The organism is Kitasatospora sp. NPDC034533 (assembly GCF_055575155.1).
The window spans coordinates 39,086-93,558 of sequence record NZ_JBVITE010000013.1 but is presented as its reverse complement, the minus strand read 5'-3'; the positions used below and the strand labels follow the sequence as shown (position 1 = coordinate 93,558).

Genomic DNA, 54,473 nt, shown 5'->3' with positions numbered 1-54,473 from the left:
CGCGGTCGCGGTGCTCGACCTGCGGGCCCGAGAACCCGAACTCCTCATCGCCACCGATCCGTTGGGCATGAAGCCGGTCTACTACCACCTGGGCGCGGACGGCCTGGAGTTCGCCTCCGAGCTGCCCGCGCTGCTCGCCTTCCCGGCCGTACGGCGGGAGCGCTGGGAGCCAGGGCTGGACCGCTACCTGCGCTACCGCACCCCGCTCGGCGAACGCACCCTGTACCGGCACGTACGGGTGCTGCCGCCGGCCGCCGTCGCCCGGTACTCGGTGTCGGGCGGGCTGCGGATCTCGCGGCGGGAGGCGCCGGCGCAGGCCGGTGCCGGCTGGGGTGCCGTGGACGAGGCCGGCGCCGGGCGGGACACCCTCGCCGCGCTGCACCGTGAGGTCGGGCGGCTGGCCCGCGCCGACGTGCCGGTGGCCGTGGTCGCCAGCGGCGGCCTGGACTCCGGACTGGTCACCGCGCTCGCCGCCCAGCACCTGCCGGACCTCCACACCTTCACCCTGGTCCACCCCGGCCACTGGCCCGGCGACGAGCGCCGCCACGCCGCCGAGGTCGCCCGGTACTGCGGCGCCGTCCACCACGAGGTCGAACTCGACCCGGCCGACCTGCCCGAGCTGCTGCCGCGCACCGTCGCCCACCTCGGCCAGCCCAACGCCGACCCGATCACCGCCTCCACCCACGCCCTGTTCGCCGCCGTCCGGGCCGCCGGCTTCACCGTCGCCCTCACCGGGGACGGGGCCGACGAGCTGTTCGGCGGCTACGACCGCATCCGCACCGCCGTCGCCACCCCGGCCGGGCGGCCCTGGGCGGGGGCGTACCTGGAGGAGGTGGCGGCGGTGCCGACCGCGCTGCGCGAGCGGCTGTACACCGCCGAGTACCGGGCCGAACTGGACGCACGGCCGGGAGCCGAACCGGGCGGCGGGTCCGGAGCCGAACCGGGTGGCGAGCCGGGAGCCGAGCAGCCGCCGCTGGTGGAGGAGGCCGACCGGATGGCCGCCATCTGGCGCTTCGAGACCGGCCTGCGGATGCCCGCCTACCACCTGCGCCGGGTCGACCACCTCAGCATGGCCTCGGCGGTCGAGGTGCGGCTGCCGTACCTCCAACCCGCCGTCCACGGCCTCGCCCGCCGCCTGCCCGGGCACCTCAAGGTCTCCGGCGGGCAGGTCAAGAAGCCGCTGTACGCCGCTGCCCGGGGGCTGGTCCCGGACTCCGTGCTGCGCAGGCCCAAGCAGCCGTTCACCCTGCCGGTCACCGCCATGCTCGCCCCCGGGCAGCCGCTCGCCGCCTTCGCCCGCGACGTGCTGGCCCCGGACCGGGTGCGCCGGGACGGGCGGTTGCGCGCGGAGAGGGTCACCGCGCTGCTCGACCGGAGGGCGGGCGTGCCGGAGGACACCGCCGCCCGCGCGGTCTGGGCGCTGCTGGTCCACCAGCTCTGGGCGGACGGCGAATCGGCCCGGCCTTGAGCGGCGCACCCCTGGTCGGCTCTCCCCTGGTGGGCCACCTCGCACGGGCGGTCGACGCGCCCTGCCCGACCCTGGTCCTGGACGCGGCGCTGCTGCCCGCCGACGAGTGGCGGCTGCGCCCCGCCCTGGCCGCCATCCGCCGCCAACTCGGTGGTCAGGTACTGAAGTTCGCGTTGATCTCCCGGTCCGTCGAGCCCGGCTGGGATCTCGACTACCGCTTCGTCCAGGGCCTCCCGGGCCGGGTCGAGCGCTTCGACTTCGGAGCCGCCTGCGGGCACTCCGGGCTGGCGGCCGCGCTGGTCGCCGAACTGCTGGGCTGGGTGGGGCCGTTGCGGCGCCCGGGGGCGGCGGTGCGGTTGCGCGGCCGGGGCGGCACCCTGGTGGTCGAGGCCGCAGGGGAGCCGCCGGCAAGGGCGTCATCGGCCGGGACGCGGTCCGCCGGAGGGTGTTCGGCCGGGACGCGGTCTTCCGGGCCGGGTGAGTACGTGCTGCACTACGAGCCCACGGCGGCCCCGGAGTTGCTACCCACGGGCCGGGCGTACGAACCGCTGCGGACGGACGCGGGCGAGGTCGGCGCCTCGCTGGTCTCGTTCGGCAACCCGTACGCCTTCGTGGCCGCCGCGGACCTCGGGCTGCGGGGCAGCGCCGAACTGTTCGCCGCCGACGCCCGGGTGGCGGCCCGGCTGGCCCCGGTCCGTGCGGCCGCCGCCGCCCGCCTCGGCCACCCGGCGGACGGCGCCCTGCCCAAACTCGCGCTGCTCGGCGCCGCCGAGCCGGCCGGGCTGCCCGTCCGCGCCCTCACCGCCACCGGCTGGCACCCCGCCCTCGCCCTCACCGGCGCCGTCTGCCTGGCCGCCGCCCTCACCGTCCCCGGCACCCTCCCGCACCGCCTCGCCGCCGGCGCGGCGCCGCCCCTGCTCACCCCCGCCGGGCCGGTCACCGCCACCGCCGTGAGGGAGGCCGGGCGCCTCGCCCGGGTGAGCGTCCCGCACAAGCGCGCCCGGGTCCTGGGCCGGGTCGTCCTGGCCGGAGCCGGCCTCGCGTCCGAGGCCGCCTGAACCCTCGCGGGCTCTCCCGGGTCTTCGCCGGGTTCCGGCCCGCCGGCCGCCCCCGCCGTGGCGGCCACACGCCACGGCGGGGGCACGCCGCCTCCAGGGCGCCACCGGGGCCGGACGGGCTGGAACGATGAGTCGTGCGCGGTGTCGCGCCGCGCGCGGTGCCCGAACGCTCCGGGGCCCCGCCCCGCCCTTTTTCATGCGCGCCGCAGGGCTGCCGCCGTGTCCGCGTCCGGCCGCACGACAGAAGGAACGTGCCCATGAGATTCCACAACCTGAGGGTCGTCGTCACCGGCGCGTCCCGTCCGTTCGGCCGCTCCCTGGCGGTGGGCTTCGCCCACCTCGGGGCCGAGGTGTTCGTGTCGGCGCGGACCAAGTCCGCGGCGGAGGTGGTCAGCGGGCAGATCGAGGGCGTGGCGTGCGAACGCATCCACACCTTCGGCTGCGACCTGAGCAAGCCCGCCGAGATCGCCCGGTTCGCCCGCCAGGTCGGCGAGTTGACCGACCGGGTCGACCTGCTGGTCAACAACGGCGCCCGCTGGCTCGGGGGCGTCGCGCTGGACGACGCCTCCGACGAACAGATCGTCGAGACGATCGGCGCGACCGCCGGCGGCACGGTGCTGATGGTCAAGCACTTCCTGCCGCTGCTGCGGAACTCCCAGCGGCCCGACATCGTCAACATGGTCTCGGTGTCCGGCCTGGACACCGACGACGGCTCGCCCGCCCACGACGCCTTCCACGCCGCGAAGAGCGCCCAGGCCGGGTTCGCGGACGTGCTGGCCCGCCGGCTGCGGCCCTCCGGGGTGCGGGTGATGGCGCTCTACCCGCCCGACTTCTCCAGCTCCGACCCGAGCGCTGCCGAGTGGGACGGCGCCCACCAGGGCAGCACCCGCGGCGGCGGCCGCCCCGGCACCCAGCACGGCCCGCGCGAACGGCTCACCGCGCAGGCCCTGTTCGACTGCCTCGCCTTCGCGGTCGACCAGCCGAGGGACTGCTTCATCCGGTCCTTCCACTTCGAACCCCGATGACGGGACGAAGCGAGCGAACAACGACGGGGGCAACCCGACGGCAAGGAGGCCCGTCCATGACCACCACACCCATCCGGATCACCGCCACCGCGCCGGTGCCCAACGGGGAGCTGCACGTCGGCCACCTGGCCGGCCCGTACGTCGCCGCGGACGTGCTGCGGCGCTTCCTGCGGGCGGACGGCCGGCCGGTACGGCTGAGCAGCGGAATCGACCAGCACCACACGGCGGTTCGGCTCTGCGCCCTGGTGCAGGGGCGCAAGGCCGAGGAGGTCGCCGACGGCTACGGCGAGAGCATCACGGTGGACCTGCAACGGGCCGGCGTCGAGTTCGACGCCCTGCTGCACCCGGACCGCGAACCCGCCTACCGCACCCACGTCCAGGACCTGCTCACCCGGCTGCACGCCGACGGCACGGTGGTGGCGCGCAGCCGGCTGCTGCCGTACTGCCGGCCCTGCGAGCGCTGGCTGCACGACGTGCTGGTCACCGGCGGCTGCCCGTACTGCGGCGCCACCTCGGGCGGCAACGTCTGTCGCTCCTGCGCCCGCCCCAACGACTGCGGGGACCTGCTGCGGCCGCTCTGCGTGCTCTGCGGCACCCCGGCCGACCTGCGCCAGTACCGGCGGCTCTACCTGCCGCTGGAGGCGCACCGCGCCGCGCTGCTCGACCACTGGGCGGCCACCCCGATGGCGCCGCGGCTCGCCGTGCTGTGCGAGCGGATGGCCCGGGACGGCCTGGCGGAGGTCGCGGTGAGCCACCCGGCGGACTGGGGCGTCGAGGTGACCGTGCCCGGCTTCGAGGAGCAGCGGGTGGACTCCCGCTTCGAGGCGGTGGCCGCGCACCTGCTGGCCGAGGAGGGGCAGCGGGGCGGAGTGCTCCAGTTCTTCGGCTTCGACCACGCGCACCTGCGACTGGCCCTGCTCCCGGCCCTGTTGCTGCACCTGGGCCGTCCGGTGCCGGTCGGCCACCAGGTCAACGAGGCGTACCGCTTCCTGGGCCGCCGGATGTCCACCGGGCAGCGGCACGCGGTCTGGGCGCTGGACGCGCTCACCGAGGCCGGCTCGGACGCGCTGCGCCGGCACGTGCTGTCCCAGCGGCCGGTGGGCCGCCCGACCGACTTCACGCTGGAGGGGCTGGACGCCTCCCGCCGGGTGCTGGAGGAGGAGTGGAACCCCTGGCTGGTGCGGCTGTTCGCCGCCCTGCGGGAGGACTGCCACGGCGCCGTCCCGGACGCGGCACCCGGCGGCGCCGGATGGACCCACCTGTGCGAGCGGCTGTCCGTCACGGCGGCCGAACTGCGCGTCGCCTACGGGCCGGAGAGCTTCGACCCGCGCCGCGCCGTCGCCCTGCTGGACGAAGCCGTCCGGCTGGTGGCGGAGTTCCAGCTGGTCAACGCGTACGAACGGGACCGCGCCGACGGCCAGTCACGCCACCGGGCCGCGCTGGTGGCCCAGTTGGCCGTCGCCCGCGCCCTGGCCGCCTGGGCCTGGCCGGTGATGCCCGAGGGCGCCACCAGGCTCGCCCGCGCCCTCGGCGACCGACCCGGCGCCCCGATCACCCCGGACACCCTCACCCCACCCCTCCCGGGCACCCGCCCGACCCCACCCACCGGCCCGCTCTTCGGCTTCTGACCCCCGCCCCCCACGTGGGCGAGGCACGAGGCAGCGAACACGAGCGGGAGCGGTAGGGCTGTTCAGTGAAAGCTCAGGAGCACCGGTGGTGACTCGTGGTGCCGGTCTCCTCGATCGAGGAGACCGGCACCGGAACCATGTTCCGGCGAAGCGCGAGGTTCAGCTGAGCGATCAGGTGGGCGTGGATCTCTTCGGCAGTGGCAGACGGAGTGGGCAGCAGCACCGGGACAGTCTTCCGCATGGGGAGATCCCGACGGCGGAGTGGCCGGCCCGGGGGCGCCGGGCCGGCCACCTCCGGGTCAGGTCACCGGGTGCGATAGGCGTCGGTGATGGTCTGGTCGAGGGTGTTGCCGTCGGTGTCGGTCAGTTCGGCGCGCAGCGAGACGCCGGTGCCGGCGGCCGGGTTGTGGAGGGTGACGGCGCCCGCTTCGAGCGGCAGGCGGGTCCAGGAGGCGCCGCCGTCGGTGGACGCGGAGACGGTGAGCGAGCGGGTGCGGCCGTCCGCGGCGGCGCCCTGGACGGTGACCGGGATCCGGACGCTGCTGCCGGCCGCCGCGGTGCCGGTGGGGTCGAGATCGGGGGAGAAGCGCACCACGCTGACCGGGAGTTCGGTCGGCCCGCCCGTGGTGGCCGAGGCGAAGGTCCAGGAGGCCGTCACCCGGCTGGTCGCGCCGGCGGCGGCCTTGCGGGTGACGGTGGTGGCCAGGCGGTAGGAGCCCGGCGCCGGAGGCACGGTGAACTCGCCTCGTCCGGGCGCGCCCGAGGTGCCGACCAGTGCGCCGTCGCGGTACAGCGAGGTGTAGGCGGTGTCGAACGAGGGGTTCGACGGCGCGTGGCCGTCGCCGTCGGCGAGCAGCGGGATGTCCGCGCTGATCCGGTCGCCGTCGCGCGAGAGGGCGGGGCGCCCGGTCAGCGCCGGGCCGAAGACCGGGCCGTCGAAGGTCCGGGTGGTGGTGGCCCCGGCCCGGACGGCGACCCGCTCGGTGGCGTAGGAGTTCGGCGCCGAGCCGTCCGCGCGGAGGGTGGTGAAGCCGACGTCCCAGGTGCCGCGCTCGGGCGTGACGACGAAGGTGGCGGTGTCCGGCGTCGGCATGCTCCGGGTGATGCCGATGGTCTTCCCGTCGGAGGGCTGGAGGCTGAGCAGGCCGAGCCCCGTGCCGCCCGGACCGGCGGCGCCGCGGACCTTCAGGGTGGCCAGCTCCGGCGCGGAGTACTGCCGGGTGAGCCCGGTCAGGGCGCGGTTGCCGGAGAAGGTCGGGCCGAGCAGGTAGTCGACGGTGTCGGTCTTCCAGTTGACGTCGAACCACTGCTTCACCGCTCCGGCCTCGGTCTCCGGCCCCAGGTGGGCGACGCGCAGGTTCGGTGACCCGTTGGCGACCTCGACCGTCCTGGTGGCACCCCCGTGCGTGACCGAGACGAACATCGCACTGTGCACGAAGGCCGCGGCGCCGTCCGGAGGCCGGACGGAGACGGGGGCGGTGGTCCGGGCGTCGACGGTGACGGTGGTGTCGTGGTCGAGGTCCAGGCGCGGCTGGACGATCCAGTCCGTCCAGACCGTGCCTCCCGGCTCCCGACCCGAGGCCAGGGTGCTGTCCAGCAGGTACCGGCCCTTGGGCAGCCGTACGGTGGTGACGCCGGAGGGGGCTTCCGGCTGGACCGAGGTGTCGGCGCCGGCGCCGGAGATCCCGGTGACGTTGGTGCGGTACGGCGCGGTCGGCCGGCCGTCGCGGTCCAGGTGCCTGATCGTCAGGGTGTACGTCTCCGGCTCGGCGGCGAAGGCCGCGCCGCCCCAGGCGGGTGCCGCGCCGCCGACCAGGGCGACGGTGGCGGCCAGCGCCCGGAGGAGGTTGCGGCGGGGAAGGGAAGTAGCGGTCATGCTCTGTACTGCTCGGCTGGGCACCGGAGTTCCTGTGATCGGCGTCACGTCGACCGGGGGGCCACTGTGGCGCAGGTCACCGGAACCGTGCCGGCCGACCGGGCAGGGCAGAGTGTGGAAGCACTCATGAGAACGCGTCTTCGCCGCGGCGACCCGGACGCCCTGGGCGAGCTGTACGACGAACACGCCCAGGCGTTGTACCGCTATGCCCTCCGCGTGACGGGGGACTGGGCGGAAGCCGAGGACGTCGTCTCGACGACCTTCCTGGAGGCCTGGCGCAGCCGGGAGAAGCTGCACCCGGACGGCGGCGACCTGTGCCCCTGGCTGCTGGGGATCGCCACCAACACCATGCGCCGCAACGCCCGGGCCCGTCGGCGCCGCGACCTCGCGCTCGCCCGGGTCCCGGAGCGCGGGGCGGTCCCGGACTTCGCCGACGACCTGGTCGCGCACCTGGCGGACGTGGACGAGCTGCGCGCCGCGCACCGCGCGCTCGCCCGGCTCCGGCGCCGCGACCGGGAGGTCTTCACCCTCGTGGTGTGGGCGGGGCTGGACTACGCGAGCGCGGCCGAGGCGCTCGGCACGCCGGTCGGCACCGTTCGCTCGCGCCTGTCCCGGGCCCGTGCCCGGCTGCGCGAACTCACCGCGGCCGAGACGAAGGCCGAGACGAAGGCCGAGGCGAAGGCCGAGACGAGGGCCAACACGAGGGCCAGCACGAGGGCCGAGACGAAGGCCGGGGCCAGGGGCGGCGCCGAGGCCGGCGCCGGCGCCAGGTCCAAGGCCGGAAAACTCCGCGCGGCGGACGGCCGGCCCGCGCGAACCACCGTCCTGTCCGTACCCGGCCGTCTGCCCGCGCTCCGGCCGTCGACCCAGGAGAGCCACGGATGAACGCCACCCTACGGCCCGGAACGCAGGGCCCGGCCGCGGAGCCCGAGCGCCGCGAACTCGCCGCACTGCTGCCGCCGCCGGCGGTGCCCGGCCTGGCCGCTGATCGCCAACTGCTGCTGAGAGAGGAGCTGTTGGGCAGGGCCGCTTCGCGGCCCCGGCCGGCCCCGGGGCGGCGGCGTCCGGCCTGGTACCGCAGCCCGGTCCGGATCGCGGTGCCGGCGCTCGCCGCCGCCCTGGCGATCGCCGGCGCCGTGGCGGTGGACCTCACCGACCCGGCCGGGCAGGGCCGTTCGGCGGCCGGGACCGGTGCCCCCGCCACCTCCGAGGCGGCACTGCTCCTCGACCGGATCGCCCTCGCCGCCGCCGCATCGGAGCAACCCGCCGTTCGCGCCGACCAGTTCGTCTACATCGAGAGCACGGTCGCCTACGCGGCGCAGAGCGCCGGGGGAGGGCCCGTGACGGTGGCGCCCGCGCACACCAGGCGGGTGTGGCTGTCCGCCGACGGCAGCCGTCCCGGCCTGTTGCGCGAGGAGGGCGCGCCCGACACCCCGCTCGGCGAGGACGGAACGGTCTTCCACCTCGACCGGTGGGGCGCGACGCCCCGCCCCGGCTCCGCGCGCCCCGGCGGCCCGTCGATCGGTGACCCGACCCATGCGTACGTCGCCTCGCTGCCCACCGATCCGGACGCCCTGCTGAAGCTCATCCGGGACGAGACCGAGGGCCGCTCCGGCGGCGCCGAGGACCAGAACCAGCGGGCGTTCACGGCCATCGGAGACCTGCTGGCCGAGACCTGGGCGCCGCCGCAGGTCGGCGCCGCGCTCTACCGGGCCGCGGAGCGCATCCCCGGCGTCACGGTCGTGCCTTCGGCGACCGACGCCGCCGGGCGCGAAGGCGTCGCCGTGGCCCGTACGGCGCACGGGCGGCAGACGCAGTGGGTGTTCGACCGGGTGACGTACGCGTTCCTCGGCGAGCGCACCGTCGTCACCGGAGCCGAGCGCACGGCAGGATCCGGAGCCGAAAGCACGGCAGCAGCCGGAGCCGACGGCGCGGTGCCGGTCGGGACGGTGCTCGGCAGCTCCGCCGTCCTCAGCCGGGCCGCGGTCGACCGCGTCGGTGAACTCCCCTCGGCGCCACGGTGATCGAGGCCGGTCACTCCGGGCGGCGGACCCGGCAGTCGGGGCACTCGCCGTGGAAGACCAGCTCGGTGTCGTCGACGCGCCAGCCCCTCAGGCCCTTGCGGGGCGGCGCGGGCGCCTCGGCGTCGACGTTGGCGACCCTGCCGCAGCGGGTGCACAGCGCGTGGTGGTGCGGGGGGCCGGAGAGCTCGAACACGGCGGTGCGGCCGGGGCGTTCGAACTTGCGCACCAGCCCGGTCTCCAGGAAGTTGCGCAGCATCTCGTAGACGGCCTGGCTGGTGAGCGTGCCGAGGCGTTCGCGGGCGGCCTCGGTGATGGACTCGACGTCCTGGTGCGGTTCGGCGGCGAGCAGCTGGAGCACCTCCAGCCGGGGGCCGGTCACCCGCAGCCCCACGTCCCGGAGTTGGCGGGCGGCGGCCTCGCGGTGCGCTGCCAGGTTCGCGCGGTCCGCCGTCAGGGTCTCGCGCGCCATCAGCCCCACCCACCGCAGCTCGACCAAAGATTTGGTCCCATCGTACCTTGTGGTCCACCGCGGGAATCCGGACCGGGTACGGACCGGGCACGGGCCGGGCACGGGCCGGGGAGCCCGGACGCGACGGGGTCGAGGACCTCGGGGGGTGCCGAAACGGTCGATCCGGACGGCGGGCACGCGGAGCCCTTCGCCCGGGCGATGTCCGACGCCCCGTCGGACCCGGTTGTCGATCACCGGACCCCAGGCCCCCGGCTGGCCGCGGTCAGTCCAGCCAGCCGAGCTTCGCCGCCCGCACGCCCGCCTCGAAGCGGCTGGAGGCGCCGAGTTCCTGCATCACCTCGGAGAGCAGGCGGCTGAGGGTGCGCAGCGAGATGCCGAGGGAGCGGGCGATCTTCTCGTCCTTCATGCCCGCCGCGAGCATCCGGATCGCGGCGTGCTGCTGGTCGGTGAGGCGGTCGCTGCCGTGCTGGTACTCCTCGGTGCGGCCGAGAACGGCGGAGGTGTGCCAGCAGTAGTCGTAGAGCGCGGTGTAGGAGCGGACGAGGGCGGAGCCGCGGGCCAGGATGGCGCCGGAGTCGAGGTCGTCCGGGTCGATCGGGAGCAGGGCGACGCGGCGGTCGCTGAGGATCATGTTGAGCGGGACGACGGCCGCGAGCCGTACCTCGACGCCGAGTTCGATCTGCCGCTGGAAGAAGTCGGCGAGGGCCGGGACGGAGAGGAAGCGCTGCTGGTAGATCGCCCGGACGCGGGCGCCGGCCTCGATCAGCCGGCGGTCGCGGTCGAGGCCGGCGGTCAGGAACTCTCCGGTGGGCAGGGCGCCCGGGTGCATGGAGGCGATCTCGGTGCGGACGGTGTCGGAGAGGCCCTCCAGGGTCTGCTGGACACTGCTGCTGCCGGTCAGCACCTCGACCTCGACCTCGGAGGGCACCGCCACGCCGCCGCGCAGGTAGCGCCGGGTGAGCTCCTCGACGGCGGTGTAGGCGAGTTCGGTGCGCCGCTGGCGGGCACGCGCCTCCTGGGCCTCGCGGGCGAGGACGCGCAGCAGGGCGACCTCCGGGTCGACCGCGGTGACCTGCGCGTCCTCGTCCGGTCCGGTGCCGCTGATCAGGCCGAGGGACTCCAGCTCGGCCCGGCACTCGGCGGCCTGGGGTGCGGAGAGGCCGAGTTCGCCGGTGAGGGCGGAGAACCGGTGGGAGCCGCGGGCCCGGAGTGCGCGGTAGACGGACAGTGCGTGCTCGGAGGATTTGCCTCCGGTGGATGTCGCCAACGTCGCCCCCCTCGTCACCCCTGGGGAGGCATGGTACCCGAGGTTCCGTTACGTTCCGGCAACACAACGTCGGTGCCGGGAGCGGACGTTCACCGCGTGCAGGGGGCCTCTCCCGCGTTGCGGAGCGGAGGGTCCCCGGGAGCCTCGGCCGGCGGCTCTCAGGTGCGGCGGGCGCAGAGCAGGAAGGTGCTGGAGAGGCCGTCGGGCAGCGGCCGGCGGTCGCGGCGCACGGTGCGCAGCCCGCAGGCGCGCAGGTCGGCCGGCGGGGTCAGGCCGCGGTTGTCCGGGGCGATCCAGTCGAGGGCGAGCAGGCCGTTCCTGGTCAGGTGGCCGGCGAGCCGGCCCAGCAGTGGCGCCCGGACCTGCTCGGGGAGTTCGAGGACCAGTCCGCCGGCGAGCATGATCAGCCCGTAGCGGCGCCGCAGGGTGAGTTCGGCGAGGTCGGCGCGGATCGCGGTGACCCGCCCGGGGTGGCTCTCGGGGAGGGTGGCGGCCCAGCTGCGCAGCCGGGCGAGCCGGGCCGGGTCGCGGTCGACGGCGTCGACGTCGAAGCCCTGGCGGGCGAGCGGGACGGCGAAGCGCCCGGAGCCCGCGCCGAGGTCGAGGACGGGGCCGCGGGTGGCGCGGGCGGCGCGCAGGTAGTCGAGGATGTCGGCGCCGTGCGGGAGGGTTTCGGCGGTGGGGCGCGGAACGGTCCGCAGGGTGCCGGCCGGGCGGGCGGTACGCAGCAGCATGGCTCCTCCGGGAGCTGAGGGTCTGCCCGAACGGGGCAGGTGGGGGCGGTGCGTTCATTCTGCGCCCGGAGTGCGCCCCGGCAGGGGTGGCGTTGACGGCGTGTTCGCGCCGCGGCCGGTGGACGCCACGGGTGCTCGGCCGGCTGCCACCGGATATACCCCCACCCCGTACGCGGAGCCGGCTCGGTGCCGGTCCGGGTGTCGCGGCGGATACCCCCTTCGCGGATCCTGCCTGCGGGGTGGCGATTCCCCCGAGCGGCCGGAGCGCCGCCGGCGGATCGCCGGAGATACCCCCACCCCGTACCGGCGTCAGAGGGTGCGGCGCAGCCGGATGCCGGTTCCGGAGGGCTGGTCCTCACCGTCGGCGACGAAGCCGTGCCGGGTGAGGAAGGGGGTCGAGGGGTCGTCGGTGCCGTGGGTGCTCACCCACTGGTGGGCCGCGCCACGGGCCCGCTGCTGCTCGGTGAGCGCGCCGAGCAGGCCGCTGCCGATGCCCCGGCGCCGGTGGTCGGTGGCCACGCACAGGGTGTAGACCTCGCCGGATCCGACGGTGGCGATGCCGCCGGCGGCGACGCCGACGACCTCCCCGGCGTGCTCGGCGACCAGCCAGCCGAGCCAGCCGTCCCCGGCGCCGGTGCCGGAGATCTCGACGGTGATCCGGCTGACGGGGCAGTAGGTGGCGATCAGGTGCTCGGTGCGCTGGCCGCCCAGGTACTCCGCGTAGTCGTGGCGCCAGCAGGCCGCGAGGAGCCGGGAGATGGCGGCGGCCTCGGCCGGGCGGGCCGGGTGCAGTTCCACCGTGGATTCCATCGTTCGGTCCTCATTTCACGCGCGGGGGTTCGGGAGGCCAACGGGAGTTCGGGAGGCCAGTAGAGCGGAGGCCCCTGGCGAAATCAAGTCAGGCTCGGAGCAAGGGAGTTCTGCGAATTTACTTAGGAAACGGATAGCGGGATGCCTGGTCGGGAGCGGTGCGCCCGGCCGGGCGGGGCCCGGCCCGCCGCCCCCCTCCGGCCGGCTCGCATACCCCCCACCCCTAAGTGCCTCGAACCCGCCGCCGACTTCCACGGGTTAAACCCTACCCCCCTAGGGTATGCTCTGACACGTCCTCACCGGGGTCGTCAGCCGGGGGTGCTCACCATGCCCGCACCGGCAGTTGACGACCGACGACGTTCGCCGTGGGCCGCCGCCCTCGGCCGATACCCCCGACGGGTAGGGAGTTGGAGATGGCAAGCGACAACACCGGGCCGAACCCCCGGAGGTGGCGAGCGCTGGCGCTGATCGCCGCCGCGCAGTTCGTGGTGATCATGGACACCTCGATCATCGGGGTGGCCCTGCCCAAGATGAAGGACGACCTCGGCTTCAGCCAGGGGAACCTGTCCTGGGTGTTCAACGCGTACGTGGTGGCCTTCGGCGGCCTGCTCCTGCTCGGCGGCCGGCTGTCCGACCTGCTCGGCGCCCGCCGCCTGTTCAGCACCGGCTGGGCGGTCCTCGGCCTCGGCTCGCTGCTCGCCGGCCTCGCCGGGAACGTCCCGACCGAACTGGCCGGCCGCGCCGTCCAGGGCCTCGGCGCCGCGATGATCGCCCCCTCGGCGCTCACCCTGCTGATGATGCTCTTCGGCGGCAACCCGAAGGAGCTGACCAAGGCCTTCGCCCTGTACGGTGCGGCGGCCCCGGCCGGCGGCACCGCGGGCGTCTTCCTCGGCGGCCTGATCACCCAGTACATCAGCTGGCCGTGGGTGTTCTACATCAACATCCCGGTGGCCCTGGTCGCGCTGTTCGCCACCCCCTCGCTGATGCCCTCCGCGCCCCGGCGCAGCGGCGGCATCGACATCATCGGCGCGCTCACCGTCACCGTCGGCCTGGCCGCCGCGGTGTACGCCATCGTCCGTGCGCCGGAGGAGGGTTGGGCCTCGGCCTCGACCCTGCTGACGCTGGCCGGCGCGGTCGTGCTGCTGATCGCCTTCCTGGTCATCCAGGGCAAGCGCCGTGAGCCGCTGATGCGGCTGAGCATCTTCCGGGTGCCGAACCTCGGCGCCGCCAACCTCGCCCAGTTCCTGCTGGCCGCGGCCTGGGTGCCGATGTGGTTCTTCCTGAACCTCTACCTCCAGCAGGTGCTCCACCTGGGCGCCTTCGCCAGCGGCGCGGCCCTGCTGCCGATGACCGTCGCCATCATGGGCATCATGATCACCCTGGCGCCGCGGCTGATCGCCCGCTTCGGCCCCAAGGCGCTGGTCGTCACCGGCATGCTGGCCCTCGGCGCCGGGCTGTTCGGGCTCTCGCTGGCCCGCCCGGACGGCAACTTCTGGACCGACGTGCTGCCCGCCTCGCTGCTCGCCGCGATCGGCATGGCGCTCGCCTTCATCCCGTCCCTCGGCACCGCGATCTCCAGCGCGCCCCCGCAGGACGGCGGCCTCGCCTCCGGCATCGTCAACACCGGCTACCAGGTCGGCTCGGCGCTCGGCCTGGCCGCGATGACCGCGCTGGCCGCCGCCCGGACCGCGGACTCCACGGTCGAGAGCCTCACCTCGGGCTTCTCCGCCGCCTTCATCGGCGCCGCGGCGATCGCGGTGGCCGGCGGCCTGCTCGCGGTGGTCACCCTGCGCACCCCGCGCCCCGAGGCCGCCGGTGCCCAGGCCGCCGAGACCCAGCCCGCGACGGCCGCGTGAGGCCGTCCGCCCTCCCACCCCGGGGCGGGCCCCGAACGGGCGCCCGCCCCGCCCACCCCACCGGGGGCCACGCCGAACGGCGCGGCCCCCGGCGGCCGTGGCGCCGCCACGGCCCCGTGCCGAGGAGCAGCCGATGACCCACCGCGAAACCCCCGCCGCCCCGCCGGCCGCGCTCGTACGGGTGGTGCGCCACCCCGTCACCCGCTGCCTGATCGCCTGCCTGGCCGGCGCCGTCGCGGCCGCCGCCGCCGAACCGGCCCGGGGAGGCACCGCCGGCCGTGGTTGTCCGGGGCGCTGAGCGCCGCGTCCCTCCCACGCCCCCGATCCTCCCCTGATCCGTCACCCCGGAGCCGGACATGACCACCCGACGTGCGCAGGGCGTGCTGGCGACCGCCGCCTACGGCACCCTGCTGGTCCTCGTCGCGTACACCGTGCCGATGACCACCCTCGCCCCGACCGCGGCCGCCCTGCACGCCGGCCCCACCGCCCAGACCTGGGTGCTCACCGGCGCCCTCGTCGGCCTCTCCGCCCTGCTGCTCACCGCCGGCAGCATCGCCGACGACCGGGGCCGCAAACAGGTCTTCGCCACGGGCGCGCTGCTGCTCGCCCTCTCCAGCGCCGCCGCCGCGGCGGCCCCCGCGACGGGCGTCTTCCTCGCCGCCCGGGTCGTCCAGGGCGCCGCCTCGGCCGCCGTCCTGGCGCCGAGCCTCGGCCTGATCGGCGAGGCCTACCCGAGCGGCGCCGCCCGGGTGCGGGCGCTCGGCGTCTGGGGCGCGGCCGTGGGCCTGGGCATCGCCGTCGGCCCGGTGTACGCGGCGCTGGCGGAGCGCTGGCTCGGCTGGCGCGCCGTCTACTGGGGGCTCGCGCTGCTCGCCGCCTCGCTGCTCGCGCTCGCCGCCACCGTGCTGGAGAAGTCCCGCGGCTGCGCCCGTCGGCGCGTCGACACCCCCGGGGTGCTCACCCTCGGCACCGGCACCGCCGCCCTGATCGCCGGTCTCGCCGAAGGCCGCTACGGCTGGACGCAACCGGTGGTGCTCGCCCTGCTCGCCGCAGGGGTGGCGCTGCTCGCCGCCTTCGCCGCGGTCGAGGCGCGCTGCGCCGAACCCATGCTGGACCTGAAGCTGTTCCGCGAGCCGGGCTTCGTGGCCGCGACCGGCGGGGCGCTGTTCACCGGGCTCGCCGTCGTCGGCCTGATGAGCTGCCTGCCCGCCGCCCTGCAACGGGTGCTCGGGGTCTCCGCGCTGGCCGCCGGGGGAGTGCTCGCCATCTGGTCAGGCCTGTCGGTGGTCGCGGCGCTCCAGGCCCGCCGGCTGGCCGACCGGATCGGCGCCACCGCCCAGCTGACCATCGCCCTCCTGGTCTGCGGCCTCGGCGAACTCGCCCTGGTCGGGCTGCGCCCGGGGGACTCCTGGCTGCGGCTGGCCCCGGGGCTGGCGGTGGCCGGCATCGGCAGCGGGGTGCTGAACGCGGCGCTCGGCCGCCTCGCCGTCACCAGCGTGCCCGCGCACCGGGCGGCGATGGGCTCGGGCGCCAACAACACCGCCCGGTACCTGGGTTCGTCCCTCGGCGTGGCGGTCACCGTCACCCTGATGGGCCTCGGCCGCCCCGCCACCCCGCGGGCCGCCGCCGACGGCGCGGACCACGCGGTGCTGGCCGCCACCGTGCTGTGCGTGCTCGGCGCGGCGGGCGCGCTGGCCGTGCGGGCGGCGCAGCGGCGTACCGCTACTGCCACCGGTACCGCCACCGCTCAGTCCGACAGCAACCACAGCAGCCGGTAGTACTCGATCCGCTCCGGGTCGGGCTCCACCCCGTAGGCCTCCAGCAGCGGCTCCTCCCACCCCGGGCCGTAGTTCCACCAGGTGCTCCAGGTGGCCGCGGCGAGGTCGGCCCAGCGGTCGGCGACGCCGAGGGCGCCGAGGTCGACGTGCCCGGTACAGGTGCCGTCGTCCCCGAGCAGGGTGTTGGGAGCGCAGGCGTCGCCGTGGCAGACCACGAGCCGGTCGACGGGCGGGATGTCGGCGAGCACGGCGAGTGCCTGGTCGACGGTGCGGAGGTGGCGGAACTCCGGAGGCCAGTCCGCCGGATCGGTCAGGGCCGTCGTCTCCGGTGACCGCGCGTTGTCCACGCGGCTCTCGGCCGACCAGTCGAACGGGCAGTCCGCGACGGGCAGCGCGTCGTGCAAGTGCCGCAGCCCGGCGCCGATCGCGCGCACGGCGGTGCCCGGGTCACGCTTCCAGTGGTCGTCCACCGCCGTGCGCCCGGGCAGGCCGTGGGTGACGATCCAGGAGCCCGTCTCGTCGGCGCCCTCACCGAGTACCCGGGGCACCACGGTGTACTCGGCGGCCCACCGCAGGCGCGCGACCTCGGCGGCGAGGTCGACACCGCTGCCGGCCGGCGTCCACTTCACGAACCGGCGCGTGCCGCCGGAGTCGCCGGAGTCGGAGTCGCCCGTGCCGTCCGTGCCGATCTGGAAGGTCAGTCCGCCGAGTTCGTTGCGCCACACGGCCCGCACCGGCTGCCCGGCGGCGAGTTCGGTGACGATGGGCGGCGGCTCGACGGGTTCGTGCGGCGCGGAGGCGATCATCCGCCCATTCTCTGCGGGCGGTGGCCCACCGGCCAACCTCTTTTTGTCGCCACGCGTCACCGGGTGACCGGCAGGCTCCGCAGGCCGAAGACGAGGTCGTTGTGCGGACGGCGGACGGCGCCGGCGGCTGCGCCGGCCGCAGTGCCGGCATCCGGGCCAGCTGCCGGCCGATGCGCCGGTGCGGGCGGGGAGGCCGGAGTAGGTCGGCGGTGTCCGGGGCGGGGAACACGTCCCGGCGTCTGCATGGCCGCTTCCCTGTCCGGGTGGGGGGCGGACCACCGTCGGCGGGCCCGGCGGAGCGGTCAGGAGGGAGCTGCCGAGGCACCGCATCGCTTCGGGCGGATGCGGTGGGCGCGAGAAGTCGGCCGGGCCGACTTCTCGCGCGGTGTCCGTCAGGTGGTGGGGAGTTCGCCGGTTTTGATGGCGGTGACGAAGGCGGTCCACGCGTCGGCGGGGAAGGCGAGGGCCGGCCCGTGGGGGTCTTTGGAGTCGCGGACGGGGATGATGCCGCTGGCGAGGAACGCGACCTCGACGCAGGCGGATTGGCCGTTGCTGCGGCTGGACTTGAACCACGCAGCTTCTGTCAGATCAACCGTTTTCATAGCTTCCTGCCACTTCGGGGATCGGTAGCTTCGGCGCCTGCTCACTGAGTGCGGAGGGGTTGCGTGAGAAGTCTGCGGGGCCGACTTCTCACGCAGATCAAGTCAGTTGCTGGGGAGTTCGCCCGTCTTGATGGCGGTCACGAAGGCCGTCCATGCACTGCTGGGAAAGGCCAGTGCCGGTCCATCGGGGTCCTTGGAGTCCCGGACTGGGACGACGCCGGGGAAGCCGTTGGCGACCTCGATGCAGTTGCCCTGGTTAGCGCTGTAACTGCTCTTTCGCCAGGTGACACGGCTCATATCCATGCCGCTCCGATCGGTGATCATCACTCAATTTCCTTTGCGATCTGCGCAATGAGCCGCCGCGACGGCGCAACGTCCAGGGCAGCTGCGCGAAGCCGGTCAAACGTCTGGCCGTAGGCTGTGACGTCGTCATCTCGTTCGAGATAGAGACTACTGGTCAGGGCCTCGGTGTACACCACGTCGAGATCTCCCCGGACGGGAAACTCCAGAATCGCGAACGACCCGTGCACGCCCGCGTGAGCGCCGGCCGAGAAGGGCACCACCTGCACTGTGACGTGCGGTTCTCTGGAGGCGGTGACGAGCTGCTGCAACTGCTTTGCCATGATGTTCTGATTGCCGATCTGGCGGCGGAGCGCGGCTTCATCCACGATCGCCCATAGCTTCAGAGGGTCCTCCCGCCGGAGCGTCGCGTTTTGGCGGGCCAAGCGGACGTCGACCAGTGCGTTGACCTCATCGGGCGTGGCCTCGGGTTCGAGCTGCCGGATCAGTGCACGCGCATAGTCGGCAGTTTGGAAGAGCCCTGGCACGAGCGACGACTCGAAGTTCCGGATGGACACCGCCTCCGCCTCGAAACTGATGAACGAGGCATAGTGCTTCGAGATGACATCGGAGTACGGCTGCCACCACACCCGGCGCTTGCCTTCGCGGGCCAGTGTCGCGAGCGCCTCGCGCTTCTCCAGATCGGTGACCTGATAGACGTCGAGAAGTATCCCGACCTCGTTGGCGCGCACGCCATAACGGCCGTTCTCCAGCCGGCTGACCTTGGATTGGTGCCAGCCGAGGCGGGCCGCCACCTCGTCAACCGTCAGGCGTAGGCTCTCCCGGATCTTCCGGAGCTCCGCACCCAGCATTCGACGGCGCACCGTTGGCATCGCGGTCACGCACCGACCTCCCCTCATCGCGCTCTGCTGTTGCGCCACAGTCTGGCGTGTCAGATGAGCCTGTGTCATATGGGATCCAAAAGAGCATATGCGAATCGCTGTTCAGTGTTGCGAGACGACGATCGCAGGGGTAATGCTACTCCTCGTGGTGTGACGCACCACACAGCGTGATCCTGGCGGATCTTCGCTCGGGCATTCCCATGCCTCTCGCCGCTCTCTGGATCGCGATCTTCCCCATCACCCAGAGGAGGCCCCGCCGTGGCCGAAATGTTGGAACAGCCGTTTACCCCTGCGGGCGAGTGCTCGTGCTGGCTGCCCAGGCGGCACGAGTCCGCCGGCGCCGCTCGACGGCTGCTTCGGACCTTCCTCACCGAACACCCCGAAAGCGAACGGTTCCTCGACAGTGGCGAGTTGGTGCTCGGCGAGTTCGTCGCCAACGCGGTGCTCCATGCCGAGACCCCGGCGGGCCGCCCGATCCTCATCCGGTTCGACCTCTGCCCCGACTCGCTCCGCATCGAGGTTCACGACGCCGACTCCGCCCGGCCGCCGGTTCCGGACCCCGCCGCCGAGTACGACGAGACCGGGCGCGGCCTCTGGCTCGTCTCCCTCCTCGCCTCCGACTGGGGCTGCCGATCGCGAGAGGGTGGCGTCGGCAAGGCGATGTGGGCGCGGATCGACGGGGGCGCACGGTGAACGTCGAACTCCCTTTCCCCATCAGGGCGGAGATCAAGGGCGTCACGAAGGCCGCCACCTTCACCCGGCTCGCCGACGCACTCGAAGCCGTCCGCACCAGCCTCGCCGGCCTCCCGCTGGACGACGACCAGGCCGACTACCTCACCGAGTTCTTCAGTGAGGCCTCCGCCTCTCGAATCGCCGACCAGCTGGTCGCGTTCGGTGCGGTGCGGGCGATGGCCTACGTCGGCATCGAGTCCGCCCACCCCGTCTACCTGCGCGTGACGGGTCCCTCGTGATCGCGCGCATCGAGATGTGGTGGTGCCTCAGCGCCCAGTTCTCCCGTCCGGTTCGTGCTCTGAGCCCCCGCCGCCGGGCCGCCCACATCGAGATGCAGTTCTGGTCGGCCGCTCCGGGCCATGCGGAGGCCCTCCTCCGCGCGGTGCTCCGGCAGGCCGCCGGCCACCTGCCCGGCTGAAACAAGAGGTGCCGGGCGATCCGCGATGCGGGATCGCCCGGCACCGTCCCCATGAGTCCTGACGATCCGCGTGCTCTGCGCACCCGTCGACGAAACCTACCGGCTGCTCGCGGGGCTGGCGCTGGCCCGGCGCTGCTCGCCATTCTCGGCCGCGAGCCCGAGGGTGACCTCGGTCAGGTCCCCCAGTAGGGCGTCGCGCGTAGGGCTCACCGCGCTTCGAGCGCGTCGGCCCGCCGTAGGAGCTCCCGCGCGATGTCGTCCCAGTCAGGGCCGTGGAGGTACGGACTGTGCCCCGCCTCGCGGATCAGGGCCGGGTCGTCGGGGCGCTGGAGCAGGAGCAGCCGGTAGGCCAGGTTGCGGGCCCAGACCGGGAGGCAGCCGTCCGCGAGCTGTGGGCAGAGGGTTTGCAGCATGGTGAGGATCTGGTCCGCGTCGGCGAAGGTCAGTCGCTCTATGGAGTAGAACTCCTGGTGCTCCCAGTCGAGTTCACAGTCTGGAGTGAGGCCGTCGGCGTTGTCGTAGAGACAGCGGGCGAGGTCCGTCAGGGTGCCGTGCATGCCGGAAGCCCATGGCGTGCGGAAACGCCAGGGTGCCGGGCGATCCGCGATGCGGGATCGCCCGGCGCTGCGCCCGCGTCTCAGTGCTGGTGGTCGTCCGTGCCCTCGGTGTGCCCGGCTTCCGCCTTCACCGTGCCGTCCGTCGCCACGGTGAAGGCGGCGGTGCGGACGGTGTCCTGGTGCTTGAAGTCCAGGAAGAGCCGGTAGCTGCCGCCGCTCGGGGCGGTGGTGGTGAAGCCGATCTCCGGGCCCGGGGTGCTGGTGTCCGGGTGGACGTGCAGGTAGGCGAGGTCGCCGGCGCGCAGCGCGACCAGGTGGCCGTACGCCCCCAGGTAGGGCTGGAGGTCGGTGACCGGCCTGCCGTCCTTGCTGACGCTCAGGGTGAGCCGGCCGCTGTGCCCGGGGGTGAGGTCTCCGCCCAGGGTGACGGTGTAGCCGTCGACGGTGACGGTCCGGCCGGTCTCCGGCAGCGGGGCGGGCCGGAGGTCCCCCGCGGCGTGGAGGTCGGCGCCGAGGGTGAGGCCCTCGCTCGCCCCGGTCGGGGTGAAGTCGGCGAAGACCCGGTACTCCCCGGCGGCCGGGACGGCGGTCGGGGCGCTCCAGGTGCCGTCGGCGGCCAGCGTCGGGTGCAGGTGCTGGAAGGTGGAGAGGTCGCGCGGGGCGACGATCAGGTGCAGCTCCTTCTCGTGCTGCTGCTGGTAGGCGGTGACCGGCTTGCCGTCGGCGCCGAGGATGCGGAAGCGCAGGTCGGTGGGGGAGCCGGCGGTGACGAAGGGGTTCTCGACGCTGAGCGTGTAGCCGCGCTCGGAGACCTGGAGCCCGCCGGGCAGGTGCTCCCCGCCGGCGCCGTCGCCGGCGCCCTCCGCGTGGCCCGCGTGCTCGGAACCCTGGCCCGCGTGCTGTGAACTCTGGCCCGCCCCGGCGGCGTTGTGCCCGCCGTGCGCGGCGGTGGCGGGCTCGGGGGAGGGGCCGTTGCCGGTGGCGTGGCCGACGCCGAGGGCGAGGCCGAAGGCGGCGGCGAGTCCGGCACCGAAGGCGGTGATGCGCAGCGGGGTGTTCATGGGGGTCTCCTGGGACGTCCGAGCAAGAAGCGGGAGGCGGGAAACGGGAAGCGGGAAAGGGGTGGAACGGAAGCGGTCAGGCCCGCATGAGCCGGGCGATGGCCTGCGAGGCCTCGGCGACCTTGGCGTCCGCCTCGGCGCCGCCGCCCGCGATGGCGTCCTGGACGCAGTGGGCGAGGTGGCTGTCGAGCAGGTGCAGGGCGACGGACTGGAGGGCCTTGGTGGCGGCCGAGACCTGCGTCAGCGTGTCGAGGCAGTAGGTGTCGGTGTCGACCATCCGCTGGAGGCCGCGGATCTGGCCCTCGACGCGGCGCAGTCGGCGCAGGAGCTGGTCCTTGTCGTTGCGGTAGCCGGCCATGGGGCCCTCCTCAGGATTCCGGCGGGGGAGTGCGGGAGCGCGGGGATCGGTCGGCGGGGCGTGCGGCCCCGGGAGCTCGACACTCATGAGTGAATACCCCATGGGGGTATCACGTCAAGCGGATCCCGCAGGATCGCCGCCCTGGAAAAATACCTGCCGGGGGTATCGCTCAGGGCTTGCTCTCGATACCCCTCGGGGGTATAACTGGACGTGGCACCGCCCGATACCCCTCCTGGGTATGACGGCCCGGCCACCGAAACTACCGCAGGAACGCACCGCCGTACGACCCGCAAGGCCCCTGTACGACCGGTCCGGCCGGACAGGACGAACTGTCACGAGGAGCGACGATGACTACGCAGGCACCCGCCTCCGCGGAGGTGGAACTCTCGATCGGCGGAATGACGTGCGCGTCGTGCGCCGCCCGCATCGAGAAGAAGCTCAACCGGATGGACGGGGTCACCGCCAGCGTCAACTACGCCACCGAGAAGGCGAAGGTCTCCTTCGAGGGCGGCGTCGAGGTCGCCGACCTGATCGCCACCGTCGAGGCCACCGGCTACACCGCCGCGCTGCCCAAGCCCCCGGCCGCCGAGGGTGCCGACGGCGAGCAGGCCGAGCCGGCCGACGGGCTGGCCCCGCTGCGCCAGCGCCTGTTCACGGCGGTGGCGCTCGCGGTGCCGGTGATCGCCATGGCGATGGTGCCGGCCCTCCAGTTCGACAACTGGCAGTGGCTGTCGCTGACCCTCGCCGCCCCCGTCGTCACCTACGCCGCCTGGCCGTTCCACCGGGCCGCGTTCACCAACGCCCGGCACGGCGCCGCGACCATGGACACCCTGGTCTCGCTCGGCACCATCGCCGCGTTCCTCTGGTCGCTGTGGGCGCTGTTCTTCGGCGACGCGGGGATGCCGGGCATGCGCCACGGCTTCGAACTCACCATCGCCCGCAGCGACGGCTCGTCCAACATCTACCTGGAGGCGGCGGCCGGCGTCACCGCCTTCATCCTGGCCGGCCGCTACTTCGAGGCCCGCTCCAAGCGCACCGCCGGGGCGGCGCTGAAGGCGCTGCTGGAACTGGGCGCCAAGGACGTGACGGTGCTGCGCGGCGGCACCGAGGTGCTGATCCCGATCGCGGACCTCGCGGTGGGCGACCGCTTCGTCGTCCGGCCGGGCGAGAAGATCGCCACCGACGGCACGGTGGTCGAGGGCGCCTCGGCCGTGGACGCCTCGATGCTGACCGGCGAGTCCGTCCCGGTCGAGGTCGGGGTCGGTGACGGCGTCACCGGCGCCACCGTCAACGCGGGCGGCCGGCTGGTCGTCGAGGCCACCCGGGTCGGCGCGGACACCCAGCTGTCCCGGATGGCCAAGCTGGTCGAGGACGCCCAGAACGGCAAGGCCGCCGCCCAGCGCCTCGCCGACCGGATCTCCGCCGTCTTCGTGCCGATCGTGATCACCCTCGCGGTGGCCACCCTGGGCTACTGGCTCGGCACCGGCGAGGGCTGGACCGCCGCCTTCACCGCAGCGGTCGCCGTGCTGATCATCGCCTGCCCCTGCGCCCTGGGCCTGGCCACCCCGACCGCACTGCTGGTCGGCACCGGCCGCGGCGCCCAGCTCGGCATCCTGATCAAGGGCCCGGAGGTCCTGGAGTCCACCCGCAAGGTCGACACCATCGTCCTGGACAAGACCGGCACCGTCACCAGCGGCCAGATGACCCTGCTCGCCGTCCACACCACCGCCGACGCCACCGAGGCCGAGGTGCTGCGCCTGGCCGGCGCCCTGGAGCACGCCTCCGAGCACCCGATCGCCCGGGCGATCGCCAACGCCGCCGCCAAGGCCGGCGACCTGCCCGCCGTCGAGGGCTTCGAGAACGTCCCGGGCCTGGGCGTCCAGGGCGTGGTGGACGGCCACGCCGTGGTGGCCGGCCGCGAGGCCCTGCTGAACCAGTGGTCGCAGTACCTGCCCGAGGCGCTGGCCGAGGCCAAGGCCGCCGCCGAGGCGGCCGGCCGCACCGCGATCGCGGTCGGCTGGGACGGCGAGGCGCGGGCCGTGCTGGAGGTCGCCGACGCGGTCAAGCCGACCAGCGCCGAGGCCATCGGCAAGCTGCGGGCCCTGGGCCTGACCCCGGTGCTGCTGACCGGCGACAACCGGGCGGTGGCCGAGGCCGTCGCCGCCGAGGTCGGCATCGAGCCGGAGCACGTGATCGCCGAGGTCATGCCGCAGGACAAGGTGGAGACCGTCAAGCGGCTCCAGGCCGAGGGCAGGGCCGTGGCGATGGTCGGCGACGGCGTCAACGACGCCGCCGCGCTCGCCCAGGCCGACCTGGGCCTGGCGATGGGCACCGGCACCGACGCCGCCATCGAGGCCGGCGACCTCACCCTGGTCCGCGGCGACCTGCTGGCCGCGGTGGATGCCATCCGCCTCTCCCGCAAGACCCTCGGCACCATCAAGAGCAACCTGTTCTGGGCCTTCGGCTACAACGTGGCCGCCCTGCCGCTGGCGGCGGCCGGGATGCTCAACCCGATGATCGCGGGGGCCGCGATGGCCTTCTCCTCGGTCTTCGTGGTCGGCAACAGCCTCCGGCTGCGCCGCTTCCGCTGAAGCCCCGTCCGCCGGGGCGCGTCCGCCGGGGCGCGCCCGGGCGCTCCGGCAGCAACCATCCGAGCCATCTTCCTCCGCCGGGCCGAGGCCCCGGGACCCAGCCAGGGTTCCGGGGCCTCGGCATGCGCGCGCCGCGGGGGTGCTCCGGCGGCTCCACCGCGGCCCGCCGTCCCGGCCGTGCTCCGCCGTGCGGGGCGCCCCCGCCGTCCCGGCCGTGCTCCACCGCGCCCCCGCAGCCCCGGCCGCGTTACGCCGGTCGGATCGACTACGCCCGGGCGCCCGAGGCCCGGGCGCAGGGGGAGGAGGCGGTCGGCCTCGGAGCGCCGCGCCACGCGCGGGCGGCCGATCCCGGCCCGGGAGCTGCTGGAATCACGCAGCGTCGCGACTCCACCGGTCGGGCCGCCGAGCGACACGCCCCAGGACGGGGCAATCCGGCGTGCGGCGGAGCAGATCCCTTGTGATCGTGGGCGGGTGTGATCGTCACACTTCGAACCTCCGTGCTCACAAGGAGCGACGCAATGCGTATTCGCACCACTCTCGCCGTCACCGCCCTCGCCGCGGTAACGGTCCTCGCCGGCGCCGGGACCGCCTCCGCCGGTGGCGCCGAGGCCAACGGCGTGGCCGCCGGCTCGCCCGGTGTCCTCTCCGGCAACCTGATCCAGGTCCCGGTCAACCTGGAGGCCAACATCTGCGGGAACTCGATCGACATCATCGGGCTCCTCAACCCGGCCTTCGGCAACATCTGCATCAACGAGTAGTCCCCCGCGCGCCGGGGCCGTCCGTCACACCCGGCGGGCGGCCCCGGCGCCGTGTTCCGGCCCGGCTCGACCGGCGCACCAACGCGGGCCGTCATGGTCGGCGGATGCGTGAACCGAGGAGATGGATCCCCAGGGTGGCGCGCCGGCTCGCGCGGGGGCTGGCGGCACTGGGGCAGATGGCGGGCTACGCGCTGCCGGCCGACGGCGCAGGGACGGAGAGGACATCGGCGGGGGAAGGACCGGCGCCGGGGCACCCGGAGCGGCTGCGCCCCGATCTGCCCCTCAGCCCGGCGGAGCGGCGGCTGAGCCGTGAGCTGGGCCGTGGGGGGCCGTGAGCCGGCTCGGGAGCGGGGCGGGGAGCGGGGCCGGGAGCAGGGCCGACGGCCCGGCCCACGAGGGGACCGGCCGTCCGGCCCGGGCGCCGGGTGGACGGACCCGCGCTGAGGGCTCCCGCGCCCGGCGCCCGGGCCGTCTCGGTTGTCGCGGCAGGCCTCAGGAGGACATCGGCGAGGCCCGCGCGGGCTCGGCCGCCGACGCCGACGGCGCGACGGCCTCCCCGGCCCGGGCCCGGGCCAGCAGCGGCCCGGTCATCAGCGTCGTCACCAGGGCCATCACCACCATGGCGGTGAACATCCTGGTGTCGATCACCCCCAGCCGGTGGCCCACGTCGAGGATGACCAGTTCGGTCAGGCCCCGGGCGTTGAGCAGGATGCCGAGCACGGCCGCCTCCCGCCTGGTCGAGCCGGTCGCCAGGGCGGCGCCGACGGCACCCGCGAACTTCCCGGCGCAGGCCGCGACCAGCACCGCCGCCACGACGAGCAGGCCCCGCGGCCCGAGACCGGTCAGGTCGACGGTGAGGCCGGTCACGGCGAAGAAGGCCGGCAGCAGCAGGAGACCGGCCCGTTCGATCTGCTCCGGGACCTCGGGCGCGACGGCCTCGATCCGTTCCCGGGGCACCGCCGCGCCGAACATGAACGCCCCGAACACCGCGTCCAGCCCGATCCGGCCGGTGACCCAGGCCGTGACCAGGGTGCCGGTGACGAGCAGGGCGTGGACCCACGGCCTGCCGAGCGGGCGGCGCCGGCCCGGGGCCAGCAGCCGGGCCAGGCATGGCCGGACGACGCCGACCAGCACCAGCACCAGCACGGCGGTGTCCAGCGCCAGCCGTCCGAGCGACCACGGGTCCCCGGCCTGCACCACCGCCACCACGACGGCCAGCGCGCACCAGGCCAGGAAGTCCTGGAGGGCGGCGCACGCCAGCGACAGACTGCCGAGCGGGTCGTGCTGCATCCGCCGCTCGGCGATGATCCGGGCGAGGACGGGGAAGGCGGTGATGGACATCGCCGCGCCCAGGAACAGCGCGGGCCCGAGCCGGCCGTCGACGGCCAGCTGGGAGCGGTCGAACCAGGGGTGGAGCAGCAGGGCCAGCCCGACGCCGAGCGCGAACGGAAGGGCCACCGAACTGAGCGACACCGCCGTCACCCGGCGCCCGGCGCCCCGCAGGTGGCCGGCGTCGAAGCGCAGGCCGACGGTGAACATGAAGAGCACCAGGCCCAGTTGGGACAGCACCCGGAGGTAGGACTGGACCTCCGCGGGGAACAGGACGGCGTCCAGGTGCCCCGGCAGCAGTCCGAGCAGGCTCGGCCCGAGCGCCACCCCACCGATGATCTCGCCCATCACCACCGGCTGGCGCACCCGGTGGGCGATCCGTCCGCAGACGAAGGCGGTGGCCAGGATGACGGCGAGGGCGAGGAGCACCCCGCCCGCCGTCGAGGACTCCCCGGAGGCGGCCAGCGCCGCGCGCCCGCTCACCGCCCGGGTCCGGCGAGCAGGCCGGTGAACAGGTCGGCGCGCAGCGGGACGGGCTCGGTGCCGAAGGCGATCCGGCGCAGCATGGCGCCGTACACCGGGGTCCGGGACACCAGGGCCGCCGCGCGCGGGCGCAGGGTCGAGGAGAGCCGCCCGGTGGAGAGCATCATCCGGCTCTGGACGCGCTGGACGCGGGTGATCCGCTCGACCTCGGGGCGGCGCGCCCGTTCGTACCGGACCAGGCGGTCGGCGCGGGTGTCGCCGCTGCGGACGGCCTCGACGAGCACCGGGTGGGCCGCGACGGCGTCGCGGATGGCCAGGTTGATCCCCTGGGCGCCGATCGGGCTGTGGGTGTGGGCGCTGTCGCCGATCAGCAGCAGGCCGTCGCGCACCCAGTGGTCGGCGCTGCCGGAGAACACGTCGAGCAGCGAGAGGTCGCCGAAGCCGGTGATCTCGGCGCGGATGCGGTCGGCGTACTCCGGTGCGGCGAGGGCGAGTCGGCCGATCAGGTGGTCGATGCCGTGATCGGCGAGCTCGCGGAAGCCGCCGTGCGGGAGGGTCCAGCCGAGTTGGAGGGCGTCGGGCACGGAGCGGTAGCTGAGCACGGGGTTTCCGCCGGCCCGGAAGACCCGTACCGCGTTCGGGCGGCGGGCGTCCCGCCGGACCGGTGCGTCGAGCCGGAACCAGAGCACGTCCTGGCTGAACAGCTCCTGGCGCCGGTAGCCGATCCCGGCCAGGGTGCGGACCTTGGAGAACCGGCCGTCCGCGGCGACCACGCAGCGCGCCCGCACCACCCGGTCGGGGGAGCCGGCGGTGCCGCCCGCGACGACCCCGCGGACCGCGCCGTCCTCCTCGATCAGTGCGGTCGCCCTGGCGCCGGCGAGCTGCCGGAACCCGTCGTGGCGTTCGCACGCGGCCAGCAGCTCGGTCAGCAGGTGCCGCTGCGGCAGGCTCAGCAGGCAGTTGTACGGGCCGGGCAGGCGGCGGTAGTCGCCGTCGATGAGGATCCGCCCGTGTTCCTCCAGCAGGAACCGGTCGTGCTCGACGGCGCCGCGCTCCCGGGCCGGGGCGAGCACGCCCAGCTCGTCCAGCAGGGCCTGGCCGCCGGGTTGGAGGATCTCCCCGCGGTACGTCCGCTCCAGCGAACGGCTGCGCTCCAGCACGGTGACCCGCAGTCCGGAGCGGACCAGCAGCAGGGCGAGGGTCAGCCCGGCCGGGCCGCCCCCGACCACGCAGATGTCGGTGTCGATGTCCATGCGGCCAGACGCTAGGAGGCGTCCCTCAACGCCGGTTCGCGCCGTCTTCCGGCGCGGGCACGGGCAGGGGCGGACCGGGGCGGGCGCGGCGCGGGTGCGGCCGGGAGCGCGGGCGGCGGTGCGGCGGCGCCGGCCGGGGCTGGTGGACGGCGGCTCGAAGGGCCCGCGAAGCCGGGCCAGCACGATCTGGTTCCGGATCGACTCCCGCCCGGTCCGAGCCCGCGGGCGGGGCGGACGGACCGGACAGGAGGTCAGGGCATGGCGCCGGAGACGGACAGCGAGACCAGCAGGGGGAACAGTGGCGAGAGTTGACGACGGCCGTCGGCGCGTGGTGGTGACCGGGATCGGGGTGGTGGCACCGGGCGAGGTGGGCACGAAGGCGTTCTGGGAGCTGCTGACGGCCGGCCGCACCGCGACCCGGACGATCTCGGCCTTCGACCCGTCGCCGTTCCGCTCCCGGGTCGCCGCCGAGTGCGACTTCGACCCGGTGGCCTGCGGACTGACGCAGCGTCAGATCCGGCAGTGGGACCGGACCGCCCAGTTCGCGGTCGTCGCCGCCCGGGAGGCACTGGCGGACTCGGGCGTGGCCGGGACCAACGACCCGCCGCGCACCGGGGTGATGGCGGGCACGGCCTGCGGGATGACGATCAGCCTGGACCGGGAGTTCGCCGTGGTCAGCGACGAGGGCCGCCGGCGGCTGGTGGACGACGCGCACGGCGTGCCGTACCTCTACGACTACTTCGTCCCGTCCTCGATGGCCACCGAACTGGCCTGGCTGGTGGAGGCGGAGGGCCCGGTGGGCGTGGTGTCGACCGGTTGCACCTCGGGGATCGACGTCATCGCGCACGCCTGTGACCTGATCCGGGACGACGCGGCCGACGTCATGCTGGCCGGCGCCTCGGACGCGGCGATCTCCCCGATCACGGTGGCCTGCTTCGACGCGATCAAGGCGACCACCCCGCGCAACGACGAGCCGGAGAGCGCCTCGCGCCCGTTCGACCTGACCCGCAACGGCTTCGCCCTCGGCGAGGGGGCCGCGATGTTCGTGCTGGAGGAGCGGGAGCACGCGCTGCGGCGCGGCGCGCACGTCTACGCCGAGGTCACGGGCTACGCCGGGCGCTGCAACGCCTACAGCATGACCGGGCTGCGGGTGGACGGCAACGAGATGGCCGAGGCGATCCGGGTCGCCCTGGAGCGCAGCCGGATGAACCCCGAGGAGGTCGGCTACGTCAACGCGCACGGCTCGGCGACCAAGCAGAACGACCGGCACGAGACCGCCGCGTTCAAGAAGAGCCTCGGCGAGCACGCCCGCCGGGTGCCGATCAGCTCGATCAAGTCGATGATCGGGCACTCGCTGGGCGCGGTGTGCGCCCTGGAGTTCGCCGCCTGCGCGCTGGCCGTCGAGCACTCGGTGGTGCCGCCCACCGCCAACCTCCACGTGCCGGACCCCGCGTGCGACCTGGACTACGTGCCGCTGGTGGCGCGCGAGCAGCGGGTGCCGACGGTGCTGAGCGTGGCGAGCGGCTTCGGCGGCTTCCAGAGCGCGATCGTGCTCGCCGAGCCGGAGTGGAGCCGGGCATGACGGACGTGGTGGTGACCGGGCTCGGCGTGGTGGCACCGAACGGCTGGGGCGTGGCGGAGTACTGGGAGGCCACGCTGGCGGGCCGTTCCGGCCTCGGGCCGCTGACCCGCTTCGACTCCGCCGGGTACCGGGCGCACGTGGCCGGGGAGGTGAACTTCACCCCCGAGGAGCACCTGCCGGGGCGGCTGCTGCCGCAGACCGACCACATGACCCGGCTGGCCCTGGTCGCGGCCGAGGAGGCGCTGGCCGACGCGGGGGCCGACCCGGCGGCGATGCCGGAGTACGCGGCCGGGGTGGTGACGGCGGCCTCGGCGGGCGGCTTCGCGTTCGGGCAGAAGGAACTCCAGGCGCTGTGGAGCCGGGGCCCGGCGTACGTCAGCGCCTACCAGGCCTTCGCGTGGTTCTACCCGGTCAACACCGGGCAGATCTCCATCCGCCACGGCATGCGCGGGCCCGGTTCGGCCCTGGTGGCCGAGCAGGCGGGCGGGCTGGACGCGCTGGCCAAGGCGCGCCGGCACGTCCGCGAGGGCACCGCGCTGATGCTGGCCGGCGGCGTGGACGGCTCGCTGTGCCCGTGGTCGTGGCTCTGCCTGACCCGCAGCGGGACGGTCAGCCCGCGCCGGGAGCCGCACCGGGCCTTCCTGCCGTTCGACGCCGACGCCTCCGGCGGGGTGCCCGGGGAGGGCGGCGCGCTGCTCGTCCTGGAGGCCCCGGAGCGGGCCGCCGATCGCGGGCGCCACCGCCACTACGGGCGGATCGCCGGCTACGCGGCGACCTTCGACCCCCGGCCCGGCTCCGGCCGGCCGCCCGGGCTGCGCCGGGCGGTCGAGGCGGCGCTCGCCGACGCCGGGCTCGGCCCGTCCGACATCGACGTGGTCTTCGCCGACGCCAGCGGGGTCGCCGAACGGGACCGCGCCGAGGCCGAGGTGCTGAGCGCGGTCTTCGGTCCGCGCGGGGTGCCGGTGGCGGCGCCCAAGACGATGACGGGGCGGCTGCTGGCCGGCGGTGCCCCGCTGGACGTCGCGGCCGCGCTGCTCGCGCTGCGGGACGGCGTGGTCCCGCCGTCCGTCCACATCGACCGGCCGGCCCACCCGGACCTCGACCTGGTGCGGGACCGGCCGCGGCCGGCCCGGCTGGCCGCCGCGCTGGTCCTCGCCCGCGGCCACGGCGGCTTCAACAGCGCCCTGGTGCTGACCCGCTGACACCGCGGACCCCATCCGAACCCGACCGACCCACCGACGTGAGGAACAACCATGGCAGCGTTCACCCTTGACGACCTGATCACCGTACTGAAGGAGGCCGCCGGCACCGACGGAGGCCTCGACCGCGCGGACCTCCTGGACATGCCCTTCGCCGACCTCGGCTACGACTCGCTCGCGCTGTTCAACACCCTCAACACCATCGAGCGGGACCACGGCATCACCCTCCCGGACGAGACCGTGGTCGACGCCGAGACCCCGCGGCACCTCCTGGAGGCGGTCAACCTCGCTCTCGCCAAGGTCCGTTGAGCATGTGCGGAATCGCGGGGACGGTCGACTACGACGTCCCGCCCGAACAGCGCCGGGAACTGCTCCGGGCGATGACCGGCACCATGTCCTGCCGTGGGCCGGACGCCGAAGGGGTCTGGTCCGGCCCGTCGGCCGGCCTCGGCCACCGGCGGCTGGCGGTGATCGACCCGGAGCACGGGCAGCAGCCGATGACCGCCCGGCACGAGGGGCGCGGCGCGGTGATCACGTTCAGCGGCGAGGTCTACAACTTCCGCGAGCTGCGCGCCGAACTCACCGCGCACGGGCACCGGTTCAGGACCGCCTGTGACACCGAGGTGGTGCTCCGCGGCTACCTCCAGTGGGGCGCCGGGGTCGCGGAGCGGCTGAACGGGATGTTCGCCTTCGCGGTCTGGGACGAGCACACCGAGGAACTGCTGCTGGTCCGCGACCGGATGGGCGTCAAGCCGCTCTACTACTGGCCGACGGCCTCCGGGGTGCGGTTCGGCTCGGAGCCGAAGGCCGTGCTGGCGGACCGCGCGCTGCCCCGCCGGATCGGCGCGCGGGGCCTGTGCGAGGTGCTGGACATGGTGAAGACGCCCGAGGCGGCCGTCTTCTCCGGCCTGGCCGAGGTCCGGCCCGGCCAGCTGGTCGTGGTCGGCCGCGGCGGCGTGCGGCGCCGGACGTACTGGCGGCTGGAGGCCCGCGAGCACACCGACGACCTGCCGACGACCATCGGCACCGTCCGGGAACTGCTCGCGGACACCGTCGCCCGCCAGCTGGTCTCGGACGTGCCGCTGGGCACCCTGCTCTCGGGAGGTCTGGACTCCTCCGCGGTGACCGCGCTGGCCGCCCGGAGCGGGCCGGTGCGCTCGTTCTCGGTGGACTTCCGGGGCGCGGCCGGCGCCTTCGTCTCCGACGCCGTCCGCCGGGAGACGGACGCGCCGTACGTCCGCGACCTGGCGCGGCACGTGGGCGCCGACCACCGGGAGGTGCTGCTGGACGCCGCGGGGCTGTCCGATCCGGCGGTACGCGCCGCGGTGCTGCGGGCGACCGACCTGCCGCCCGCCTACTGGGGCGACATGTGGCCCTCGCTCCACCTGTTCTTCCGCGCCGTGCGGGAGGACGTGACGGTGGCGCTGTCCGGCGAGGCCGCGGACGAACTCTTCGGCGGCTACCGCTGGTTCCGCAACCCGCTGGCCCTGCGTGCCGGGACCTTCCCGTGGCTCACCGCGGGCTCGGCGCGCTACTTCGGCGGCAACGCGCTGTTCCGGCGGGACCTGCTGGACAAGCTGGACCTCGACGGCCACCGGGCAGCCCGCTACGCCGAGGCGATCGCCGAGGTCCCGGTGCTGGCGGGCGAGCCGGAGTCCGAGCGGCGGATGCGCGAGGTCTCGTACCTCAACCTGACCCGGTTCGTGCAGACCCTCCTCGACCGCAAGGACCGGATGAGCATGGCGGTCGGCCTGGAGGTGCGGGTGCCGTTCTGCGACCACCGGCTCGTCGAGTACGTCTTCAACACGCCGTGGGCGATGAAGAGCTTCGACGGCCGGGAGAAGAGCCTGCTGCGCGCGGCGGTGGCCGACCTGCTGCCGCGTTCGGTGGTCGAGCGGGTGAAGACCCCGTACCCGGCGACCCAGGACCCGGGCTACGAGGCCGGGCTGCGGGCCGGGCTGGCCCGGGTGCTCGACGACCGGGACGCCCCGGTGCGGCCGCTGCTGGACCGGGACCTGGCCCGGGCCGCGGCCGGCCGGGAGGCCGGCGCGGTGAGCCGGCCCTACGACCGGGGCAGCCTGGAGCTGGTGCTGGGGCTGAACTCCTGGCTCACCGAGTACGAGGTCACGCTGGACCTGTGACGGCGGCGGCGTCCGCGCCGTCGCCCGCCGACGGGGGGAGCCCCTCGGCCAGGACCGTCCGGAGGCCGCGCAGCACTCGCAGCGCGGCCTCCAGGTCGTCCGGGTCCAGTCCGTCGGCGAGGTGCTCCATCCACCGGCGCTCGGCGGGCTCGATCCGGGCCAGGGCGGCGGCCCCCTCGGAGGTGAGCGAGACCAGCGGGGCCCGCCGGTCGGCCGGGTTGGCGGCGGTGGTGACCAGGCCCTCCTCGACCAGCTTGACCACGGTCTGCTGGACGGCCTGCCGGCGCAGCCCGCGCTCGCGGGCCAGTTGGGCGGCGCTCTGCGGGCCGTCGGCGAGCAGGCCGAGGACCTGCCAGCGGGCGGAGGTGAGCCCGAAGCGCGCGGAGAGCGCGTCACCCGCGCGCAGCAGGGCGCCGTTGACGGCGAACAGTTCGGTGGTGACGCCGCTCAGGGTCTCGGCCGTGGGGGAGAGGTCGGTCATGGAGGCAGCGTAACGGCCGTCCGCTCAGGATTTCGTCAAGAACTTGTCGTTCCGCTCCGCTCGCCGCTATCGTCGACTCGACAAGACCTTGTCGATTTTGTGGGAGAACCCGGAATGGCACACGCCGCCTCACCGACCGACGGGGCCGTCACGGACCAGGCCGACGGCCCCGTCGGCTTCACGCACCGCCAGATCGTGACGGCCCTGTCGGGGCTGCTGCTGGCCGTGCTGCTCGCCGCACTCGACCAGACCATCGTCTCCACCGCGCTGCGCACCATCGGCGACCAGCTGCACGGGCAGACCGTGCAGGCGTGGGTGGTCACCGGCTACCTGGTCAGCTCCACCATCGCGATGCCGTTCTACGGCAAGCTGTCCGACATCTACGGCCGCAAGCCGCTCTACCTCGCCGCGATCGCCGTCTTCGTCGTCGGCTCGGCGGCCTGCGCGCTGGCGGACTCGATGGAGACGCTGGCGCTCGCCCGGGTGGTCCAGGGCTTCGGCGGGGCCGGGCTGATGTCGCTGCCCACGGCCGTCATCGCCGACCTCGCCCCGGTCCGCGAACGCGGGCGCTACTTCTCGTACCTGATGATGGCCTGGGTCGCGGCCAGCGTGCTCGGTCCGCTGGTCGGCGGGCTGTTCGCGGGGGCCGGCGAGATCCTCGGCGTGACCGGCTGGCGCTGGGCGTTCCTGGTCAACGTGCCGCTCGGCCTGGTGGCGCTGCTCAGCGTGCGCAGGGCGCTGGACCTGCCGCACCAGCGGGTGGACCACCCGATCGACTACCGCGGCGCGCTCAGCCTGGCGGTCTGCCTGGTGCCGCTGCTGGTCGTAGCCGAGGAGGGGCTCCACTGGGGCTGGGGCTCGGCGCGCTCGCTGGCCCTGATGGCGCTCTCGCTGGTCGGCCTCGTCGTGTTCGTGCTGGTCGAGCGGGCTCGGGGGCTGGAGGCCATGGTGCCGCTGCGGCTGTTCCGGCGCGGCGGGATCACCGCCGCCACCGCCGTCAACTTCACCATCGGGGTCGGCATCTTCGGCACCGTCTCCACGCTGCCGCTCTTCCTCCAGCTGGTGCAGGGCCGCAGCGCCACCGTCGCCGGCCTGGTGATCATCCCGGTGATGACGGGGGCGATCGTCTCCCAGACCCTCTGCGCGAAGATCATCAAGAAGTGGAACCGGTACAAGAAGGCCGCGATCGTCGGGCTCGGCTCGATGGCCGGCGCGCTGCTGGCGCTCTCCGCCACCGGCGCGGACACCCCGTTGGGGGTGATCGTGCTGATCGCGGCCTGGCTGGGTTTCGGCATCGGACTCTCGCAGACCGTCATCACCCTCGCGATCCAGAGCGCGGCGCCCAAGTCCGAGCTGGGTGTGGCCAACGCCGCCTCCGGCCTGTTCCGGCAGCTCGGCGGGACGGCCGGCGCCGCGGTCTTCATGTCGGTGCTGTTCGGCGTCGCGGCCGGCCGGCTCGGCGGGGCCGATCCCGACGAGGCCGTCCGGCAGGCGCTCTCCGACCCGGAGTCCGCGGGCGGGCTGACGGCCGCGGGCGTCGACGCCTTCGCCTCCGGCTTCGCCACCATGTTCCTGGTCGGCGGCCTGATCCTGGCGGTGGGGTTCGTGCTCACCTTCCCGCTGCGGGAGCTGCGCGACGAGGAGTGAGCGCACCCGCGCCCCCCGCTGCCGCGCCTTCCCGCCCCGAACCGCGCACCCCCGGCCGCCCCCGTGCCGGGGGTGCGCGCCCGTTCGCGCGCCCGCCCCTGGGGGCTTGACGACTGCCCGGCGGCGGCTCGAAGGCGCCCCGCGAGCATGAGGGCACCGACCCCCCGAGAGTGGAGGACCGATGCCCCCCGTACCCGTGTCCCTGCCGTTGGACCTGGCCCCCGGCCTGGTGGACGGCCCGACCTTCCTGTCCATCATGGGCGCGCTGCCCACCGGGGTGACGGTGGTGACCACCCTGGACCCGGACGGCGAGCCCTGCGGCCTCACCTGCTCCGCCGCGTGCAGCGTCTCCAAGACCCCGCCCCTGTTGCTGGTCTGCGTCAACCGGGACAGCCGGGTGCTGAAGGCCCTGCTGGAGCGCGGCGAGTTCGCGGTCAACGTGCTGCGCGGCGGCGGCGAGTCCACCTCCGCGCGGTTCGCCTCGCCGCTGAGCGACCGCTTCCGGGGCGTCCGCTGGGAGCCCGGCAGCGCCGGCGGACTGCCGGTGATGCCGGCCGACGTCGTCGCGCACGCCGAGTGCCGGGTCGCCGCCGCCGTCGAGGCCGGCGACCACACCATCGTGATCGGCGCGGTGCTGGCCGGCGGCCCCCGGCCCGAGGTGTCCAGTCCGCTGATGTACTGGCGCCGCTCCTACGCCCGCTGGCCGGTCGAGGAGGACCCCCGGACAGCCGCCCTGACCCTGGCGGCCGAGGGCTGAGCCGGGCCGGAACGGCGAGGGCCGCGTCCGGGGGACAAGCTCCCCGGACGCGGCCCTCGCCGCCCTCCGCCGCGTTACGGCCTGGCCCGCATCGCCGCCCTGACCTCCTCGGCACTGGCGGCCAGCAGCTCGCGGATCTCCGGGCGGTGGTGTTCGGTGGCCCACTCCGCGATCCGGATCATCTTGTCCGCCGTCGGGTTGATGTGGTGGGTGTCCGGGTCGTCGAAGCCCAGCGCCGGCAGCATCCAGTCCGAGGCGCGCACCCGCTGCTCCATGACCGCGGCCGCCTCCTCGGCGCTCGTGCGCCCGGCGTCCACCGCCTCGCAGAGTTCGGTGAGTTCGTCGAAGACCTCCTTGTAGAAGTCCAGCGGGCACCACAGGCCCGGGTACGGGTTGTCGTCCAGCGCCTGGCAGTACGCGTCGTCGCCGGTCTCCTTGGTCTTCGTCAGCGCGTTGAGGATGCGCTTGCCGCCGATCACGCTCGCCGACGCCCAGATCCGGAACACCGAGTTCCACAGCGGGTAGTGGGAGAAGGAGATGAAGGAGTTGTTGACCAGCTTGTCGTTCCAGTCCAGCAGGCCCTGCTCCAGCTCCTCCACGTAGCCGAAGCGCTCCACCGCGAAGTCGTCCTCGCGCAGCGCGGCCATCAGCCGCCAGGACAGCGCGTTGATGATCTCGCAGGTGTTGGACAGGCCGCGGGAGAACAGCGGGTCGATGAAGCCGGCCGCGTGCGACATCAGGCACCAGCGCTCGCCGACCGTCCGCGTCGAGGAGTACTGCATCCGGTCCGTGCGCACCCACTCGCGCACGCTGCGGGCGCCCTTCAACTGCCGTTGCACGGCGGGGAACCGCTCGACGTGGGACCAGAACTCCTGCTCGGCCGTCAGGTCGGGCCTGGCCGGGTAGACCCGCTCGTCGAGCTGGATGCCCACGCTGCACAGCGGGTTGGTGGCCGCCGCGTGGTTGTCGAACGGGATGACCCACATCCAGCCGCGCTCGAAGATGTGGTGCATCGTGCCGTCGTTCCACGGCACCGGCGGGCGCAGCTCGGCCGGGGTGTCCACGTGGTCGTCGATCGCGTCCACCCCGACCATGTGGGTGAAGATCGAGCGGGCGTGGTGCTTGAGCCGGCTGGGCTCCTCGCGCAGCCCCAACCGTCGTGCCAGCGGCGAGCGGAAGCCGCTGGCGTCGACCAGGTAGCGGGCCCGGACGGTGCTGCCGTCCGCTCCGGAGACGGTGACCCCGGCGTCGTCGAACGCGATGTCCTCCACTCGGTAGTACTGCCGGGCGTCGCAGCCGTAGCGCACCGCGGCGTGGAACATGTAGGCGTCGGTGTCCTGGCGGAAGAAGTGGGCCGCGTTGCCGACGATCGACGGGATGCGGAACTGGCTGGTCTCGCGCGGATCCGGCTCCTCGCCGTCCCGGTGGAACATGAAGCCGAAGTTGCTCTTCTGCCCGTGCGAGCTGCTGACGTGCTTCAGGACGTCCTGGAAGCTGGCCAGGTTGGCGATCTCCGGCACGCCGTACCGGTCCGAGATCAGCCGCAGGACCACCAGGGTCTGCCCGATGGTCGACTCGCCGACGGCGAACCGGGGGTGGTGCGAACCGTCCAGCAGCATGATCCGGAAGCCGTGCTTGGCGAGGATCGAGCCGAGCATCGTCCCGGACAGGCCGCTGCCGATGATGACGACGTCGTAAGGCTGGTCGCTCCGCTGCCCCTGCGTCACGTTCATTGCGAACTCCCTCGGTTTCAGGCGGACTTGACGCCGATGGCGAAGTGGTCCCGGGTGATGGTGTCGGTGCCGGTGACGCGGTCGACGGTGAAGCCGGCCTCCGTCAGGTAGTCCCGGGCCTCCTGGAGCGAGTAGGCCCCGGTCTCGTCCCGGATCATGGTGTGGTTGATCCGCTGGAGGAGGACCGCCGGGTCGCGCTCCTCGGGGTCGATCATCGCGTCGTACAGCACCACCAGACCGCCCGGGCGCACGGCCTTGTGGGCCCGGCGCAGCAGCTCCCGGCGCTCCTCGACCGGCCAGTCGGGCAGGACGTGGCCGAAGATCACCACGTCCGCCTCCGGCAGGTCGGTGGCGAAGAAGTCGCCGCCGTGGAAGACGACCCGGTCGGCGGCGCCGGTCGAGGCCACCAGTTCGTCGAACAGCGGGCGCAGGGCCGGCAGGTCGAACACCGCGCCGCTCAGGTGCGGGTGGGCGGCGGCGATCCGGGCGGCGACGTTGCCGCGCCCGCCGCCGACGTCCACGAAGGAGGTGTACCGGCTCCAGTCGATCTCGCGGGCCAGCTCGTCGGCGGTGAAGCCGTTGTGGGCGTCCATGTGCAGCATGATCTGCCGGGCCCGGTCGAGGTCCTCGTACTGCTTGGGATAGGCGAGCTGGCCCTGCGCGGCCACCTCCGACTTGGCCTTGCCGTCGCGCAGCGCGTCGGTCAGCCGCGCCCAGGCGTGGTAGTGCAGCCGGGCGTGCTGGCGGGCCGTGCCGCCCAGGTAGGTGGCGCCGGGGAGGAGGAACTCGCGGGCGAGGGCGGAGGTCCGGTAGTCGCCGTCCCGCTCCTCCAGCAGGCCGAGGCCGACCAGCGCGTCCAGGAAGTCCTTGAACAGCCGGTGCCGGACGTCCAGTTCGGCGCGGATGCGCTCGATCCCGGCGGGCTGCTCGGCGAGCAGCTCGAAGAGACCCAGCTCGACCGCGCTCTGCAGTGCCTTCGCCTGGAAGTAGGCGGTGTTGAGAGCGACGATCCGGCGCGCGCGGGCGGCGGCGCTGTCGGTGGACGAGGTCATCGTGCGTCCTTTCTACGGAGTGGGACGGGTCGGGGCCGGGCGCGGTCAGGCCGCCGCGCCGAACCAGGTGGTCGCGGCGCGGCGCAGCTCCTCGTGGCGGGCCGGGTCGCCGGCCCAGGCCACGTAGCCGTCCGGGCGGACCAGGTAGGCGGTGGCCGGCTCGGGGGCGCCCTTCTCGGCGGTCACGGTGTCGATCCGGTCCGCCCAGCCCGCCAGCGGCGAGGCGGCCGGCGCGGCCCGTCCCGGGAGCAGCAGCAGGCCGCGGGCGGCGGCGAAGCAGCCGCTGATCCGCCGCGGCCCGGTGTCGGTGAGCAGTTCGGCGTCCGGCATCCGGCGGCCGACGAGCGGGTGCTCGCCGGGGCCGTAGGCGATGTCGAAGCCGGAGAGCATGCCGGCGATGTACCGGTTGGTGTCGGGCAACGCCATCAGCTCGCGGAAGGTCTGGCGCAGCGCCTCGTACCGGGGGGCCGGGTCGATCAGGACGGCCTGGGTGCGGGTGTTGCGGACCACGCCGTCGGCGATCGGGCGGCGCTCCTCCTGGTAGCTGTCCAGCAGTTCCTCGGTGCCCCGGCCGCGCACCACGGCGGCGAGCTTCCAGCCGAGGTTGACGGCGTCCTGGAACCCGAGGTTGAGGCCCTGGCCGCCGGCCGGCAGGTGGATGTGCGCCGCGTCGCCGGCCAGCAGCACCCGGCCCCGGCGGTAGGAGTCGGCCAGCCGGGAGACGTCGGTGAGCCGGGACAGCCAGGTGACGTCGTGCATCCCGTGGTCGCCGCCGGTGTGCTCGGTCAGGGCGGCGCGCATCTCCTCCTCGGTGACCGGGGCGTTCCGGTCGGGGAAGGGCTCGTCGAACCAGGCGACCGTCGCCCGGTAGACGCCCGGCTGGTGCTGGAAGGCACCGAACCAGGACCGCCGTTCCGGGTTGACCAGGCCCACCGGGCGCATCGGGCCCAGGCCCTCGCCGCGCGGCAGCTCGCCGCTGAAGCGCATGTCGCCGATCAGCGCGTACATGTGCGGGTCCTGGCCGGTGAAGCCGATCCCGGCGGCCTTGCGGACGGTGCTGCCGCCGCCGTCGCAGCCGACCAGGTAGCGGGCCCGCAGCGGCCCCGTCCCGGTCTCCACGGTGACGCCGTCCGCGTCCTGGACGAAGCCGGTGACGGCCGAGCCGCGCACGATCCGCACGCCCAGCTCGTGGGCCCGCTCGGCGAGCAGCTCCTCGGTGCGCAGCTGCGGCACCAGGAGGACGTACGGGTGCCGGGTGTCGAACTCCTCGAACCGCATCGGCACCCCCAGGCTGGCGAAGTTGCCGCCCCGCAGGATGCCCGCGCCCTCCTTGAAGCGGTCGAGCAGCCCGCGCAGTTCGAGCAGTTCGACGGTGCGGCCCTGCATGCCCATGGCCTTGGAGTGCTTCTCCGGCTCCCGGCGCCGCTCCATCACCACCGCCCTGGCCCCGCCCAGGGCCAGTTCGCAGGCGAGCATCAGGCCGGTCGGCCCCGCTCCCGCCACCACCACATCGCAGTCCAACACGACCTCCGATCTCGGTCCGGTACGACGGGCCCCACCGTGTCAGCCGGACTTCGAGCCCGAATCCAGCGCGGACACCGGGGACGGGCCGGCGGGTGGGCCCCCGGGTGCTCGCCGGTCGGGCCCCAAGCCCGCTCTAAGCGCGCTGCCTAGCGTCGGCGGCGGCCCTGACCCCCAGACCACGAGGACTGCCATGCCCTTCACCGCGAACGAGGCCGCCTACCTGGCCTCCCAGCCGCTCGCCCGCCTGGCCACCGTGGACGGCCGCGGGCAGCCGCACGTCGTCCCGCTGGGCTTCCACCACAACACCCGGCTGGGCACCGTCGACGTCACCGGGCGCGGCATGGCCCGCAGCCTCAAGTACCGCCACGTGCAGGGGAATCCGCGGGTGTCGCTGGTGGTGGACGACGTCCTGGACGCGGAGCGCTGGATCGTCCGCGGGATCGAGATCCGGGGCACGGCGGTGGCACTGCCCACCGGCGGAAGGGAGATCCTGCCGCACGTCGACGACGAGCTGATCCGGATCACCCCGGAGCGGATCGTCTCCTGGGGCATCGACTCCGACTGCCAGGCCCCGCCGCTGGCCCGCAACGTCGGGACGGGGGAGCGGGCGTGATCGAGCGGCTGCCGAAGTTCCCCTGGGACGTCCTGTTCCCGTACCGCGCGCGGGCGGCCGCCCACCCGGACGGGCTGGTCAACCTCGCCCTGGGCGACCCGGTCGACCCGACCCCGCGGGCCGTGCGGGAGGCGCTGGCCGCCGCGTCGGACGCACCCGGCTACCCCTCCACCGAGGGGACGCCCGAGCTGCGGGCCGCGGCCGCCGCCTGGCTGCTGCGGCGCGAGGGCGTGAGCGTCGCGCCGCAGGCCGTGATCCCGGCCGTCGGCACCAAGGAGCTGATCGCCTGGCTGCCCACCATGCTGGGCCTGGGCCCCGGCGACGTGGTCCTCGCCCCCCGGCTCTCCTTCCCCACCTACGAGGTGAGCGCCCGTCTGGCCGGCGCCGCGTTCGTCCGCACGGACTCGCCGCTGGAGTACGACGGCCCGGCGCCACGGCTGCTGTGGCTGAACTCCCCGTCCAACCCCGAGGGGCGGGTACTGGGCACCGCCGAGCTGCGGGCGGTGGTCGAGTGGGCGCGCGAGCGCGGCACCCTGGTGGTCAACGACGAGTGCTACCTCGACCACGTCTGGGAGGGCGGCACCCGTTCGGTGCTGCACCCCGAGGTCAGCGGCGGCGACCACCGGGGCGTGCTGGCGGTGCACTCGCTGTCCAAGCGGGCCAACCTGGCCGGCTACCGGGCGGGCTTCGCGGCCGGCGACCCGGAGGTCGTGGCCACGCTGCTGGAGGTCCGCAAGCACGCCGGCCACATGGTGCCCGCCCCGGTGCAGGCCGCCATGGTGGCCGCGCTCGGCGACGACTCGCACCTGGCCGAGCAGCGCGGGCGCTACGCCCGGCGCAGGGAGCTGCTGCGGGGGGCGCTGGTGGACGCCGGGTTCCGGATCGAGCACTCGGCCGGCGCGCTGTTCCTCTGGGCGACCAGGGACGAGCCGTGCTGGACGACCGTCGGCGCGCTGGCCGACCGCGGCATCCTGGTGGCGCCCGGCGAGTTCTACGGCGCCGCGGCGGCCCGGCACGTCCGGGTGGCCGTCACCGAGACCGACGAGCGGGTCGGGCAGGCGGTGAAGCGGCTCGCCGAGGGCCTCTGACGCTCCGCCCCCGCCCCCTCCGCTGCCCCGCCGGCCCGCCCCGGCGGGGCAGCGCGCGTTCGGCGCGTGCCGCCGCGACGGCACGGGCGCGGCGCGCCGGCCCCCCGGAACGGCGGAACGGCCGCTGCCCCCGGACGGTTCCGGGGGCAGCGGCCGTGCGGCGGGCCGGTCAGCCCCGTGCGGGCACCACGGCCTCCACCAGGTGCAGGTAGGAGTTGACCGGACGGACCTCGGCGCCGGTCAGCCCCGCCTCCTCGACCAGCCGGACCAGGCCGTCCGCGGTGTGCTTGCGGCCGCCGACGTTGAGCAGCAGCAGCAGGTCCATCGCGGTGGTGAACTTCAGCTCGGGGCTGCCGTCCACCAGGTTCTCCACGATGACCACCCGGCTGCCCGGGGCCGCCGCCGCGACCACGTTGCGCAGCGTCAGGACGGTGCTCTCGTCGTCCCATTCCAGGATGTTCTTCAGCAGGTAGAGGTCGGCGCGCACCGGCACCTCCCGCAGGCAGTCGCCGCCCAGCAGCGTCGCCCGCCCGGCCAGCGCGCCGCCCGGCCGCAGCCGTTCGTCGGCCCCGGCCACCACCTCGGGCAGGTCCAGCAGGGTGCCGTGCAGCCCGGGGGCGCGCTCCAGCAGGGTGGCCAGCACGTGCCCCTGTCCGCCGGCGATGTCCACCACCGAGCCGACGCCGGTGAGGTCGAGCCGGTCGGCCAGGGCGAGCGCGGACAGCCGGCTGGACTGGGTCATCGCCCGGTCGAAGACGGCCGCCGACTCCGGGGAGTGGGCGTGCAGGTGCTCGAAGAAGTCCATGCCGTGCAGCCCGGGGAAGACGGCCTCGCCGGTGCGCACCGCCTCGTCGAGGTGCCCCCACAGCTCCCAGGTCCACGGCTCGGTGCCCCAGAGCACCATGTCGCGGAGGCTGCGCGGGGTGTCGGTGCGCAGCAGCCGGGAGGAGTCGGTGTGGGCGTACCGGCCGTCCGGCTGCTCGGCGAAGACACCGTGGCAGGTCAGCGCGCGCAGCAGCCGCAGCAGGGCGTCCGGGTCCGCCTTCACGGCCCGGGCCAGCTCGGCGGGGCCGGCGGGCTCCTCGCCCAGCGCGTCCGCCAGGCCCAGCCGGGCCGCGGCCCGGACCGCGGCCGCGCCGGCCGCGCTCAGCCCCAGTTCGCGCAGCCGGATCACCGACTGGGGGATGGTCTCGCCGTTCTTCGTCATGACGGTCTCCTCTCAGGCGCCGTGCCGGGCGATCAGGTCGAAGGGCGCCGGCTCGGCCTGGGCGAGGCCCATGACCCGGCCGACCCGGGAGCGGAACTCGGGCGAGCCGGTCGCCGCCCGGTGCGAGGCCGCGTCGTCCCACTCCGCGGTCTCCACGTACACCGAGGCGTCCGCGGCGGACCGGTACAGGCGGTGCGAGCGGAAGCCGGGCCGCCCGCTCATGAAGTCGCTGATCTCCCCGACGAGCTTCTCGAACTCGGCGACGTCCCCGGTGACGGTGAAGCGGTTGATGAAGGTGAACACGGTGTTCCTCCTGAGGTGGGTCGGGCGGGGTGTGATGGTCGGGACGAGGGTGGGTCAGAGCGGGCCGAACGTCCGGTCGCGCAGCTCGCGCCGCTGGACCTTGCCGGTGGCCGAGCGCGGGATGGCGTCCACCAGCCGGAGCTCGGCCAGGTGCTCGTAGTAGGGGAGGCGGGCGTTCGCGAACGCGGTGAGGACGGCCGGGTCGACGTCGTCGCCGCGCGGCACCACCAGGGCGACGGCGACGGCTCCGCTCAGCTCGTCGGGGCGGTCGAAGACCACGCAGTCGGCGACGGCCGGGTGCCGCATCAGCACCCGCTCGATCTCCGTCGGCGACACCAGCCAGTTGTCGCACTTGAAGACGTCCTTGATCCGGTCGACGACGAACAGCCGGCCCGAACCGTCGATCCGGCCGACGTCGCCGGTGCGGAACCAGCCGTCGGCGTCGGTGGGTGCTCCGGCCCCGGCGGGTCCGTCGCCGAGGTAGCCCAGCATCAGCTGGGGGCCCCTGACCTGGATCTCGCCGCGCTCGCCCACCGGCAGCACCTCGCCGGTGCGCACGTCCGTGATCCGGCAGGCCGTTCCGGCCACCGGCGGACCGCTGGAGCCGACGGTCGGCCCCTCCGGGAGGTCGAAGTGCGTCGACGGCGAGGTCTCGGCGAGGCCGTAGCCCTGGACGACCGGGACGCCGAAGTGCTCCCGCAACACGGTCGTCGTCCGGGGCGGCAGCGCCGAGCCCCCGGACAGCACCGCCCGCAGCGACGGCACCCGGAAGCCGGGCAGCCGCTCGTCCCCGGCGAGCCGGGACAGCCGCACCGGCAGGCTGTACAGGTGCGTGGCCCGCCAGGTCCGGGCCAGCGCCACCAGTGCCGCGCGGTCCTCCTCCGGGCAGAGCACCAGGGTCGCGCCCACCGCCAGCGCGGTGTCCAGGTGCATCAGGTGGAAGGAGGGCAGGTTGTCGAGCGCGACGGAGTCCGCCGTCAGCCGGTGGGCGTGCGCCGACTGGGCCGCGTTCACCAGCAGGTTGCGGTGGCTCAGCCGGACGGTCTTGGGAGCGCCGGTGGTCCCGCTGGTGAACTGGAGGCAGGCGGTCTCCACCTCCTCGCCGGGCGGGACGGCGGTGCGGCCCAGGTCGGCGAGGACGGGGGTGCCGTCGCCGGCGTCGGCGGTCACCACCAGCCGGCTCAGCAGCGGCAGCCGGGGGCGCAGCGCCAGGATCCGGCGGTGCATCCGGGGCGAGAGCACGGCCGCCCGGGCGCCGCAGGAGTTCAGGACGTGCACCAGGGTGTCGTCGGGGACGAGCGGGTTGAACATCGCGCTGGTGTTCCCGGAGCGGGAGATGCCCAGGAAGGTGACCGCGAAGTCGACGGTCAGCTCGGCGGCGATCGCGATCACCGTGCCGGGGCCGCCGAAGGCGGCGCGCAGCGCCTCGGCGCAGTCGCTCACCCGGGCGTCCAACGCGGCGTGGTCGAGCACCAGGCCGTCGGAGACCAGCGAGGGGTGGCGCGGCGCGCGCCGCGCCGCGCGGCGGAGCAGGTCGTCGATCCGGGGGCCGCCGATCAGCTCCGCGACCGTCTCCAGCGGGGGGCCGAAGGTCGTGCTGTCCCGTGGGAGGTCCACGGTGGCCTCCTCTCAGGCGGGCAGGTCGTCCCGGCGCACCCGGCGGTGGCGGACCTTCAACTCGCCGCCGACCCGCACCAGTTCGTCCTCGCAGCTACAGCTCAGGTGGACGGCGGCCGGCCCGCCCCGGGGCGTCGCGACGATCAGCGCGTAGGTCCTGGCCAGCAGCGAGCCGTCCGGCCGCTCGGCGACCTCCAGCATTCCGAGCCAGTGCCGGTGCCGGACCCCGGCCTCCGCCAGCCGCCGCGCCGCCTCCCGGGCGCCCCGCTCGATCGCCGGGCGGCCCTCCTGCGGGTGCGGGCGGGCGTTGGCCGCGAACACGCCGTCCTCGGTGAAGGTCGCGGCCCACTCGGCGACCTCGCCCTCGTCCAGGTGGCGCATCTGCCGGCCGTAGAAGTGCTGGACCTCCTCGTAGAGCGATCCGGTCATGCTGCTGGCCTCCTCGGTTCGTCGGTGGTGGGGCAGCGCCGACGCTCCCAGCCGCGCTTCGACTCCCGTTGGAGCGCCCGGCGCGCGGGACGCGCTCGAACCGCGGTCGAAGGCGGCCGGGCAGGGTCGGCGCAGAACCGCGCGGCCCGTCAGGGCCCGCGGCCCGCGAGCGAGACAGGAGATCGATGCGATGAGCACCCTGACGACCGGCGACGTCGCCCTGGTGACCGGGGCGACCAGCGGGATCGGACTGGCCAGCGCCGAACGGCTGGCCCGGCGCGGACTGCGCGTCTTCATCTGCGCCCGCACCGCGCCTTCCGTCGCCGAGACGGTCGCCGACCTGCGCGGCCGGGGCCTGGAGGTGGACGGTGCCGTGGCCGACGTGCGCTCCGGGGAGGACGTCCGGGCGGTGGTGCGGGCGGCGGTGGACCGCTTCGGCCCGATCCGGGTGCTGGTCAACAACGCCGGGCGCAACGGCGGCGGCGTCACCTCCCGGATCACCGACGAGCTGTGGCAGGACGTCCTCGACACCAACCTGACCAGCGTCTTCCGGGTCACCCGCGAGGTCCTCACCACCGGCGGCATGGAGGCGGCCGGCCACGGCCGGATCGTCACCGTCGCCTCCACCGGCGGCAAGCAGGGCGTCCCGCTCGGTGCCCCCTACTCGGCCTCCAAGGCCGGCGTCATCGGCTTCACCAAGGCGCTGGCCAAGGAACTCGCCCACACCGGCACCACCGTCAACGCGGTCTGCCCCGGCTACGTCGAGACGCCGATGGCCGTCCGGGTCCGCCAGGCGTACGCCGCGACCTGGGAGACCACCGAGGAGGACGTCCTGACGCGCTTCGAGCAGAAGATCCCGCTCGGCCGCTACTCCACCGCCGAGGAGGTGGCCGGGATGGTCGACTACCTGACCACCCCGGACGCCGCCTCGATCACCGCCCAGGCGCTCAACGTCTGCGGCGGCCTCGGCATCTACTGAACCGCCCCCGACCCCCTCGACGGAAAGGCCCTCTCCGACCATGTCCGCCACCCGGCACACCACCCACTCGATCGACGTCGACGCCCCCGCCGACACCGTCTACGCCCTCATCGCCGACGCCCCGGCCTGGCCGCGCCGCTTCGCCCCCACCCTGCACGTGGAACGCGAGGAACTCGCCCCCGGCGCCGAGCGCCTGCGCATCTGGGCGCGGGCCAACGGCGAGGTGAAGCACTGGACCTCCCGCCGCGAACTCGACCCCGGGCAGCGCCGGATCGCCTTCCGCCAGGAGGTCTCCTCGCCGCCGGTCGCCTCGATGGCGGGCGAGTGGCGGGTGACCGAGCGCTCCGGCGGGGCCACGCTCACCCTCACCCACGAGTTCGCCGCCCTGGACGACGACCCGCGGGGCCTGGACTGGATCACCGAGGCGACCGACCGCAACAGCCGCACCGAACTCGGCGACATCAAGGACCTCGCCGAACGCTGGAGCGGCCTCGCCGAGCTGGAGTTCGAGTTCGAGGACTCCGTGCTCGTCGACGCCGACCCGCGGACCGTCCACGACTTCCTCAGGGACGCCGCCGCCTGGCCCGCCCGGCTGCCCCACGTCGCCCGGCTCGACCTGCGCGAGGAGAGCGGCGGCATCCAGCACATGGCCATGGACACCCGCACCGCCGACGGCTCCGAGCACACCACCGAGTCCGTGCGGATCTGCCTGCCCGGGACGGACATCGTCTACAAGCAACTGCGCACGCCCTCCATGATGGCCGCGCACACCGGCCGCTGGACCGTCGAGCCGACCGAGCACGGCGTGCGGGTCACCTCCTGGCACGCCGTCGTCCTCAACCCGGAGGCGATCCCCGCCGTCCTCGGCCCGGACGCCACCGCCGCCACCGCCCGCCGCTTCGTCCGCGACGCCGCCGGCGGCAACAGCCGCGCCACCCTCGGCCTCGCCAAGCGGTTCGCCGAGGAGCGCCGTGGCTGACCACGCCCAGCCCGTCCTGATCGCCGGGGCGGGCCCCGTCGGCCTCACCGCCGCGCACGAACTCGCCCGGCGCGGCATCCCCGTACGGCTGGTCGACGCCGCGGCCGGACCGGCCACCAGCAGCCGGGCCCTGGCGGTGCACGCCCGCACCATGGAGGTGCTCGACCAGATGGGCACCCTCGACCGGCTGCTGCCGCTGGGCCGCCGGGTCACCCACTTCACCATGCACCGGCGTGGCCGCACCCTCATCCGGTTCGACACCAACTACCGCTCCCTGCCGACCCGTTACCCGTTCAGCCTGATGGTCGACCAGGTGGTCACCGAGCGGGTGCTGCGCGAGCGCACCGCCGAACTCGGCGTTCCCGTCGAGTGGGGCGTCGAACTCACCGCGCTGCGGCAGGAGCCGGACCGCGTGCGCGTCACCCTCCGGCACGCCGACGGGCGCACCGAGGAGGCCGGGGCACCCTGGCTGATCGGCGCCGACGGCGGCCGCAGCACCGTCCGCAAGCAGCTCGGCATGCGCCTGATCGGCGACTCCACCGAGGTCTGGCTCAACGCCGACGTCACCCTCGACGCCGACCTCCCGCCGGACAGCAACCACCTGCTGCACACCGACCCCGGCACCCTGCTGCTCGTCCCGTTCCCCGAGCCCGGCAAGTGGCGGGTGGTGGACACGGCGGACACCGACGGCGCCGAGGACCCGGAGCGCGTCCGGCGCCGCCTGGCCGGCAAGATCGGCCGGGCACTCGGCCGCCCCGTCGCCGTCACCGCCCCCACCTGGCTCTCCGTCTTCACCGTCCAGCAGCGCCAGATCACCCGGATGCGCGAGGGCCGCTGCTTCCTCGCCGGGGACGCCGCCCACGTCCACAGCCCGGCCTCCGGTCAGGGCATGAACAGCGGCATCCAGGACGCCTACAACCTGGCCTGGAAGCTCGCCGACGTGATCCGCGGGCACGCCGCCCCCGTCCTGCTCGACAGCTACGACGCCGAACGCGTCCCGACCGGGGCCGTCCTGCTCCGCTCCACCCGCACGGCCACCGCCCTGGTCTCGCTGCGCACCGCGCTCGCCCCGGCCCTGCTCACCGCGGGCACCGCGGCGCTGCGCCGGATCGCACCGCTGCGACGCAAGGTCGAGGGCCGGATGATCCGCGGCTTCTGCGGGCTCGCCCTGGCCTACCCCGACAGCCCGCTCACCCGTCCCTCCGGCGCGCCGAACGGCGGGCCCGCCCCCGGCGACCGGATCGGCTGCGACGCCCGGACGGCCGCCGACCACCCCGGCTGGTCCGCGCTCCGCGCCGAACTCACCGATCCCCGTTGGCTCCTGCTGGCCACCACACCGGACGCCGCCGGGAGCGCCCGGTACCGAGCCGAACTGGACCGGACGGTGGTGGAGTTCGGCGCCGCGGTGGCGGTCCGTACGGTCGCCGACCCGGGCGGGCCCGGCGAGCTGCCCGATCCCGACGGCCGACTGCGCCGTGAACTCGGCCTGACAGCGGGGGAGTTCCTGCTGATCCGGCCGGACGGCCACCTCGCCGCCCGGGACCGCGGACCGGACCGTTACCCCGACGTCCTGCGGGCCTGCGGCCTGCTGCCGGAAGGAGCCGCGCATGCGCGTCCTTGACCTCTCCTCGACGATCGACGCCGGTGCCTGGGAGGTGGACGGCATCACCCACCAGGTGCTCACCCCGGCCGAGGGTGCCCGGCACATGGCCGAGGGCATGCTCCGCGACCACGGCCTGGAGTTCGACGTCGCGGACCTGCCGGACGGCGAACTGCTCTCGCTGGACACCCTGACCCTGACCACCCACACCGGCACCCACGTCGACGCGCCCTCGCACTACGGCAGCAGGGCCGCGTACGGAAGGCCGCGCCACATCGACGAGCTGCCGCTGGAGTGGTTCACCGGGCCGGGCGTCCGCCTCGACCTCACCGACTGCGAGACCGGGACGATCGGCGCGGACAGGCTGCACCGGGCCTTCGAGGAGATCGGCCACCGGCCGGGCCCCGGGGAGATCGTGCTGCTGCACACCGGCGCCGACCGGCGGGCCGGGACGCCCGAGTACTTCACCCGGTTCGCCGGCCTGGACGGGGCGGCGACGAACCTCCTGCTCGACCTCGGCGTGCGACTCATCGGCACGGACGCCTTCGGCCTGGACGCTCCGTTCACGCACATGCTCGCCGAGTTCCGCCGCACCGGGGACCGCTCCGTGCTGTGGCCCGCGCACTTCGCCGGGCGGCAGCGCGAATACTGCCAGATCGAGCGGCTGGCCAATCTGGCGGCGCTGCCGGCGCCGACCGGGTTCACCGTGCAGGCCTTTCCCGTCAAGATCGCGGGCGCGGGGGCCGGATGGACGCGGGCGGTGGCCCTGCTCGACTGATTCCGCACCCGGACCGGTCCCGTCGTCGTGACCGGTTCCGCGACCTCCGGTTCCCCCACGGCCGGCCGTCAGATCCGGCCGAAGGCCCGGAGCATGTACTCCGAGCGGTCCACCGGGTTGAGGTCCGTCCGTCGCCTGCTCGGGGCCGGCCCGACCACCGGCTGGAAGCTGTGGAACCGGGTGACGAGGAGGCCCTCGCCCTGGCTCAGCCCCGGCAGCCGCTGCTCGAACTCCTGGACCGTGCGGGCCGGGATGGTCCCCTCGATCAGGCAGCTGCCGCCCTGCCCCCGGGTGGTCTCCGGGGTGGCGCCGCACTCCACCAGGTTCAGCAGGACGGTGCTGGCGTTCTCGGCCGGGACCTCCAGCTCGAAGTGGTTGACCGGCTCGTACACCTGGGTGCCCGCCTGCTTGAGGGCGTTCATCAGCACCAGCGGGGTGAGCTTGCGGAAGTCGCCCGCCGCGCTGACCGGGCTGGCGAACCCGCTGTGGGTGAGGGTGACCAGGATGTCCAGCACCTCCCAGCCGTTCAGCCCCTGCCGCAGGGTCGCCCGGACGGCCTCCTCCACCGCCTTGTGGAAGGCGTGCGGCAGCGAACCCAGCTCCACCGAGCGGCGGAAGACGACCCCCGAACCCGGCTCCCCGGGCTCCACCCGCAGGCCGACGGTGGCCCAGAAGAAGGTCTTGCTCCGGTAGTCGATCTCCTCCACCGACTCGCCGACGCCGATCGGGCGCTCGACGCAGATGATCCGGGTGCCCTCGAAGGAGACGTCCAGCTTGAAGTCGTCGGCCAGCGTCGCCGCGATGACCTCCTTCTGCACCTCGCCGTAGAGCGAGACCGCGATCTCCTGCTCCTCGTCGTCCTTGCGGACGTTGATGAACGGGTCCTGGTCGGCCAACTGGAGCAGCGCGTCGTACAGTTCGGGCATCGCGCTGGGCCGGGAGGGGCGGATCACGGTCTCCAGGCTCGGCGGGGCGAACAGGTGCTCCTCGTCCAGCCCGTCGGGGGAGCCGAGCCGGTCGCCGATCCGGACGCCCTTGAGCCCCCAGACCTTGGCGATGTCGCCCGCCCCGGCGCGCGCCTCGACGACCGCGGAACCCCGGTCGAACACCTCGACCACGGTGGTCCGGCCGGGCAGCTCGGTGACGGCGCCGTGCTGGTCGCGCCGGAACACGGACACCTTGGATCGCGGCCCGAGCGAGCCGCCGCGCAGCCGGACGTAGGCGACCTTCTCGCCCGCCCAGCCACGTTCGATCTTGAACACCGTGCCCCGGAGGGCGCCCTCCGTGCCGCCGTGATTGACCGGAAACAGTCTGGTGATCCCGTCCACCAGCGCGTCGATGCCGACGCCGGCCACCGCCGAGCCGAAGAGCACCGGGTAGAGCCTGGCCTCCCGCGCCTGCCGGGCGAGTTCCTCGGCGTAGTCCCGCGGGGTGAGGGAGGACTCGTCCTCCAGGTAGCGGGCCAGGAAGTCGTCGCCGTGCTCGGCCAGCGCCTCGGCCAGTTCGGCGGCGAAGCCGGGTTCGTCCGGCCCGACCGTCCGGGGGAACACCCGCGCGCCGGGCGTGCCGAGCCCCTCGACCCGGGTCAGCGGCACGACGTCGGGGGTGAGTTCGGCGCGGATCTCGTCCAGCAGGTCCTGATGGCGCGCGCCCATCCGGTCGATCTTGTTGACGAAGAGGATCACCGGCATGCGCAGCTTCACCAGCGTGCGCATCAGCAGCCGGGTCTGCGCCTGGACGCCCTCCACGGCGGAGATGACGAGCACCACGCCGTCGAGCACGCCGAGGGCCCGTTCCACCTCGGAGATGAAGTCCGGGTGGCCGGGGGTGTCGATGAGGTTGACCTTGACGTCGCCGACGGTGAAGGACACCACCGCGGAGCGGATGGTGATGCCGCGCTGGCGCTCCAGTTCGTGCGAGTCGGTCTGGGTGTCGCCGCGGTCGACGCTGCCGACGCGGTCGATGACGCCCGCGGTGTGCAGCAGGCGCTCGGTCAGGCTGGTCTTACCGGCGTCGACGTGGGCCAGGATTCCGATGTTCACGCTTGTCAAGACGTGTGTCCCCTAGTTCTGCGGTGTTCGTACGGATTACCGGAGCGACACGGATCTTTCGGGGCACGTCCTTCTCCTCGTGAGTCTGGCGCCTGTGGTGACCCAGTCGGGTCAACCGGCCGGAGTCTAACAGAACTTGACGCTCGACCAGCCGATCGGCGGGGGTCGTTCGGCGGGGGGTGTTTCCCTCGGGACAGGTTGTCGGCCCGTTTCGGAATTGCCGCGTGTTCCCCGGGAATTGCCCGGCTGCCACCTTGTGCGGGTTCCCCTTGAGGGCCCAGCGGAGGCCCGGATATACCTGGGCCGAGGAGAAATCCGGGCGACATCGGAGGCACCGTGAAGTTCAACATCCTGGGCCCGCTGGAAGTCCTCGACAAGGGAATTCCGTGCACCCCGAGCGCGCTGAAGGTCCGCTGGACCCTGGCGATCCTGCTCGTGAACGCGAACCGGATCGTCGACCTCGACCTCGTCATCGAGGAGATCTGGGGAAGTGACCCGCCCCGCACGGTGGTCACCACCGCGCAGACGTACATCTACCAACTGCGCAAGCTCTGCCGCCCGCTGGGCCGGGACGTCATCCTCACCAAGGCGCCCGGCTACGTGCTGCTGCTGGGCGAGGAGGAGCTCGACTCCCAGGAGTTCGAGCGGCTGCACCAGGAGGGGGACCGCCTGCTCGCCGCCGGCCGGGCCGAGCAGGCCGCGGACCGGCTGCGGCGGGCCCTGGACCTCTGGCGGGGCGCCGCGCTGGCGGACATTCCGGCGGGCAGCCTGCTGGCCGGCCACGTCGCCGTCCTGGAGGAGCTGCGGCTGCGAGCGCTGGAGAGCCGCATCCTGGCCGACCGGCAGCTCGGAAGACACCGCGAACTGGTACCGGAACTCCGGCTCCTGACGCTTCGTCATCCGTGGAACGAGTGGTACCACGAACAGCTCATGCTCGCCCTCGACGCCGCCGGGCGCCGAAGCGAGGCCCTGCACGTCTACCGGACGCTCTACCGCCGGCTCGACGAGGACCTCGGGATCTCCCCCTCCCAGCCGCTCAGGGACCTGCAGAACGAGCTGCTCAGCGGCACCGCGCCCGCACGGAGGGAGTTCCAGGCGCTCGCCGCGCGGGCGGTGGAGGACGGCCTGCGGGCCCGGTCCGCCTGAGTCCCGTGCGGCGCGCACCGGCGCCGCGCCGCGCGGCGTCCTGTCACGCGACGGCCCGGCGCCGGTCCGCCCGCCGGGACCGGTCCGCCCGCCGGGACCGGTCCGCCCGCCGGGACGGACGGCACCCGGTGGTCCGGCCCGTCGGCCGTGCCGGACCCGCGGCGATCAGGCCCGTCCGGCCGGGACCAGCAGGGACGCAGCCCTGGCCTTGTTCACGGCGTCGATCCGGGAGACCGCGTTGAGCTTCACGAAGACGTTCCTGAGGTGGCGCTTGACGGTGCCCGGCGAGATGCACAGCCGGCCCGCGATGGCCGAGTTGCTCAGCCCGTTCGCGACCAGGCCCATGACCTCCCGCTCACGGCCGGAGAGCCGGCAGCCGCGCTGTCCGGCCATCCAGCCGAGGCCGGCCCGCGAGGCCATGATGTACACCCGCTCCCGGTCCGAGGTCAGGCCCCGGACCACCGGGACCAGGCAGTCCACGGCCGCGTCCTCGGTCAGGTAGGCGCTCACCCCGGAGCCGAGGTAGGTCTCCATCTCGTCGGGCCGGTCCTGCCGGCTCAGCATGACCACCCGGGCGCCCCGGTCGAGCAACCGCTCCAGGCCCCGCTCGGTGTCGGCCACCGACTCGCCGGCCCCGTACACCACGACGTCCACTGGCTGCCCGGCCAGGACGGCGAGTGCTGCCTCCACGTTGCCGACGGCGGCGTGGAGGGTGAGGTCGCGTTCGGCCGACAGCAGGGCCTGGAGGCCGGTGCGCAGCAGGACGTTCCCCTCGATGACGAGGACGGACGGATGGTTGTTGACGAGCGGCACGGTGGACCCCCGATGGCGACATGCGCTGTTGATCGTTGAGTGGAGCGGTCTGGTCCCGCCGCGCCGCGCGGCGGGACCGGCGCTCCGAGCCCTGGTGTACGGGCGCCGGGCTGCGGAGCGCCCGGTCCGGAGCCGCCGCGCGGTGGTCCGCGCCACCGGGGCGGGAGCCGGCGGTGCGGCCGGAGCGGCCGGCGCCTCCGGGCGGGCCGGTCCGGGGGCGTCCCCCGGGCACCGGGCGGGGCGGCGTCCGGCCGGGTGCGGCGCGGGGCGCCCGCCCGCGGCGGTCGTCGCGGGGGGCCGTGTCACGGTGAAGCCGTCGGCCGATCGGGTGGCCGCGGCACGGGCCGGTGCGGCCACGCCCGTTGAGGGGCGTGGAACCTCTGGCCGGCCGGGGAAATCAGCCATGCGAAATCCTTCGGTGGTGGAGACGGGCGGGTTCCGTGCGCGACATCGGGTGTGGGGGAGGCGGCGCGGGACCGCTTCCGGACCGCCGCGCGCACAGCCGGGTGGGGGGTGTACGATCCGCCCCGCCCGGGGGGGGGGGGGGGGGGGGGGGGGGGGGGGGGGGGGGGGGGGGGGGGTGGTGTTTGTTCTGGTTGGTGGGGGAGAAAACACAAAAAAACCGCCCCCCC

The 54,473-nt window shown here is 74.4% G+C and carries 53 protein-coding genes (1 of these 53 cut by a window edge); 28 read left to right on the top strand and 25 right to left on the bottom strand.

Annotation, left to right across the window (positions count from 1 at the left end; genetic code table 11):
- From asnB (ACZ55U_RS12645) to ACZ55U_RS12630, 4 genes are all read left to right on the top strand, one after another.
- Positions 1-1,468: the 3' portion of an asparagine synthase (glutamine-hydrolyzing) gene (gene asnB / locus ACZ55U_RS12645; protein ID WP_465525395.1), read on the top strand. 377 nt of this gene lie to the left of the window's left edge; only the last 1,468 of its 1,845 coding nucleotides appear in the window; its start codon lies beyond the left edge, outside the window; it ends in the stop codon at positions 1,466-1,468.
- Complete coding sequence (locus ACZ55U_RS12640; RefSeq protein WP_465525393.1) at positions 1,465-2,526, top strand: PrpF domain-containing protein; 1,062 nt, start codon at positions 1,465-1,467, stop codon at positions 2,524-2,526. The genes asnB (ACZ55U_RS12645) and ACZ55U_RS12640 overlap by 4 nt, the downstream gene beginning before the upstream one ends.
- A 257-nt stretch (positions 2,527-2,783) precedes the next feature.
- Positions 2,784-3,551, top strand: coding sequence for an SDR family oxidoreductase (locus ACZ55U_RS12635; protein WP_465525391.1), 768 nt, complete (start codon positions 2,784-2,786; stop codon positions 3,549-3,551).
- 56 nt (positions 3,552-3,607) lie between these two features.
- Positions 3,608-5,179, top strand: a complete 1,572-nt coding sequence (locus tag ACZ55U_RS12630; RefSeq protein ID WP_465525390.1) for a class I tRNA ligase family protein — start codon at positions 3,608-3,610, stop codon at positions 5,177-5,179.
- 73 nt (positions 5,180-5,252) lie between these two features.
- On the opposite strand, the gene ACZ55U_RS12625 is transcribed toward ACZ55U_RS12630, so the two are convergent.
- Positions 5,253-5,420, bottom strand: coding sequence for a hypothetical protein (locus ACZ55U_RS12625; protein ID WP_465525389.1), 168 nt, complete (start codon positions 5,418-5,420; stop codon positions 5,253-5,255).
- 63 nt (positions 5,421-5,483) lie between these two features.
- The gene (locus ACZ55U_RS12620) at positions 5,484-7,055 is read right to left on the bottom strand and encodes a serine protease (protein WP_465525387.1); all 1,572 of its coding nucleotides are present in this window, start codon (positions 7,053-7,055) and stop codon (positions 5,484-5,486) included.
- 126 nt (positions 7,056-7,181) lie between these two features.
- Here ACZ55U_RS12620 and ACZ55U_RS12615 point away from each other — a divergent pair, with 126 nt between their 5' ends.
- Positions 7,182-7,940, top strand: coding sequence for an RNA polymerase sigma factor (locus ACZ55U_RS12615; RefSeq protein ID WP_465525385.1), 759 nt, complete (start codon positions 7,182-7,184; stop codon positions 7,938-7,940).
- Complete coding sequence (locus tag ACZ55U_RS12610) at positions 7,937-9,079, top strand: CU044_5270 family protein (RefSeq protein WP_465525383.1); 1,143 nt, start codon at positions 7,937-7,939, stop codon at positions 9,077-9,079. Before ACZ55U_RS12615 ends, ACZ55U_RS12610 begins: the two co-directional genes overlap by 4 nt.
- Before the next feature lie 10 nt (positions 9,080-9,089).
- Here ACZ55U_RS12610 and ACZ55U_RS12605 read toward each other — a convergent pair whose 3' ends face one another.
- From ACZ55U_RS12605 to ACZ55U_RS12590, 4 genes are all read right to left on the bottom strand, one after another.
- Positions 9,090-9,548 (bottom strand): Fur family transcriptional regulator, encoded by a 459-nt coding sequence (locus tag ACZ55U_RS12605; RefSeq protein WP_465525381.1) that lies wholly within the window; start codon positions 9,546-9,548, stop codon positions 9,090-9,092.
- A gap of 262 nt (positions 9,549-9,810) precedes the next feature.
- On the bottom strand, positions 9,811-10,815 hold the full coding sequence (locus ACZ55U_RS12600; protein ID WP_465525379.1) for a helix-turn-helix transcriptional regulator: 1,005 nt from the start codon (positions 10,813-10,815) through the stop codon (positions 9,811-9,813).
- Positions 10,816-10,973: 158 nt separating this feature from the next.
- On the bottom strand, positions 10,974-11,549 hold the full coding sequence (locus ACZ55U_RS12595; RefSeq protein WP_465525377.1) for a class I SAM-dependent methyltransferase: 576 nt from the start codon (positions 11,547-11,549) through the stop codon (positions 10,974-10,976).
- A gap of 309 nt (positions 11,550-11,858) precedes the next feature.
- Positions 11,859-12,359 carry a GNAT family N-acetyltransferase gene (locus ACZ55U_RS12590; protein WP_465525375.1) on the bottom strand — a complete coding sequence of 167 codons (501 nt, stop codon included), beginning with the start codon at positions 12,357-12,359 and terminating at the stop codon, positions 11,859-11,861.
- Positions 12,360-12,772: 413 nt separating this feature from the next.
- Between ACZ55U_RS12590 and ACZ55U_RS12585 the strand changes: the two genes are divergently transcribed.
- The 3 genes from ACZ55U_RS12585 to ACZ55U_RS12575 all read left to right on the top strand — a co-directional run bounded on the left by ACZ55U_RS12585 (position 12,773) and on the right by ACZ55U_RS12575 (position 15,993).
- Positions 12,773-14,215: an MFS transporter gene (locus ACZ55U_RS12585; protein ID WP_465525373.1), complete on the top strand. Its 1,443-nt coding sequence runs from the start codon at positions 12,773-12,775 to the stop codon at positions 14,213-14,215.
- Positions 14,216-14,348: 133 nt separating this feature from the next.
- On the top strand, positions 14,349-14,513 hold the full coding sequence (locus ACZ55U_RS12580) for a hypothetical protein (protein ID WP_465525371.1): 165 nt from the start codon (positions 14,349-14,351) through the stop codon (positions 14,511-14,513).
- Positions 14,514-14,571: 58 nt separating this feature from the next.
- Positions 14,572-15,993 (top strand): MFS transporter, encoded by a 1,422-nt coding sequence (locus tag ACZ55U_RS12575; protein ID WP_465525369.1) that lies wholly within the window; start codon positions 14,572-14,574, stop codon positions 15,991-15,993.
- Here the strand turns inward: ACZ55U_RS12575 and ACZ55U_RS12570 are convergent.
- The 4 genes from ACZ55U_RS12570 to ACZ55U_RS12555 all read right to left on the bottom strand — a co-directional run bounded on the left by ACZ55U_RS12570 (position 15,963) and on the right by ACZ55U_RS12555 (position 18,573).
- Positions 15,963-16,799, bottom strand: a complete 837-nt coding sequence (locus ACZ55U_RS12570) for a phosphotransferase (RefSeq protein WP_465525367.1) — start codon at positions 16,797-16,799, stop codon at positions 15,963-15,965. The genes ACZ55U_RS12575 and ACZ55U_RS12570 overlap by 31 nt on opposite strands.
- 392 nt (positions 16,800-17,191) lie before the next feature.
- Positions 17,192-17,401 carry a DUF397 domain-containing protein gene (locus ACZ55U_RS12565; protein ID WP_465525365.1) on the bottom strand — a complete coding sequence of 70 codons (210 nt, stop codon included), beginning with the start codon at positions 17,399-17,401 and terminating at the stop codon, positions 17,192-17,194.
- Between the two features lie 102 nt (positions 17,402-17,503).
- On the bottom strand, positions 17,504-17,725 hold the full coding sequence (locus ACZ55U_RS12560; protein WP_465525553.1) for a DUF397 domain-containing protein: 222 nt from the start codon (positions 17,723-17,725) through the stop codon (positions 17,504-17,506).
- Entirely contained in the window at positions 17,725-18,573 is an 849-nt protein-coding gene (locus tag ACZ55U_RS12555) for a helix-turn-helix domain-containing protein (RefSeq protein WP_465525551.1), read from the bottom strand. Before ACZ55U_RS12555 ends, ACZ55U_RS12560 begins: the two co-directional genes overlap by 1 nt.
- Before the next feature lie 276 nt (positions 18,574-18,849).
- On the opposite strand from ACZ55U_RS12555, the gene ACZ55U_RS12550 reads away from it, so the two are divergent.
- The 3 genes from ACZ55U_RS12550 to ACZ55U_RS12540 are packed head-to-tail and all read left to right on the top strand — an operon-like array spanning position 18,850 to position 19,732.
- A complete protein-coding gene (locus ACZ55U_RS12550; RefSeq protein ID WP_465525549.1) occupies positions 18,850-19,275 on the top strand; it encodes an ATP-binding protein in 426 nt (141 codons plus the stop codon).
- The gene (locus tag ACZ55U_RS12545) at positions 19,272-19,553 is read left to right on the top strand and encodes a hypothetical protein (protein ID WP_465525363.1); all 282 of its coding nucleotides are present in this window, start codon (positions 19,272-19,274) and stop codon (positions 19,551-19,553) included. The genes ACZ55U_RS12550 and ACZ55U_RS12545 overlap by 4 nt, the downstream gene beginning before the upstream one ends.
- On the top strand, positions 19,550-19,732 hold the full coding sequence (locus ACZ55U_RS12540) for a hypothetical protein (protein ID WP_465525361.1): 183 nt from the start codon (positions 19,550-19,552) through the stop codon (positions 19,730-19,732). The genes ACZ55U_RS12545 and ACZ55U_RS12540 overlap by 4 nt, the downstream gene beginning before the upstream one ends.
- A gap of 206 nt (positions 19,733-19,938) precedes the next feature.
- On the opposite strand, the gene ACZ55U_RS12535 is transcribed toward ACZ55U_RS12540, so the two are convergent.
- The 3 genes from ACZ55U_RS12535 to ACZ55U_RS12525 form a co-directional block, all read right to left on the bottom strand.
- A complete protein-coding gene (locus ACZ55U_RS12535; RefSeq protein WP_465525359.1) occupies positions 19,939-20,289 on the bottom strand; it encodes a hypothetical protein in 351 nt (116 codons plus the stop codon).
- 80 nt (positions 20,290-20,369) lie between these two features.
- Positions 20,370-21,350, bottom strand: coding sequence for a hypothetical protein (locus tag ACZ55U_RS12530; protein WP_465525357.1), 981 nt, complete (start codon positions 21,348-21,350; stop codon positions 20,370-20,372).
- Positions 21,351-21,426: 76 nt separating this feature from the next.
- Complete coding sequence (locus tag ACZ55U_RS12525) at positions 21,427-21,795, bottom strand: metal-sensitive transcriptional regulator (protein ID WP_465525355.1); 369 nt, start codon at positions 21,793-21,795, stop codon at positions 21,427-21,429.
- A gap of 260 nt (positions 21,796-22,055) precedes the next feature.
- Between ACZ55U_RS12525 and ACZ55U_RS12520 the strand changes: the two genes are divergently transcribed.
- The 3 genes from ACZ55U_RS12520 (at position 22,056) to ACZ55U_RS12510 (ending at position 25,392) form a co-directional block, all read left to right on the top strand.
- A complete protein-coding gene (locus tag ACZ55U_RS12520; protein WP_465525353.1) occupies positions 22,056-24,299 on the top strand; it encodes a heavy metal translocating P-type ATPase in 2,244 nt (747 codons plus the stop codon).
- A gap of 518 nt (positions 24,300-24,817) precedes the next feature.
- Positions 24,818-25,057 (top strand): chaplin, encoded by a 240-nt coding sequence (locus tag ACZ55U_RS12515; RefSeq protein WP_465525351.1) that lies wholly within the window; start codon positions 24,818-24,820, stop codon positions 25,055-25,057.
- A 104-nt stretch (positions 25,058-25,161) separates the two neighbouring features.
- The gene (locus ACZ55U_RS12510; protein ID WP_465525349.1) at positions 25,162-25,392 is read left to right on the top strand and encodes a DUF6059 family protein; all 231 of its coding nucleotides are present in this window, start codon (positions 25,162-25,164) and stop codon (positions 25,390-25,392) included.
- A 157-nt stretch (positions 25,393-25,549) separates the two neighbouring features.
- On the opposite strand, the gene ACZ55U_RS12505 is transcribed toward ACZ55U_RS12510, so the two are convergent.
- Positions 25,550-26,869: a cation:proton antiporter gene (locus tag ACZ55U_RS12505; protein WP_465525347.1), complete on the bottom strand. Its 1,320-nt coding sequence runs from the start codon at positions 26,867-26,869 to the stop codon at positions 25,550-25,552.
- Positions 26,866-28,122: an FAD-dependent oxidoreductase gene (locus ACZ55U_RS12500; protein WP_465525345.1), complete on the bottom strand. Its 1,257-nt coding sequence runs from the start codon at positions 28,120-28,122 to the stop codon at positions 26,866-26,868. Before ACZ55U_RS12500 ends, ACZ55U_RS12505 begins: the two co-directional genes overlap by 4 nt.
- A 298-nt stretch (positions 28,123-28,420) precedes the next feature.
- Here ACZ55U_RS12500 and ACZ55U_RS12495 point away from each other — a divergent pair, with 298 nt between their 5' ends.
- The 4 genes from ACZ55U_RS12495 to asnB (ACZ55U_RS12480) are packed head-to-tail and all read left to right on the top strand — an operon-like array spanning position 28,421 to position 33,044.
- Positions 28,421-29,704, top strand: a complete 1,284-nt coding sequence (locus tag ACZ55U_RS12495) for a beta-ketoacyl-[acyl-carrier-protein] synthase family protein (protein WP_465525343.1) — start codon at positions 28,421-28,423, stop codon at positions 29,702-29,704.
- Positions 29,701-30,906, top strand: a complete 1,206-nt coding sequence (locus ACZ55U_RS12490) for a ketosynthase chain-length factor (protein WP_465525341.1) — start codon at positions 29,701-29,703, stop codon at positions 30,904-30,906. Before ACZ55U_RS12495 ends, ACZ55U_RS12490 begins: the two co-directional genes overlap by 4 nt.
- Positions 30,907-30,957: 51 nt before the next feature.
- Positions 30,958-31,212: an acyl carrier protein gene (locus ACZ55U_RS12485; protein WP_465525339.1), complete on the top strand. Its 255-nt coding sequence runs from the start codon at positions 30,958-30,960 to the stop codon at positions 31,210-31,212.
- Positions 31,213-31,214: 2 nt separating this feature from the next.
- Entirely contained in the window at positions 31,215-33,044 is a 1,830-nt protein-coding gene (asnB, locus tag ACZ55U_RS12480; RefSeq protein ID WP_465525337.1) for an asparagine synthase (glutamine-hydrolyzing), read from the top strand.
- Here the strand turns inward: asnB (ACZ55U_RS12480) and ACZ55U_RS12475 are convergent.
- Positions 33,028-33,525 (bottom strand): MarR family winged helix-turn-helix transcriptional regulator, encoded by a 498-nt coding sequence (locus ACZ55U_RS12475; RefSeq protein WP_465525335.1) that lies wholly within the window; start codon positions 33,523-33,525, stop codon positions 33,028-33,030. The two genes, asnB (ACZ55U_RS12480) and ACZ55U_RS12475, sit on opposite strands and share 17 nt — an antisense overlap.
- A 114-nt stretch (positions 33,526-33,639) precedes the next feature.
- Here ACZ55U_RS12475 and tcr3 point away from each other — a divergent pair, with 114 nt between their 5' ends.
- Entirely contained in the window at positions 33,640-35,172 is a 1,533-nt protein-coding gene (gene tcr3 / locus ACZ55U_RS12470) for a tetracycline efflux MFS transporter Tcr3 (RefSeq protein WP_465525333.1), read from the top strand.
- A gap of 181 nt (positions 35,173-35,353) precedes the next feature.
- A complete protein-coding gene (gene ctcQ / locus ACZ55U_RS12465; protein WP_465525331.1) occupies positions 35,354-35,929 on the top strand; it encodes a flavin reductase CtcQ in 576 nt (191 codons plus the stop codon).
- 74 nt (positions 35,930-36,003) lie between these two features.
- Here ctcQ and ACZ55U_RS12460 read toward each other — a convergent pair whose 3' ends face one another.
- The 3 genes from ACZ55U_RS12460 to ACZ55U_RS12450 are packed head-to-tail and all read right to left on the bottom strand — an operon-like array spanning position 36,004 to position 40,235.
- Positions 36,004-37,662, bottom strand: a complete 1,659-nt coding sequence (locus ACZ55U_RS12460; RefSeq protein WP_465525329.1) for an NAD(P)/FAD-dependent oxidoreductase — start codon at positions 37,660-37,662, stop codon at positions 36,004-36,006.
- 17 nt (positions 37,663-37,679) lie between these two features.
- Positions 37,680-38,714, bottom strand: coding sequence for a methyltransferase (locus tag ACZ55U_RS12455; protein WP_465525327.1), 1,035 nt, complete (start codon positions 38,712-38,714; stop codon positions 37,680-37,682).
- 45 nt (positions 38,715-38,759) lie between these two features.
- Positions 38,760-40,235 (bottom strand): FAD-dependent monooxygenase, encoded by a 1,476-nt coding sequence (locus ACZ55U_RS12450; RefSeq protein ID WP_465525326.1) that lies wholly within the window; start codon positions 40,233-40,235, stop codon positions 38,760-38,762.
- 193 nt (positions 40,236-40,428) lie between these two features.
- Here ACZ55U_RS12450 and ACZ55U_RS12445 point away from each other — a divergent pair, with 193 nt between their 5' ends.
- Both ACZ55U_RS12445 and dapC read left to right on the top strand, forming a co-directional pair.
- Positions 40,429-40,851: a PPOX class F420-dependent oxidoreductase gene (locus ACZ55U_RS12445; protein ID WP_465525324.1), complete on the top strand. Its 423-nt coding sequence runs from the start codon at positions 40,429-40,431 to the stop codon at positions 40,849-40,851.
- Positions 40,848-41,939, top strand: coding sequence for a succinyldiaminopimelate transaminase (dapC, locus tag ACZ55U_RS12440; protein ID WP_465525322.1), 1,092 nt, complete (start codon positions 40,848-40,850; stop codon positions 41,937-41,939). The genes ACZ55U_RS12445 and dapC overlap by 4 nt, the downstream gene beginning before the upstream one ends.
- Before the next feature lie 169 nt (positions 41,940-42,108).
- Here the strand turns inward: dapC and ACZ55U_RS12435 are convergent, their stop codons facing one another.
- From ACZ55U_RS12435 to ACZ55U_RS12420, 4 genes are read right to left on the bottom strand one after another with little or no spacing between them, the layout of a single operon-like run.
- Positions 42,109-43,146 carry a methyltransferase gene (locus ACZ55U_RS12435; RefSeq protein WP_465525320.1) on the bottom strand — a complete coding sequence of 346 codons (1,038 nt, stop codon included), beginning with the start codon at positions 43,144-43,146 and terminating at the stop codon, positions 42,109-42,111.
- 12 nt (positions 43,147-43,158) lie between these two features.
- Positions 43,159-43,449, bottom strand: a complete 291-nt coding sequence (locus tag ACZ55U_RS12430) for an antibiotic biosynthesis monooxygenase family protein (protein ID WP_465525318.1) — start codon at positions 43,447-43,449, stop codon at positions 43,159-43,161.
- A 54-nt stretch (positions 43,450-43,503) separates the two neighbouring features.
- Positions 43,504-45,066 carry a class I adenylate-forming enzyme family protein gene (locus ACZ55U_RS12425; protein ID WP_465525316.1) on the bottom strand — a complete coding sequence of 521 codons (1,563 nt, stop codon included), beginning with the start codon at positions 45,064-45,066 and terminating at the stop codon, positions 43,504-43,506.
- Between the two features lie 12 nt (positions 45,067-45,078).
- Entirely contained in the window at positions 45,079-45,495 is a 417-nt protein-coding gene (locus ACZ55U_RS12420; protein WP_465525314.1) for a nuclear transport factor 2 family protein, read from the bottom strand.
- 190 nt (positions 45,496-45,685) lie between these two features.
- Between ACZ55U_RS12420 and ACZ55U_RS12415 the strand changes: the two genes are divergently transcribed.
- Genes ACZ55U_RS12415 through ACZ55U_RS12400 form a run of 4 tightly spaced genes read left to right on the top strand, consistent with a single transcriptional unit; the run spans position 45,686 to position 49,831 of the window.
- The gene (locus tag ACZ55U_RS12415) at positions 45,686-46,474 is read left to right on the top strand and encodes an SDR family NAD(P)-dependent oxidoreductase (protein ID WP_465525312.1); all 789 of its coding nucleotides are present in this window, start codon (positions 45,686-45,688) and stop codon (positions 46,472-46,474) included.
- Positions 46,475-46,514: 40 nt separating this feature from the next.
- Positions 46,515-47,453 (top strand): aromatase/cyclase, encoded by a 939-nt coding sequence (locus ACZ55U_RS12410; RefSeq protein WP_465525310.1) that lies wholly within the window; start codon positions 46,515-46,517, stop codon positions 47,451-47,453.
- A complete protein-coding gene (locus ACZ55U_RS12405; protein ID WP_465525308.1) occupies positions 47,446-49,074 on the top strand; it encodes an FAD-dependent oxidoreductase in 1,629 nt (542 codons plus the stop codon). The genes ACZ55U_RS12410 and ACZ55U_RS12405 overlap by 8 nt, the downstream gene beginning before the upstream one ends.
- The gene (locus tag ACZ55U_RS12400) at positions 49,061-49,831 is read left to right on the top strand and encodes a cyclase family protein (protein WP_465525306.1); all 771 of its coding nucleotides are present in this window, start codon (positions 49,061-49,063) and stop codon (positions 49,829-49,831) included. Before ACZ55U_RS12405 ends, ACZ55U_RS12400 begins: the two co-directional genes overlap by 14 nt.
- 68 nt (positions 49,832-49,899) lie before the next feature.
- Here ACZ55U_RS12400 and tet read toward each other — a convergent pair whose 3' ends face one another.
- A complete protein-coding gene (tet, locus tag ACZ55U_RS12395; protein WP_465525304.1) occupies positions 49,900-51,873 on the bottom strand; it encodes a tetracycline resistance ribosomal protection protein in 1,974 nt (657 codons plus the stop codon).
- A 345-nt stretch (positions 51,874-52,218) separates the two neighbouring features.
- Here tet and ACZ55U_RS12390 point away from each other — a divergent pair, with 345 nt between their 5' ends.
- Entirely contained in the window at positions 52,219-53,028 is an 810-nt protein-coding gene (locus ACZ55U_RS12390) for an AfsR/SARP family transcriptional regulator (protein ID WP_465525302.1), read from the top strand.
- Positions 53,029-53,193: 165 nt separating this feature from the next.
- On the opposite strand, the gene ACZ55U_RS12385 is transcribed toward ACZ55U_RS12390, so the two are convergent.
- Positions 53,194-53,841 (bottom strand): response regulator transcription factor, encoded by a 648-nt coding sequence (locus ACZ55U_RS12385; protein ID WP_465525300.1) that lies wholly within the window; start codon positions 53,839-53,841, stop codon positions 53,194-53,196.
- Between the last annotated feature and the right edge of the window lie 632 nt (positions 53,842-54,473).

Excerpts from the sequence above, each read along its gene's own strand:
- ACZ55U_RS12605 (WP_465525381.1), bottom strand. The coding sequence starts at position 9,548 with ATGGCGCGCGAGACCCTGACGGCGGACCGCGCGAACCTGGCAGCGCAC.
- ACZ55U_RS12445 (WP_465525324.1), top strand. The coding sequence starts at position 40,429 with ATGCCCTTCACCGCGAACGAGGCCGCCTACCTGGCCTCCCAGCCGCTC.
- ACZ55U_RS12590 (WP_465525375.1), bottom strand. The coding sequence starts at position 12,359 with ATGGAATCCACGGTGGAACTGCACCCGGCCCGCCCGGCCGAGGCCGCC.
- ACZ55U_RS12485 (WP_465525339.1), top strand. The coding sequence starts at position 30,958 with ATGGCAGCGTTCACCCTTGACGACCTGATCACCGTACTGAAGGAGGCC.
- ACZ55U_RS12475 (WP_465525335.1), bottom strand. The coding sequence starts at position 33,525 with ATGACCGACCTCTCCCCCACGGCCGAGACCCTGAGCGGCGTCACCACC.
- ACZ55U_RS12575 (WP_465525369.1), top strand. The coding sequence starts at position 14,572 with ATGACCACCCGACGTGCGCAGGGCGTGCTGGCGACCGCCGCCTACGGC.
- ACZ55U_RS12570 (WP_465525367.1), bottom strand. The coding sequence starts at position 16,799 with ATGATCGCCTCCGCGCCGCACGAACCCGTCGAGCCGCCGCCCATCGTC.
- ACZ55U_RS12490 (WP_465525341.1), top strand. The coding sequence starts at position 29,701 with ATGACGGACGTGGTGGTGACCGGGCTCGGCGTGGTGGCACCGAACGGC.
- ACZ55U_RS12565 (WP_465525365.1), bottom strand. The coding sequence starts at position 17,401 with ATGAAAACGGTTGATCTGACAGAAGCTGCGTGGTTCAAGTCCAGCCGC.
- ACZ55U_RS12635 (WP_465525391.1), top strand. The coding sequence starts at position 2,784 with ATGAGATTCCACAACCTGAGGGTCGTCGTCACCGGCGCGTCCCGTCCG.
- ACZ55U_RS12585 (WP_465525373.1), top strand. The coding sequence starts at position 12,773 with ATGGCAAGCGACAACACCGGGCCGAACCCCCGGAGGTGGCGAGCGCTG.
- ACZ55U_RS12455 (WP_465525327.1), bottom strand. The coding sequence starts at position 38,714 with ATGACCTCGTCCACCGACAGCGCCGCCGCCCGCGCGCGCCGGATCGTC.
- ctcQ (WP_465525331.1), top strand. The coding sequence starts at position 35,354 with ATGCCCCCCGTACCCGTGTCCCTGCCGTTGGACCTGGCCCCCGGCCTG.
- asnB (WP_465525337.1), top strand. The coding sequence starts at position 31,215 with ATGTGCGGAATCGCGGGGACGGTCGACTACGACGTCCCGCCCGAACAG.
- ACZ55U_RS12515 (WP_465525351.1), top strand. The coding sequence starts at position 24,818 with ATGCGTATTCGCACCACTCTCGCCGTCACCGCCCTCGCCGCGGTAACG.
- ACZ55U_RS12550 (WP_465525549.1), top strand. The coding sequence starts at position 18,850 with ATGTTGGAACAGCCGTTTACCCCTGCGGGCGAGTGCTCGTGCTGGCTG.
- ACZ55U_RS12630 (WP_465525390.1), top strand. The coding sequence starts at position 3,608 with ATGACCACCACACCCATCCGGATCACCGCCACCGCGCCGGTGCCCAAC.
- ACZ55U_RS12580 (WP_465525371.1), top strand. The coding sequence starts at position 14,349 with ATGACCCACCGCGAAACCCCCGCCGCCCCGCCGGCCGCGCTCGTACGG.
- ACZ55U_RS12560 (WP_465525553.1), bottom strand. The coding sequence starts at position 17,725 with ATGATCACCGATCGGAGCGGCATGGATATGAGCCGTGTCACCTGGCGA.
- ACZ55U_RS12500 (WP_465525345.1), bottom strand. The coding sequence starts at position 28,122 with ATGGACATCGACACCGACATCTGCGTGGTCGGGGGCGGCCCGGCCGGG.
- ACZ55U_RS12415 (WP_465525312.1), top strand. The coding sequence starts at position 45,686 with ATGAGCACCCTGACGACCGGCGACGTCGCCCTGGTGACCGGGGCGACC.
- ACZ55U_RS12510 (WP_465525349.1), top strand. The coding sequence starts at position 25,162 with ATGCGTGAACCGAGGAGATGGATCCCCAGGGTGGCGCGCCGGCTCGCG.
- ACZ55U_RS12460 (WP_465525329.1), bottom strand. The coding sequence starts at position 37,662 with ATGAACGTGACGCAGGGGCAGCGGAGCGACCAGCCTTACGACGTCGTC.
- ACZ55U_RS12525 (WP_465525355.1), bottom strand. The coding sequence starts at position 21,795 with ATGAGTGTCGAGCTCCCGGGGCCGCACGCCCCGCCGACCGATCCCCGC.
- ACZ55U_RS12400 (WP_465525306.1), top strand. The coding sequence starts at position 49,061 with ATGCGCGTCCTTGACCTCTCCTCGACGATCGACGCCGGTGCCTGGGAG.
- ACZ55U_RS12555 (WP_465525551.1), bottom strand. The coding sequence starts at position 18,573 with ATGCCAACGGTGCGCCGTCGAATGCTGGGTGCGGAGCTCCGGAAGATC.
- ACZ55U_RS12615 (WP_465525385.1), top strand. The coding sequence starts at position 7,182 with ATGAGAACGCGTCTTCGCCGCGGCGACCCGGACGCCCTGGGCGAGCTG.
- ACZ55U_RS12620 (WP_465525387.1), bottom strand. The coding sequence starts at position 7,055 with ATGACCGCTACTTCCCTTCCCCGCCGCAACCTCCTCCGGGCGCTGGCC.
- ACZ55U_RS12625 (WP_465525389.1), bottom strand. The coding sequence starts at position 5,420 with ATGCGGAAGACTGTCCCGGTGCTGCTGCCCACTCCGTCTGCCACTGCC.
- ACZ55U_RS12535 (WP_465525359.1), bottom strand. The coding sequence starts at position 20,289 with ATGCACGGCACCCTGACGGACCTCGCCCGCTGTCTCTACGACAACGCC.
- ACZ55U_RS12610 (WP_465525383.1), top strand. The coding sequence starts at position 7,937 with ATGAACGCCACCCTACGGCCCGGAACGCAGGGCCCGGCCGCGGAGCCC.
- ACZ55U_RS12595 (WP_465525377.1), bottom strand. The coding sequence starts at position 11,549 with ATGCTGCTGCGTACCGCCCGCCCGGCCGGCACCCTGCGGACCGTTCCG.
- ACZ55U_RS12530 (WP_465525357.1), bottom strand. The coding sequence starts at position 21,350 with ATGAACACCCCGCTGCGCATCACCGCCTTCGGTGCCGGACTCGCCGCC.
- ACZ55U_RS12520 (WP_465525353.1), top strand. The coding sequence starts at position 22,056 with ATGACTACGCAGGCACCCGCCTCCGCGGAGGTGGAACTCTCGATCGGC.
- tcr3 (WP_465525333.1), top strand. The coding sequence starts at position 33,640 with ATGGCACACGCCGCCTCACCGACCGACGGGGCCGTCACGGACCAGGCC.
- ACZ55U_RS12420 (WP_465525314.1), bottom strand. The coding sequence starts at position 45,495 with ATGACCGGATCGCTCTACGAGGAGGTCCAGCACTTCTACGGCCGGCAG.
- ACZ55U_RS12410 (WP_465525310.1), top strand. The coding sequence starts at position 46,515 with ATGTCCGCCACCCGGCACACCACCCACTCGATCGACGTCGACGCCCCC.
- ACZ55U_RS12435 (WP_465525320.1), bottom strand. The coding sequence starts at position 43,146 with ATGACGAAGAACGGCGAGACCATCCCCCAGTCGGTGATCCGGCTGCGC.